Raw genomic sequence first — 57671 nt, 5'->3', positions numbered from 1 at the left:
GGTCGGGTACCTCGCCGCCCTCACCGACGAGCAGGTCGCGGCCCATAGGGTCGAGGCCGGATGGGCCCGACTGATCACGAGCCACGGTGCGGACTGGGCGGCCTACGACGGTTCGCAGGCGCACTGGGAGTACTTTCGCGACCAGTTCTACGTCCATGCCAATGATATTGACGCCCAGGTGTACGCCATCGCTCACGAGCAGCTGTCCCCGTACGACGCGGCGACTCGGGTGGAGCGCTACCACGCACTCGTCGGACTCGGACTGCCAGTGGACGGCTCCGCCGCCGAACCCCGTTCCTCGAAGGCCGAGTTCCCTTTGAATCCGGCGGACAAGGCCACATCGTTCGACGAGCTGTCGGTCGAGGAGCTCGAGGAGGCGATCCTGCGCTATGCGGGCGCAGCGGTCTAGCTTCTGCAACGGCTGTGCGCCATCGGCATCGCCGAGGCCGTTCGCTCACGCCGCGCCAGCAGGTGACCGTCGGCGACGTGCAGGCCGAGGAGCTGACGGAGCGGCCGCTGGCTGTTCAGTGGCTGCCTGCGCCGCATCGCCGAGGACGCCCACGCGCGGCGCTGGATGCTGGTCCTGAGGCTCGCCAGCCTCCGCGCCGGCCACATCGAGCTGTCCGCTCCGCCGCCGGGCTGGGACAACTACCAGCGCCTGTATGACGAGCCGGAAAGCGAGCACTGATTCACGCGTCTGCAATGTTCCGCTGGTGCACGCGTGCGCTTCACCTGCGGCTCGCCGCTTTCCAGCACAACCTCGGTGTGCTGCTGAACCCGTGGCAAGGAGCGGGGCCGGGCGCTGCGGGCAGGGAAGGGCCAACTCGTCACTCCCGCGTTCGGTCGTCGTCAGGCCGCCCCGAGCCACATCCGGTCGTAGTAGGAGCCGGATTCCCCGCGCATCTGGTAGTTGTGGATCTCCGGCCTGCGAGCGGCGAGGAACCGCATGCTGCCGACGTACACCCCGGCGGCGTCTCGGACGAGCTCCTCCTCGACCTGGGCGAGGTAAGCGTTGGAGGCCTCCAGGGTGCGTGCCGTTCGGGCCTTGGCGGTGAGCTCGTCGACGACCTTGTTCTTGTAGCCGCCGTAGTTGTACGAGGCGCCGGTGGTGTAGTTGGAGGAGACGTTTTCCAGGGCGCTGTTCAGCGTGATGTACATGTGCCGTCCGTAGATGTCGCCTTCCCCTTCAGCCGTGATTTGGTCGAAGGCCGTCTGGCCCATGCCGCGCAGCTCGATGTCCACGCCCACTTCGGCGAATTGCTGTTGCAGCACCTGGGCGAGCAGCGGCCAGGGGTCCTGGCTGCCGTGCGGGAAGTCCAGTCTCAGGCGTCCGACCCCGGCCTCGCGCAGCAGGGCACGGGCTCGGTCCGGGTCATAGGTGTAGGGCTTCGCCGTACGCCGGTACCGGTCCAGTTTCTCAGGGAAGGGGCAACCCCAGGGATCGGCCAGCCCGAAGGTGACGCGCATGAGCTGTTCGCGGTCGACCGCCCAGTTCAGGGCCTGCCGTACGCGCCGGTCGCGCAGTTCCGGGCGTTTGAGGTTGAGGGCCAGCCATTGGCTGCCGCGGACCGGCACGGGGTGGACAAACCGCTCGCGGGTGCTGCGGTCGGCGGTGAACTTCGGCGCCTGGCTGGCCACCAGCCCCTCGCCGAGAATGTCGATGCTGCCGGCGTTGAGCTGTAGTGACTGCATCGAATAGTCGATGCCCCAGCGAAACTCGACGGTGTCGACGAGCGGGGTGCCGCGCCAGAAGTACTTCTCGTAGCGGCGGAACGTGGCCCGCTGGCGTTTGCTGTCATAACGAATGATCCGGTAGGGGCCGGTGCCGATGGGCGTGCGGCCGAAGGAGTTGCCGAGGCGGCGGATCTCCTCGGCCGGCAGGGCGGCGGTGTAGGGCTGGCAGAGCAGGGCCAGCATGAGGACATCCGGTTCAGTCAGCCGGATGCGCAGGGTGTGGGAGTCGAGGGCCCTCAACCCGCTGACCGTTTCGGCCTTCTTCTCGTAGACGGCCTGCGCGCCCTCGATCGTGAACAGGAAGCTCGCGGCCCAGGAGGCGAGGTCGGGGTCGAGGATGCGGGTCCAGCTGTTGATGTAGTCCTGCGCGGTGACCGGCCGGCCATTGTGGAAGCGCACGTCGCGGCGCAGCGGGATCGTGTATACGCGGCCGTCCCGGGACACCGTCGGCATGCCCGCGGCGGCGTGGGGGGCTGGCCCGTCGTACTGGTCGCGATAGTGGTAGAGCGGGGAGTGCAGAACGGTCGAGATGGCCTCCCAGCTGTGCAGGTCCCAGCCGATCGCGGGGTCGTATGACTGGGCTTCCGTCGCCCAGGCCGTGATCACCTTGCCCTTGCGGCGGGCGCCGGGGGGATCGGCACCTGGGCCGGGGGCCCAGGCCGGGACGTCGGCGAGGGGGCCGGACCGTACAGGCCGTGCCTCTCCGGTGCAGCCGCTGAGGAAGGCGCCTGCCGCTCCGGCCGCGCCGGTGGCCAGGACGAGTCGTCGGGTCGGGATGTGCAGCGGTCCGGCCATGGCCGTCCTCTCGTGCAACTGCCGAAGGGGAGGTGAGAGCGAGGCACCTCGGGGGTCGGAGCGGATAGGCGGGATGCCCCGGTGGAGCGTCACGCCGCTGTGAGCGGATCACCAGCATCGGCCGAAACCGCCCTCGATTGGCCGAAAGCCTGCACGCGGCGGAGCTCCCTGTCAACGTCAGGCACGACTTTTATTGACCGAGGCGTCAGTTGGTTCGGCTATCGGGTAGGGCAGTGGCGAAGTGCGCCTGCTCACCCGACATGAGCGGTCCGGTCCCCGGTCGTGTCGCCGCTGGGCCGCATCGCCGTCCTTCGCAGGACGGCCGGCACGGCGGACTGTCCCCCGGGCGGGTGCGACTCCGGCGACCAAAGTCTTCGAATAGGTCCGACGGCCCTCAGCTTCAGGCAGCGGGGTACTGTCCGGATCCACGGCGAGTCATGGCGGTGGCTGGGCGTCGCGGCGACAGCCGACCGAGACTCCAAAGGCTTGCTTCCTTACCGGGCACCTATATCGATGACACGGTCCCTTCGGTCCCTACGCCTGCGCTCCAACCCCTGTCACCTGCGCGAAGAGGGACGGAGGGCAAGGGCCGAAGCGAAGGCCGAGTCCCCCATGCTCCCGCCGTCAGAGCGGGAGGGATACGCTGGGGATCCGGCACCTGCGTTCTGGTTGGGCCACCTCAAGATGGAGCCGCGCCTTCCAGGACGGAACCAACCGGGTCGAGGAGCGGCAGATCTGCGTCACCGTCTCGAACCGCTCACAGGGCGTCCTGCGGCGATGCGCTTCGGCTCGCCCTCGAGGTGCTGTCCGGAGCGGACAGTGGCCCTGGGAGACGCGCGGAGACGGTGTCCGATACACCCCGAGAAGAGCACCGGAGCTCCAGTCAGACAAACACCCTGGCCGCGCCCCATGGCCTGCCCCTTGCGTATGGCGCGGTCACGACACATGCGGTGCCGTGACGTGACCGGCACGAGCTGACAGCTCAGGCGGTCAAAGCCTGTACGAGATCACGCAGTTGACGCCGGTTCCGCAGCTGCCCTTTGGCGTACATCTTCCCCAGGTAATACTCCACGGTCTTGGTACTGAGATACAGCTCCTTCGCGATCTCGCGGTTCGTCCAACCGCGCGCTACCAGTCGGGCCGTGTCCTTTTCACGGTCGGTCAGCTCGCTCCAGAATCGCTCCGCTTCCGCCGTCCGGTCCGGCGCGGCGTCCTCGCTGCTCAGGGCGAGGCACTGTTCGAGCCATGGCTGAGCTTGGAGCCCGCGGAATGTTCGCTCCGCCGCCGTCAGGTGGGTCCGGGCCTCACCGGTGTCGCCCAGCTCAATCAGCGCACGGCCGAAGTCGTAGCGCAGCAGGGAGCGATGGACCAGCGGCTCGCCACCGACGGGCGGTTCGGCGAGACCGTCGCGGTAGGCCCGGACCGCCTGGTGAGTCTCACCCCGGGCGTGGAGGATGGTGCCCAGCAGCCACTGTCGCGCAACGACCGGCATGGCTCCCGTCGGTTCGATCTCCTCCAGTGCCGTCAGTGCTTCCTCGGCCCATGGCAATCGGCCGGCGCGAGCGCAGGCGACTCCCAGGAGAGGAAGGAACCACGTCCCGTAGAGGGAGATCCGCCCGACGTTCGCTGAGTCGTCTTGCGCCCTTCGCATCCGTGTCACTGCCTCCGGCCAGTCCTGCCGCAGGAACGCGGCGAGGCCGGCGGACTGCAGCACATGGAAGGCAGGTGCGGAGAAGTCCGTGTTCCTGGCGATGGCCTCGGCCGCGGTTAGGTCGGCAGCCACCGCCTCCCAGCGCCCCCGGCACGCGTAGAGAGTGGCGCTCATGGTGTGGAGCATCCCGAAGTCCACGTCTCGCCCGGAGACCTGGGCCTCGTCGAACGCCAGCGACACGGTGCGCCGGGCCTCCTCCCACTCCCCCAGCAGGAAGTGACACGTGGCGGCATGCACCCTGGCGGCGAAGTTGGTGCGCCGGGTGAGTCCTGGGGCGGTCGTGCGGGCCATCACGCGCAGGTCCGACAAAGCTTGGACCAGTTGCCCGGACAGGCCTCTGAGAATGCCCCGGCACGTGAGCGCGTCCAGGTCTGCTGGCGCAACGTCCGCCGGGTTCGGCCTGAGATGGGTCAGCAGCCGAAGCCCTTCAGCCGGGCCGTGCGATAGGGCTGCCCCGTAGGCGAGGTTGGCCCAGGCCTCGCCGATGACCATCGGATCGGAGGTCCGGGCCAGGGCGTACCGGGCGGAGCGGGCGGACTGCTCGCCCAGGCCGAGGGAACGTTGCAGAGTTGCCAGGTCGCCCGCAGCGCGGGCCGCCGCCTCCTCGTCGACTCCGGCGAAACCGTCCCGGGCCAAGCGAAGATACTCCGCCGCACTGACATCGCGTCCCCGGGCGTATTCGAGGAAGCCGAGGGCTTCCTGCTTGTGGGGTGACGCCGAGCGGGCCTCGACGCGTGAGGCGTAGGCCAGGGCGGCGGCGTACTGCCCGCTGACGACGAGAAGCCGCACCGCCTGCAGCAGAGCCGCGCCGCGGGTGTCAGGGTCAGGGGAGATGACCGACACCGCCAGGAGGTACTGCGCCGCGAGCGACAGGTCCCCTGCGGCGGACTCCCGCTTCGCGTCTCGGCCCAGCCGGTCCGCAAGTTCCGCGTCGTAGGAGGTCAGGGCTGCGACGCGATGGCGCCATCGCCGTGGCGGAGCAACGTTCTCGGCGGCCGCGCGGTGCAGCTTTCTGCGCTCGGGCAGGGAAAGGGAGGAGTACAACGCGTCGCGCTGGCCGGAATGGATGAGGTGCAGGCTCGGTTCCCCAGCCTCGTCACGCCAGGTGACCGCGCCCGCCGTCACCAGATCGTCAATGTGCTGGAGCACGTTGTCGTCCTGGGTCAACCGCTGCAGCAGCGGAACGGTCGCAGGGGCGTCCAGCACTGCCAGCACGTCGAGCAGCAGCCGTCCGGCCGGGGGGAAGGAGCGGGACCATTCCCGCACCGCCTCGGCCAGCGACGGCGGCATCTCGGTCAGCGTCGGCCGGTCGGGCAGCGAGCCGCCCTCCGACGCGGAGAGGAGCGCTTTGAGGTACAGCGGATTGCCGTCGCTCCACCGGCTGATCCGCAGCAGCTGGGATTCGGGCACGGCCGGGTGTCCCCGCGCGGCCAGGTACTCCTGCACGGCTTGCGGGGAAAGACCGCCGAGCTCGAGCTGGGTGACACCCTTGATGCTTCCGGTGAAACCCAAGTCGCTCTTGGTGCGGCGAACCTGCTCGGTGACGACCAGAGAGAGGAGGTGATCGTGCATCATCCGCAGCACCGCGAACCCGATGGCCTGGAGCGAACTCGCATCGACCCAGTGGGCATCCTCGATCACCAGGGCCGTGGGACTGTCCCCCCGGAAGTCGTCGAGTACGTTGATGAGTGCGCCACCTGCGGCCATGACGCTGCTGGTTTCCGGCACGAGGTTGGCCCGGCGCTGATCCAGAGGTAGTCCGCCGCGGGCATTCTGGATCATCCGGTTGAGCGCGGCGTACTTGATGAGCCGTTCGGTCGGCACGCCCGTGACGCTCAGCACGCGGAAGTCCGGGATCTTGCGGCAGAAGGCCGCTGTGAAGGTGGTTTTGCCGATACCGGCCGGTCCGGAGAGGAAGACGACTTGTGCTTCCTGATGGCGAGCCCGGTCCGCGATGTGGAGCAATCGCGCCAGTTCGTCGTCGCGTCCCACGATCCCCGACTGCGCCGTCATGAGCGAGCATGCTACGCACGCGGTGCCGTGCGCGCATGTCGATGGCCGCTAAATGGAGCAACTTCGTGTCGGCCTATGGCTGGCGCCGAGTGCTCACCCGAGGTGAGTGAACCGCGAAACCGGCGGTGGTTGCGGGCCGGGTGCCGGACGGTACGGCGACCGCCCGATCCCTTGGTGTGTCGGGCCTACCGCTCGCTGGACAAGCTCACGCAACAGCGTCGCCCGCCGTTGCGTGACGTTCGTCACGGCGTGCGGCGTCGTCAAGCGGTGTGCGCCGTCCGTTCCCCTGGGCGGGCCCGCCACACGCGCGCGACCCATTTGGGGAACGACCAGGGAGGAGACCGCCCATGACCGCACACCGGCGTCCGTCGGGGTCCAGGCCCAGGCCGGCCGGCCGACCGCATCGCAGCGCCGGGAGCGGTGGTCACCGCAGGAGGCGACGGTGGGTCGACTACCCCCGCCACGGCAGGTCCGGCCCGCGCCGCTGGTTCCCGTCCTGGCGGTTGGTGTCCGGCATGCTGCTGGCCGGTGTAGCCGCGCTTGCGGGGCTCGGTGCCGCCTTGTACCTCTACGTCGACATCCCCGACCAGAACACCGAGGTGCGGCATGAGGCCAACGTCTACTACTGGGCCGACGGCAGCCACATGGTCAGTGTCGGCTCGGTGAACCGGCGCAACGTGCCCCTGTCTCAGGTGCCCCGATCCGTGCGGCATGCAGTCCTCGCCGCGGAGAACGCCGACTTCTACAGCGACTCGGGCGTCTCGGTCGGCGGCATGGCACGCGCAATCGTCAACATGGCCCGCGGGCAGGAGACGCAGGGTGGATCCACCATCACCCAACAGTATGTGAAGAACACGTACCTGACCCAGGATCAGACCGTGTCAAGGAAGGTGCAGGAACTGGCCATCTCCCTCAAGCTGGACAACGGCACCTCCAAGGACGACATCCTCCAGGGATATCTGAACACCAGCTGGTTCGGCCGCGGTTCCTACGGCATCCAGGCGGCGGCCAACGCGTACTACGACGTGGACGTCGAGCAGCTTGACCCCTCTCAGGGCGCCTTCCTCGCGGCGCTGCTCAAGGGCGGCAACGAGTTCGACCCGTTCCAGGGTGAGGCACAGCGGCGGCGGGCCGAGGAGCGCTGGGCGTGGATCCTGGACCGCGAGGTCGCACTGGGCATGATGAATCGCGCGGAACGCTCGCGCTACACGAAATTTCCCATGCCGCGCCGGCAAACTCTGGCCACCAATCTCGGCGGCCAGACCGGCTATCTGGTTGACCTAGCCAAGCGGTACGTCAAGAAGCGGACCGGGCTCACCGATGCCGAACTCGACCAGGGCGGCTACCAGATCCACACCACATTCGAGAGGAACGCTATGCGGCGGCTGGGGCGGTCCGTCGAGGACGCCCTGCGCGAGATCCGCCCCGCCCGGCGCGCGAAGGACCGGCATGTGCAGGTGGGGGCGGCGTCCGTGCGGCCGGGTGACGGCGCGATAGTCGCGGTCCACGGAGGTGCCGACGCACTGAGGCAGTTCACCAACAACGCCGACACGGCCGGTGTCCCGGCGGGTTCGGTGTTCAAGCCGTTCGTGCTGGCCGCCGGGATGCAGTACGGCGTCCGCACGAAGAGCGGCAGGGTCTTGCGCTTCTCGCCCGAGAGCCACTACGACGCCGCCGGGGCATTCCGTCTGGGCGGGCTGCCGGCCGTCCCGGGCCGGCCGGGTACGGCCCCGGCCCCGACCTCTGATTTTCCGACGCTGCGGCAGGCGCTGGTCTCCTCCGCCAATGTGACTTTCCGGCGCCTGGGCGCCGACACGGGCCTGAAGCAGGTGCGACGGCTGGCCGTCGACGCGGGGATGCTGCGCGGCACCATGGCACCGCTCGACGCGGAATTCCCGCTCGGTACGTCATCGCCCAGCACCATCCGGGTCGCCACCGCCTATGCCACGCTCGCCCATGGTGGGACGCGGCACGAGCCGTACTCGGTGACGAAGGTGCTGCGCAGGGGGGAACGGCTGGCGGGGTTCTCCCGGCCGCGCGGCAGCAGGGCCATGGACGAGACCGTCGCCCGGCAGGTGACCTCGGTGCTGCGTGACGCGGCCGCGGACACGACGGGCCCGGGTGGCCGCCTCGCCGGCATGGCCACGGGCGACCGGGAGACTCAGCGGGTCGCCTGGTTCGCTGGCTACGGAGACGACCTGGCCACCGCAGTCACGCTGTTCCGCGCCGAACCCGGCAAGGCCCTGCTGCCGCTGGCCGGCACCGGGGGGACCGGGCGGGCCAGCGCGCAGCGGCTGCCTGGAAGGATCTGGGCCTCTTACATGAAGGCCATGTCCCGGTGAGCGCGCGTCCGGTTGCCCGGCGGGGTCAGCGGTTGTGCGCGGCGGAGACGAGGTCCTTGATCTGCGCGGGGCCGAGGGCTTCCTGGAAGACCCGTACGTCGTCCAGGTAGCCCTGGAACAGGTCGACGCCGGTACCGCCGCGTTGGCCGCGTCCCACGGTGAAGGGCCCGTCGGCCCGCCAGGTGGTGGTGTGGCTGCCGGTGCTCTGAAGCGTGCCGTTGACATACAGCCGCAGCTGCCGCTTGTCGGCGTCGTACACGCCGGTGAGGTGCTGCCAGCCGTTCACCGCGACCGGGCCGGCGGAGCGGACTGCGTCCCACGCCGCGTTCGGGGAATCCGCGCCGCCCATGGTCATGCGCCAGCGGTTCTCGGCGCCGGAGTACTGCAGGAGGAACCCACTGACATTCGTTCCGTCCTGTGCCGCGACGGTGTAGGTCCCGCCGCCGGGTTCCGGCCGTGCCCAGGCCGAAACCGTGAAACTACGGGAGGTGTCCAGCACGGCCCGGGTGGTCCGGACATGGCTCTTGCCATCGAACCAGACTGAGCCTTCGCGGTCCGGCCGCCAGTCGACGTAGCCGTGGTACTCGCCCGGCCGGCCGAACGACGATGTGTCCCTTGGCCGGGCTCCCCAGGTGCGGAAGTCCCAGCGCAACCGGGCCTGCGCGAGGTCAAGGCGGGCGGGCGTGCGGGGTTTCCCCGACGAGGACGGCCGGCCCGCACGGGATGACGGGGAGGGTTCGGGTCCGGATGGCGGGGTGGAGGAAGGAATGTCGATGAGATCGCCGGGCTGCGGGGCAGCGGGCCGCGGGAACTGGTGCCACTTGTCCGAGTGCTCCCCCGTCCGGGCCGTGCGGGTCGTGGCAACCGGGTCCGGGGAGCGGGTGGCCATCAGTCCCACGCCGGTCACGGCCAGGACTGTGGCGACGGCCAGGGCGGCCCACCACAGGCGCCGCTCGCCGCGCCAGGGAACGGGCCGGTGCGCCCCGGCGGCGGCGCGGGCCGCGGGTAGCAGCCGCTGTCCCGCGCGCTCCTGGCGGTACTGCTGTCCGCCCCAGGGGAGCAGCTCCTGAGCCAGCAGCGGTGCCCACTGCCCCGTGTGCAGCCGCATCAGATCGCGAGACGCCCTTGCGCAGTCCGTGCAGCCCCGTACATGTGCCGTCAGTTCGCCGGCGTCCCGCACCGGGCGGTCGAGTCCCGTTCGGGCCGTCGTCAGCACTAGACGGCTGTAGGGGCGGCACCCGGGTGACACGGACTCCTCATGCATCCACCCGTACACGGCACGGAACTCAGCCTCCGCGATCTCGCTCCACCGCCGCACGACGGTGGTGGAGCTGCCGGTGCAGCGCGCGGCCAGGGCGAGGTCCTCCCCCTCGACGAGGACGTGCCACAGCACAGCCTGCAGTCGGCCGGGCAGTCCGCGGAACGCCGCGACGAGCAGCGGTACGCCCCCGGTGCCGTCGTCCGTCGGCACCGGGACGGGTATCTCCCCGTGGTTGCCTTCCAGCCAGGTGAGCAGGTCGGGGACGAGGTGGCGGCGGGCATCCGCACCGCTCCACGTGGCGGCCGTGTGCAGGACCATGTTGAGCAGGTGAGGCCGCCATGCGCTGTCGTCGTCCTGCAAGAACGACTGTGCCGCCGCGCGCTGGGCGGAAGCGCGGAGCAGTTCGGCGGCGGCCGTGGTCGTGGTGCACCGGGCCGCGTAGGCAGTCACCGCGACGTCGTGGCGGTTGGCCAGTTCCCTGGCGGCCGTCTCCTGGTCGAGCGGGTCCGCGGTGGCGGACGGCGCGAACGCCGCGCGCACCAGATCACGGTCGCTCGGTCCCGTCCCGCCCGGGTAGGAGGCGGGGGGCGGGGTGGCAGGGCCGGCGGTGTGGGGGAGCCGGCACCCGAACTGGGGCACGTCGTTTCTCCTGGGGGGATGTGGTCGCTCGTCGAGGCGGGTCCCCGGCTCGCGCGCGTTCCCGTCGCCCAGTCGCCGTACGACGTCCTGACGGTTGCCCCGACCCGCGCGGTCGGCGGCGTGAGCACCGCGGGCCGGGGACTTCGCCGCGCGGGGATCACGGCGAAGTCCCGGACCACCGTGCCACACCAGGACATCGCAGCCCAGCTCCAGCCTCGTGTGCCGGAGGCGCCTTCCGCACGGTGGAAAGACCGGTCGGACGGTTTCCGCACGGTCAGGGGCCCTGCAGCGTGGGAGGGCGTCCGGGCCCGGTCTGGGGAACTGCTCGCCACTCACGAGCACTTGGAGCGCGAAGGAGGGACAAGCGGCAGCTGTGCCCGCCCCGTCCGGCGTGCTTCGTCTCAGGCCCGCCAGGTGCCTCGGGGCGCAAGGGAGGCCACCGGCCGCTCGGGTCCCTGGTCGCCCTGGGTGAGCGCGCCCGGAGGGAGCAACGTGTGAACGTGGGGCCGCAGATCGGTGCCCCGAAGACTCGTGCTCGGGATCTCGGCGATCGCCTTACAGCGCTGACATCGCTCGTCGTCATCACCCGCTGACAGCGGAGGCGTCCGGGTGTGCCCTGCCCGGACGTCGCGGCCCGGCGCCCTGGGCGCGCCAGCCCTGTCAGCGGGGCCGGTGTGCCTCGATCAGCTGCTCCATGATCGCCTCGCGTCGGGTGTCCACGACACGACGGGCGGGGTCCTCGTCGTACCAGGTGACGATCTCCCGGGCGCCCTGCGCGAAGGGCACGGACGCCGTGAACTCCGGCACGAGTCGACGAATCTTGGTGTTGTCGAACACCATCGAGTGGGCCTTGTCGCCCAGGAGGTCCTCACCCCAGGCCGGGTCGGCGGCGGCGATCGCGTCGGAGGGCACGTGCACCAGCCGCGGCTCGTCCACGCCGGCGGCCGCGGCCACGATCCGGTGGATCCGGTCCCAGCTCAGCACCTCGTCGCTGGTGATGTGAAAGGTCTCCCCCAGCGCCCCGGGGTTGCTGAGGAGCCCCGTCAAGCCCAGCGCGAAGTCGGTGTGGTGGGTCAGGGTCCAGAGGGAGGTGCCGTCGCCGTGGACCATCACCTCCTTGCCCTGCCGCATCCGCTCCACCACGGTCCAGCCACCGTCGAAGGGCACGGCGGTACGGTCGTAGGTGTGGGAGGGCCGTACGACGGTGACCGGAAGGCCTCGGTCTCGGTGGACCCGAGCGAGCAATTCCTCGCAGCCGATCTTGTTCCGGGCGTAGGCGGAGTGCGGGTTGTGCAGCCGCGCCGTCTCGGGGACCGGGACCCGCGTGGCGGGCCGCTCGTAGGCGGCGGCCGTGGCGATGAACATGTACTGGCCGGTGCGCCCGGCGAACAGGTCGACGGACCGGGCGACATGCTCGGTGGTGAAGCCCAGGAAGTCCACGACGACATCGAACTCCCGGCCGCTTAGGGCCGCGTGCACCCGGGCACTGTCTCGGACGTCGGCCGTGATGACAGTGGCGCCCTCGGGCGCCGGCCGCGCGGTGGAGACACTCCGGTTGAGCAGGTGTACCTCGGCGCCGAGTTCGGCGGCGCGTGCGGCGCATGCCGAGCTGATCACTCCCGTACCGCCGATGAAGAGGACGCTCCGGCCCTTGATGTGGTTCGTGGTCATTGGGGTTGCCGCTCCTCAGAGTGGGGGACGGTGGCTCTCGGGGTGTGGTAGACGCCGGGTTACTCGCCGGGGAACGTCACGCCCAAGTCGGCGCGGATCCGGTCGAGGGCCCGCATGACGCGCAGTGTCTCGTCGAGGGGCATGAGGTCCGACTCAGTCCTGCCGGCGGCCACGCACCTGGCCGCTTCGGCGGCCTCGTAGCACAAACCCCCGTCGCGCCGGTCGGGGACGTGACGGCCGAGCAGTTCGCCTGACCGCCCGATCAGGCGCACCGCCGCCGGGGCATAGAAGGCGCCCTCGATCTCCAGCCGTGCGCGCGTTCCCGAGATCGAGGCGGTGGTCGGGGTGGTGGCGTACAGCGAGGTATTGAGCACGCCGTGCGCACCGGCTTCGTTGGTGACGACGACCGACACCTGCCCGTCGACGCCGGTGGCGGTGGTGTCCCCGACGGTGGTGAGTGAGGCGAACGGGCCGAGCACCATGGACGCGAACGAGACCGGGTAGACGCCGAGGTCCAGCAGGGCTCCGCCGGCCAGTCCGGGGGCGAACAAGCGGTGGGCGGTGGCTGGGTCCATGAATTGACCGTGGTCCGCGGTCACCGTGCGCACCTCGCCCAGCAGCCCGAGGTCGAGCACCTGGCGGACGACGTCGATGTGCGGCAGGAAGCGCGTCCACATGGCCTCCATGCAGAGCACGCCGTTGGCGCGGGCGGTGTCGATGAGCTGCTCGGCCTCGCGCGCGTTGCGGGTGAAGGCCTTCTCGACGAGGACGTGCTTGCCGGCTTCGACGGCCTGCATGGCGTGCGCGTGGTGCTCGGAGTGCGGTGAGGCGATGTACACGATGTCGACACGTACGTCGTCGAGGACCTCGGGGTAACTGCCGTAAGCCGCCGGTATGCCGAACCGGTCGGCAAAGGCGCGGGCCCGCGCGGCGTCGCGCGAGCCGACCGCCACGATGCGCTGCTTGGTGTGGGCGCGCAGCGCCCCGACGAACGACGCGGCGATTCCGCCCGGGGCGATCACACCCCAGTGCAGGACGGGCGCGTCGCGCGGGGAGGGCGTCCGGGGTGCGGGCAGCACCGTGCGGGTGGTGCGGTCCGCAGGTCCGTCGGCCTTGCGGGTCTGCGGCATGTGGCTCCTCTGCGGAGATGTACGGGCGGGATGCGCACGGCGTGGGAATGCGGCTCTGGACTCCCGGCGGGGCGGCGTCACTGGCGCCGGGCCGGTGTGCGGGGCGGGACCAGCCCAGCTCCACCGCGCTTTCCGCGTCAGCGACGGGCACCGGGGTTTGGCCATGCAAGCGGATCACGGAAGGGGACGCAAGCCCATCCCTCGGGGTGCGGCCCTGTACGCAGTCACGACCCCGGACGCACGGTGTATTGCTCAGGCGGGTTGGGCATTGCCTCGCAGGCCGGGGCGCGGGGGTGCGCGTCTCCGCCCTCGCGGCTTGCGGCACCGGACCACACGCTGCCCACGGGCCGTGTGGCGTTCTCGTGCCGTCCCGGCCGTCGCCACGAGGCGAGCGAGATCGACCGCTCGCCGGGCGGCTGGGGACACGGCGACGCGGCGCACGCCGGCCAACGACCTGCACGACATCCCCACCGGCACGCGAAGCTCGTCGGTCGCGCCTGATGACCCGCTGTCGTTGGCTCCGGGGTGTGCTCACCCCGGGAGCGGGCGGTCCGCAGTCTGGTCCTCGTCACGGCTGGCCCACCACTGGCGCAGTTCGTAGCGGGAGCGGATGCCGAGCTTGCCGTAGATGTTGCCGAGGTGGAAGCCGACCGAGGCGGGGGTGACGAACAGGCGGAGGGCCACCTCGCGGTTGGTCAGGCCGCCGCTGACGAGGCGGGCCACCTCCGTCTCCCTGGCGGTGAGTGTGAACGGCTTGGTTCGGCCCGGTACGCGCAAGGTGCGCAGCCCGGCGGCGCACCGCAGGCGCAGCGGCTCGGCGTCGATCTGCCCGGCGACCGTCCAGGCCGCGCGGTAGCGGTCGACCGCGTCGCGGCGACGGCCCGTCGCCGCGAGGAAATCGGCGTGGTCCGCCTGGTATCGGGCGTAGTACCAGGGGGCCACCGACTCGAAGGACGCCGCGGCCTCGTCGGCCTGTGCGTAGAGCCGGGCGGTGGCCTCGCGGGAGCCGGTGAGCGCGGTGGCGCGGGCGTCCACCCAGAACGTGCAGGCCCGCACCCACGGCGGCAGGCCGGCCGCCTCGGCCCGCAGGGAGTCGAGGAGTGCGGCGGCGAGGGCACCGTCCCCCGCTGTGACTGCGGCGCGGGCCAGCTCTACCTTGCGCCAGGGCAGCAGCGGGCCGGAGAGCACGTCCAGTCCGAGACGGTGTTCGCCCGCCTTGAGCAGGGCAGCGGTCCGGGTGCCGTCGGCGGTCTCGTCGGTGACGACCGCGTGGAACAGCCGCGCGGCGGCGTCGAGGGCGGACGGCTCGACCGGCTCGTGACCGCCAGGCCCGGGCGGTGTCGGCGCGTGGCCGCGGCCCACCGCGACCAAGTCGAGCAATTGCCGTCCCCGCGACCGCCACAGCGGTACGGCCGACCGGGCGACGATCCGGCCGGTCGCCTCGGCCGCGCCCCATGCGCCGCGCAGCCACAGGGCATGGCCGCGAACGGTCAGAGCCATCTCCCTGACCGGGTTGCCCGCGGCGTGTACGGCGGTGTCGAGAGCGGCACGCACCGCCACCTCGCTGCCCTCGGGGTCGCCAGCCTCCAGTCGCAGCCACGCCTCGGTGACGGCTGCCCGCCCCCGGGTCTGGGCGGTGCGGCGAGGAGCGGACGGCGCACCGGCGGTCAGCTCCGCCAGCCCCTGGGCGGGCCCCTCCGCGGAGGCGGTCAGCACAGCGTCCAGGCAGCGCCGTTCGCCCTCCCAGTACGGGTCGCCGGAGTGCGGGGGGTTCCAGTGGGCGAGCGATGCGCGCAGTTCCGCCACCGGAGTTCCAACCAGCCATCGGGCCTCGACGGCCCACACGGCCGCCGCCTCCAGGCCCGCCGGGGCGGGGCCGTCGGCCGGGCCGAACTGCCGGCACGCTTCGCCCAGCCGCGCAGCGCCCTCAACGAACCGGCCCTCCAGGACGGCTAGGCGGCCGGCCAGGGCACGGTGTCGGGCGGCAGCGTCGGGTTCCAGCCGGGTGAGCGCCTGGCGGGCCCGTGCGAGGTCGTGGGCGCGCAGCGCATACTCGGCCGCGTCGGCCGTCCGGCGGGCGGCCGGACCCGAGCCGTCCGACACGTCCGCGGCATGCCGTGCGAGTTCGGCGGCCTGCATGGGCCTACCCGCGGCCACCAGCCGCCGTGCCTGCGCGTCCAGTTGCCGGGCCAGGTCCTCGTCGGGTCCGCAGGCGGCCGCCGCGCGGTGCAGCAGGGCGGCGGCGCCCTGGGCGTGTCGGGCAGCCCATCGGTGGGCGAAGCAGGTCTCCGACGCGCTCATCGTGGCAACAACCAGGGGCCGCATCGGTTCGGCCACCGACACCCGGCCCTCACCGGGGTGCCACACCACCAGTCCCGCCTCCGCGGCGGCCTCGACGACCGAGGCCAGCCCCGGTGCTCGCGCGACGAGTTCGCCGAGCCACTGGAGCGGCACCTCCTCGTCGAGTACGGCCAGACACTGCACCAGCCGGCGGTAGGACCGGGGCAGCCGCACCGCCCGCCCGCCGCTGGGTCCCGTGCCGAATCCAGGCCCGGCGCCGGCGTCCGACCCGGCGCCAGCACCGGCGCTGGACTCGACACCGGATCCGAACATGGCGCTCAAGGCAGACCCGGCACTGGGTGCGGCACCGGATTCGGCGGCTCGACCAGTGCCGGTTTCGTGTCGTGGGGTGGTGAGGAGGCCGTATGGGGTCGTGCGCAGCCACAGGTCGAGACCTTCCGGTACCCGGCTCCCCGGCGTCGAGATGTCCGCGTGCGTCCAGGACGCGAGGTGCCCACCCTCCAGGAGCAGCAGGGCGGCCTTGACGGCCGGCACGGACCCCTCATCGGAGGACGCCGTGCGCGGCCCCACGGGTCCCGGCGGTTCCTCACACCGGGGCCCCGGGGCCGTCGGCGGGGTGTCCGCATGCATGCGGTCCCTCCTCTGCTCGGACATCGCTACACCGCCCAGTACGCAGGCGGTGAAGTGTCTGATCAGCGAGGAGGACACTGGGCGGCAACTGCTCATCGTGACCGAGCGATTGCCGGTCAGATGCTTGTCCGGCTCAAGGGAGGTTGCGGGAGATGACGAGCCTCATGATGTCGGAGGTGCCCTCCTCGATCTCCTCCAGCTTCGCGTCCCGCATCCACTGCTCCATGGGATATTCGCGCGAGTAGCCCCAGCCGCCCATCGTCTGCAGCCCTGCCCAGGTGCAGAACATGGCCGCCTCCGACGCCGTCAGCTTGGCCATGGCGGCCAGTCCGGTGACGTCCCCGCCCGCGTCGACGACCCGCGCGGCGTGCAGGACCTGCAACCGTGCGGCGTGGATGCGGTTGGCCATGTCGGCCAGGCGGAAGGCGACCGCCTGGTGCTCGATGATCGGCTTGCCGAACTGTTCCCGGGTTCGGGCGTAGTCACGAGCGTACTCGTAGGCCGCGCGGGCCGCTCCGACCGCGGCGGCGCCCAGGACGATGCGGGAGATGTCGAAAGTGCGCATCAGCCCGGTGAACCCTTCCCCTTCTGCACCCAGCCGGTCCTCCTCGGGGACGAAGACGTCGCTGAGGAACACCTCCCGGCAGACGATGGCGCGCTGGCCCATCTTTCGCATGGGTTCGCCGACGCTCAGTCCGTCGGTGCCGGCGCGCAGCAGGAAGGCGCTGACGCCCCGCGACCGCAGGGTGGGATCGGTCTTGGCGAAGACGACGTAGAAGCTGGCTGCTCCGGCGTTGGAGATCCACGCCTTCTGCCCGTTCAGGAGATAGCCGCCCGCCACCTTCCTGGCGGTGGTGGTGATGGAGGCGGCGTCGGATCCGGAGCCTGGTTCGGTGGTGGCCAGCGACGTCATGGGCGCGTCCGGGCCGACCAGGGGACCCAGCCAGCGCTCCTTCTGCTCCTTGGTGCCGAGGGCCAGCAACGGGTCGGCGAAGAACCCGTTCGAGCAGAGCAGGTTGCCGATGCCGGGGTCGCCGAAGCAGAGCTCCTCCTGCACCAGGCACTGGGTGAAGACGTCGGTGAAGCCTCCGCCGCCCAGTTCGTCGGGGAGCATGAAGTCAGTGATGCCGACCTTCGCGGCGGCGCGCCACAGGCCGACGGGCGTCTCGACGTCCGCCTCGTCCACCTCGCGGCCGCGCGGCCGGATCTCGTTGCGGGCGAAGTCACGGCACAGGTTTACGACAGCACGCTGTTCGTCGGTCAGCGGCCAGGGTTCTCTCAGGTCGTTCATGCTGCTCCAATCTCAGGCGGCGGCCGGTTCCATCAGGTGGATCAGGGTGGGCCGGTCGGCCTCCAGGGCCGCGCCCAGTGCGCGGACCAGCTGTTCCTCGTCGTCGACGCGTACGCCGTGGCAGCCCATGGCGCGGGCTGCCAGGGCGAAGTCCACTGGCGGCAGGTCCACGGCGTGGACGGGTTCGTCGCGGGCGGCCATCTCGTCGCGTATCTCGCCGTAGCCGCCGTTGTCCACGACGACAACGGGCAGCGGGAGTTCCAGCTGCGCGGCGGTGGCCAGTTCCTGCACGGTGAACATCACTCCGCCGTCGCCGTGCAGGGCGATCACGGGTACCTCGGGGCGGGCCAGCTTCGCCCCGATGGCGGCGGGCAGCCCGTAGCCGAGGGTGCCCAGACCCGTCGGATAGAGGAATGAACGGGGTGTGTAGGCGGGCAGGTTGGACAGGGCGCCGTAGTAGCAGGCCATGGTGGAGTCGCCGGCCAGAACACCCTCGCGTCCCAGGGTCGTGGCCAGGGCGCGGGTCAGGCCCAGGTGGGTGGTGCCCTCGGTGCGGGCCTGGTTTCGATGGTGCTCGCGGGCCCGTGCGGCGCGCTCGACGCCCCGGGCCGCCGCACCGGGGCGGATCAAATGCTCCAGAAGCGAGCCGAGGGCGAGGGCGGCATCGGCGACGAGGGCGACGTCGGGCAGGGCGTTGGCGGTGACGGCTTCGGCGTCGGCGTCGATGCGGATCAGCGGTCCGGGGATGTCGAGCGGCCCGAACCACAGGTCGCTGGGGGCGAGTTCCGTGCCCACCGCGATCACGGCGTCGCTGTCGCGCACCAGCTCGTGCACGGCCTGGTGGTGCAGTCCGGCACCGACGGCCAAGGGGTGGTCGTCGGGCAGGACGCCTTTGCCATTGGCGGTGGTGACGACGGGCGCGCCCAGCCGTTCGGCCAGGGTGCGCAGTTCCGGCGCAGCGCCGTTGCTGCCGCCGCCCGCGACGACGACCGGCCGCACGGCGTCGGCGAGGATCCGCGCAGTGGCCCTGACGTCCGGCAGGGACGGGGCAAGGGGCGGTACCGTGACCGGCTCGACGAGCGTGACCTCGGCCTGTTCGTCGAGCAGGTCCAGGGGAATCTCCAGATGCACGGGACGGGGCCGCCCGGTGGTCATCGCGGCGAACGCCCGGGTGACCGCGACGGGGATCTCATCCACGGCGGTGACCCGGTGGCTGTAGGCGACGACGGCGTCCAGCGCGCCTCGCTGGTTCTTCACCTCGTGCAGGTACCCATTGCCCCGTCCGGGGTGCCGCAGCGGCAGGCCCGGGGAGAGGAACAGCACGGGCACGGAGTCGGAGTAGGCCTGTGCCGCGGCGGTGGCGGCGTTGAGCAGGGCCGGACCTGTGGTGGTCAGGCAGACACCGGGCCGCCCCGAGGCGCGGGCCCAGCCGTCGGCGGCGAAGCCGGCGCCCTGCTCGTGCCGGGGTGTGACAGGGCGGATGCCGTAGCGGGCGAGGGCCGCGTAGATGGGCAGGTTGTGGGTGCCGGGGATACCGAAGACGGTGTGCGTGCCGTGGGCACGCAGCGCCGCGACGAGCGCCTCGCCCCCGGTGAGCTTCTCGGTCATGCTCCGGCTCCGGGATCCGTGTAGACGGGCTTGCCGAGCCACTGCCCGCCGTCGACGGTGAGCACCTCGCCGGTGATGTAGGCGGCGCCGTCGCCCAGCAGGAACGCTGCGGTCCCGGCCACTTCCTCGGGAGTGGTGAAGCGCGCGGCGGGCACGCTGTCGAGGACGCGGGCGCGGGCGTCCTCGGTGGGCCACAGGGCCGCCGAGGCGCCCTCGGTCTCGGTCGGGCCGGGAGCCAGGCAGTTGAGCCGCACGCCTCGTGGGGCCCACTCCACCGCAAGGGTGCGGGTCATGGCGAGCACGCCGGCTTTCGCGGCGGCGCTGTGCACGGTGCCGGGGTGGCCGTGCCATGCGTAGCTGGCGATGACGTTGAGGACGGCGCCGTTGCCCTGGTCGAGCATGTGCCGGGCGGCGGCCCGGGTGCAGTGAAAGGTGCCGTTGAGCACGATGTCGATGACGGCCTTCCAGCCGCCCGGGGAGAGCTTCTCCCCGGGCACGACGAAGTTGCCGGCGGCGTTGTTGACCAGGGCGTCGAGCCGCCCGTGCCGCTGTGCCACGGTGTCCACCACGGTGTCGACCGCGGCGGCGTCACGGACGTCGCAGGCGACGGAGTCGGCGCTGCCGCCGGCGGCCTTGATCAGTTTCACGGTCTCGTTCAGCGCGTCTTCGCGGCGGCCCAGCACGGTGACGTGCCCGCCGCCCGCGGCCCAGCGTTGGGCGACGGCCCGACCGATGCCCGAGCCGCCGCCGGTGACCAGGGCCACCCGTCCAGCGAACTCCTGCGGATGAGTCAGGTGGCTCATGTTTCTCCCTTTATGTCGTGGCCCGGGCCGTCGGCCGGGGCGAGCAGCAGAGCGTCGACGGCGACGGCTCCCTCGGGACCGACCCGCAGCGGGTTGATCTCCATTTCGATCCGGTCGTCCCGGTACCGGGTGATGAGGCGGGAGACCGCCACTACGGCATGCACGAGGGAGTCCAGGTCGGCTGGGGGCGCTCCGCGCCAGCCGGTGAGCAGGGGGGCGCAGCGCAGCCGGAGGATCATCGCCCGGGCCTGTTCCGGGGAGACGGGTGCGCACTCGGTGACGGTGTCGCGGTGCAGCTCGGCCCGGGTGCCGCCGGCGCCGACGGTGACGACCGGGCCGATCCCGGGTGCGCGGCGGGCGCCGACGATCAGCTCGGTGACATCGCGGCGGACGTCCTGCTCCTCCAGCAGGTAGACGCCCTCGCCCAGGCGGGTGCGCATCTCGTCGAAGGCCGCGGTCGCCGCGGCGGCGTCGGCGAGGCCGACGCGCACCCCGCCGGCCTCGGTCTTGTGCTCGAGCCAGGGCGCTTTCAGGACGAACGGCGGCCTCAAATCGGCAAAGGCGGCGAGCAGATGTGCCCGGTCGCGTACCCGGCGCGCCTCGGGGAAGGCGATCCCGGCGGCGAGCAGGTCGGCCCGGGTCTCCCAGAAACCGGTGGGGGCGGAGGTATCGGGGGCGGCAGGAGTGCGCTCCCGCACTGGCCGGGCGTCCAGTTCGATGGCGCCGGCCAGGGCGCCCGAGGCGGCGCCGACGGTGGGGAACACGGGCACACCGAGGTCGCGCAGCAGATCAGCGGCCTCGCCGTCGGCGCCCATGGAGTGCATCACGAGGGCCCGCCCGTAAGTGACCGGCAGCGCGGCCAGGGCAGCGGCCTCGTCCTGCTCGGCCGCGGCCAGGAGGGCGCTGTCCAGTCCATAGCGGCCGAAGTATCCCGACATCAGGACGCTGTCGACCTCTCCGGAGCGCAACAGGGCACGGGCGACCGCGGTGTAGCTGGACAGGTTCTGCTCTCCCGCGCCGGCTAGGTCGACCGGGTTGTCGGTGGCGGCAGTATCCGGCAGCAGGGCGCCGATTTCACCGGCGAGCCGGGTGCTCAGCCGGGGGACGGTGAGTCCGTCGCGGTGGGCGCAGTCGGCGGCTAGCGCTGCCTGTCCGCCGCTGTCGCTGAGCACGGCGATGCGCCGGCCACGGGGAGGCGTGCCCGCGGCGACGCAGGCGGCCACGTCGACCAGCGCGGCGGGAGTGGGCACGCGCAGGGCCCCCGCGGCGCGGCAGGCCGCGTCGACGAGCTCTGCCGGGGAAGTGAGGGCGCTGGTGTGGGAACGGGCGGCGCGGGCGCCCGCCTCACTGTCCCCGGCGCTCAGTACGAGCACCGGTTTGCCCGCCCGGCGCAGCCGTCGTATGGCGGCGAAGACGCGCTCTCCGTCGTCAAAACCCTCGGCGTACAGGGCGACCACGGCCGTGGATGCGTGATCGGCGAGATCGTCGAGCAGCTCCGCCATGGTGACGTCCGACTGGCCGCCGACCGAGACGAAGCGGGAGACGCCCAGACCGGCCGTCCGGGCCAGCTGGGCCAGTTCGCTGCCGACCTGGCCGCTCTGGGAGACGATGGCCAGTCTGCCGGGCTGGAAGTCTCCCCAGGCGATGTGCAGTCGGGCCTCGGCGTCGTACAGGCCAAGGCTGCTCGGGCCGATGATCCTGGCTCCGGCGTCGGTGATGCGAGCGGCCAGCGCGGCCGTGTCGGGGACACCGGCGGTGATGCCGAGGATGCCACGCACGCCGAGACCGAGGGCTTCGTCGATCACGGGGGCGACGTGCGGGGCGGGCACGCACACGGCGACGAGGTCAGGCACCTCGGGCAGCGCTGCGAGCGTGGGCGCGGTCGGGGTGCCGAGGATGTCTCCGCCGCCGCAGGTGACGAGGTAGACGGACCGGTGGTCGCGGCCCGCGAGGGCGCCGCGGGCGAGCCAGTGGCCCCACTTGGCCGGGTTTGACGAGGCGCCGACGACGGCCACCGACGCCGGATCGCGGAACACGGCGAGTGAGGGGTTGCCGGCTGCTGGCGGGTCGGTCATGAATCTCGACTCCTCTTTCGAAGAAGACCGGCGGACCGGAGGTCGCTACTGACTGGTGGCACAGTCAGTAAGACGGATCGTGAGGTGTCGGCCTGCGCCATGTCAATGGCCTCTCATCCCCAGCATGCCCCGGGAGTGATGACTGACTGGTGAGTCAGCAAGAGACTCGGAATCTATTGACATCCCCACTTCGGTCCGCCATGGTCGACGTACCGTCGCCACCCGCGGGGGGCCATGCCCGGCCGACGCGCCACGGCCCCTTCCGGGCAGCACCGCCTCTGCGCAGCCAAAAGGACCTCCATGAGCGCTCACGCAGGTACCCGGACCTTCGACGTCGTCGTCATCGGCCTGGGGGGACTGGGATCAGCGGCAGCCTGGCATCTCGCCCGCTCCGGACGCCGCGTCCTCGGGCTTGAACAGTTCGCGTTCGGGCACGACCGCGGGGCCTCCCACGACACCTCCCGGATCCTCCGGCACAGCTACCACCGGCCCGACTACGTCCGGCTCACCCACCACGCCTACGCAGACTGGGCCACGCTGGAAGAGGAGTCCGGGGAAACGCTGGTGACCACCACCGGCGGGATCGACCTGTGCCCCGAAGGCTCGGCACTGCCCCTGGACGACTACACCAAGAGCCTGGACAGCGAGCGGCTGCCCTACGAAGTGCTCGACGTCGACGAGGTCCGCGCCCGCTGGCCCCAGGTAAGGCTCCCGGACGGGACCTCCACCCTCTACCAGGAGCGCACCTCCATCGTCCCGGCGGCGCAGTCGGTCGCCGCGATGCAGCGCCTGGCGGTGCGGTCGGGCGCCGTACTGATGGACCGCACCCCGGTCACGGAGGTTCACCATGGGGCGAACGGCGTCGAGGTGGTGACGCCCGCTGGGCGGTTCTCAGCCGAGAAGGTGGTGCTGTGCGGCGACGCGTGGACCAACAGGCTGCTGGAGCCATTGGGCGCCGCGATCCCGCTCACGGTCCTCGACCAGCAGATCACCTACTTCGAGCCGGCCGACCCGGCCCAGTACGCCCCCGAACTGTTCCCCGTGTGGATCTGGCTCGACGACCCGAGCTTCTTCGGCTTCCCCTGCTACGGCGAAGCCACTGTCAAGGCCGGTGAGGACTGCGGCGGGCCCGAGGTCACCCCGGAAACCCGCACCGGCACCACCGATCCGGTCATGCTGGAACGGCTGTCGTCCTTCATGGCGGCGACCTTCCCGGGCAGCGGTGCCCCCGTGCGCTCCAAGCGCTGTCTGTACACGCTCACCCCCGACCGTGACTTCGTGCTGGGCGCCGTGCCGGGGGCGGAACGCATCCTGGTCGGTCTCGGTGCAGGGCACGCCTATAAGTTCGCCCCGACTCTGGGCCGAATGCTGGCCGAGCTCGCCAGCGATCCGGCGCTCGGCGCCACCACGCCGTACACGCCCTTCCGCATGAACCGGCCGGCCCTCACGGACCCGGACCACCCGGTCAACTGGATGACCTGACCGGCCGCCGGCCCGCACCATACCCCTGCCTCGACATCGCCCCACACCGGGCAAAGGGACGGAAGAAGCATGACTGCCACCACCACCAACTCCAGTGCCACGACCACCCGCAGACCGTATCTGGAGGTCGTCTGGACCGATCCGGTCACCGGCCGGCAGGGCTTCGTGGTCATCGACCGGCTCATCCGCGGCGTGGCGAGCGGCGGACTGCGCATGCGGGACGGCTGCACGCTGGACGAAGTGCGCGGGCTCGCCGCGGGGATGACCCGCAAGGAGGCGCTGCACTACGACCCGGACAGGCGGTACATCCCGCTCGGCGGCGCCAAGGGCGGCATCGATTTCAATCCGCGCGCCCCCGGGAGCCAGGAGGTACTCGGCCGGTTCCTCCAGGGGATCAAGCCGCTGCTGCGTGACTACTGGACAACGGGCGAGGACCTGGGGGTCCGGCAGGAGAGCGTCGACGAGGCGGCGGCCGGGCTCGGCCTGGACAGCACCATCGAAGCGATCTACCCATTGCTGGACGATCCGGTGACGGCCCGGCTGCGGCTCGCGGATGCGTTCGCCGTCACCGTCGACGGAGTGCCCCTGCCCGAACTCGTCGGCGGACTGGGCGTTGCCGAATCCGCCCTGACGGCCATGGACCGCATCGGTCTGCAGCACAGCACTGCCCGCGCGGTCGTGCAGGGCTTCGGGTCCATGGGCGGCGCCACCGCCCGCTATCTCGTCCGGGCGGGCGTGAAGGTGGTGGCCATCGCCGACGCGCACGGTGTCGTCGCCAACCCCGAGGGTCTCGACGTGGAGCGGTTGCTGCTCACCCGTGACGCCTTCGGTGCCGTCGACCGCAGGCAGTTGCGCCCGCAGGATACCGAGGCAGACGGCGACACCTGGCTCGACATCGAGTGTGACGTCCTGGTGCCAGCGGCAATCTCCTACTGCGTCACACCGGCCGATCAACACCGGATCACGGCCCGGGTGATCGCCGAGGCGGCGAACATGCCGGTGTTGCCCGAGGCCGAGGCGGCGCTACACGCCCGAGGGGTGACGGTCCTGCCGGACTTCGTGGTCAACTCCGCCACCAACGCCTGGTGGTGGTGGACCTTGTTCGGCGACATCGGAGCCGACTCCGACGAGGCCCATGCCATGGTCCGCGCAGCCATGCGCCAGCTCACCCGAAACATGCTCAACAGCGCCGAAGCCAGGGGTGTCACCCCTCGGCACGCCGCTCAGGCCGTCGTGGAACATAACCTCACCGCCATCGAGGCAACGTTCACCTGAACGTCGCACTGCCCGAGCGGTCCGGCCCGGGCTCGGAGCGCCTCAGGCGGAAGGAGTGCAGGGTGACGCAGGGGCGCTCATCCTCGCACCGGGCCACGACCCGCAGATTTTGGCGTCCTGGCAGCGGCTTGACGGTGACCTCGACCGGCTCCCCGTCGGCGCCCGTCGACATCAGGTCGACGGTAGCCCATAGCCTGCCGTTGCCCGTTCCCGCATAGAAGTCCAGCCGTCGCGCCTGCTCGGTGAGCGAGGAGACACGCACACCTAGCCGGTCGTAGCGCGCCGTGTCGAACCGTGGGTAATCGTAACCGAGTTGTGTGCCGTCGCTGAGCCGCAGGGCGTGCGGCTCACCCGTCGGGGCCGGTGTCACCGGCCCCTGCGAGTAGGAGAACGTGTCGGCGAGAACCTCTCCTTCGGCCGGAGGCTCGGAGACGTCCGGTGCGGACGGTAAGGGTCCCGGGAATCCGGGTCCCAGCTCGGGGCCGGTGTCGGGGCCGACGGCCCACTGCACGGTCAGCGCCGTGCCGGCCAGTACTCCTGACGCGACCGCGAGAGCCACAGCCCGGCGCCGGTTCACCGGCGTCATGAACCTGCGGTATGCCGACGGCTTGCGGTGGCGGGCCCCGCCCGCGGCCGGGATGCCGGCAGTGGGTGCGGCGTCACGACGGGGACGCTTGGAAAAGGCGAACGAAGGGTCGCGCACTTGCTTCTTGTTGGCCTGGTACTCGTGTACCGGCCACCACCCCAGCAGCCGGAGCGGCAGATGTCGCGAGGCGCGGGCGTCCAGGTCGAGGAGGTCCTCGTACAGCGCGAAGCAGCGCGGACAGTTGCCCAGATGGTCGGCGACCGCAGGATCCAGGGACGTCCCGGGGAAGTCGGTGACGGACTGGAGGTACTCCAGGCAGTCGGCGTTCTCCATCCGCTCGCAGTACAGACCTATGCGGACCTGCCGCAGGGTCTCATTCGCGTGTTGCAGGCCGCGGGCCAGCTCGGCCCCGGACAGCCCGCTGATCGCCGCGATATCCGACTCGTCGTCCCCCTCGGCCAGGGCATGCCACAGCAGGCACTGATCCGTGGGAGGCAACTGCTCGTAAGCGAGGGCGAGCTGGCCGTCGTCGAGCATCGGCCACATGGAACCCTCGCGGATCCACCGGGTGAACTCCGGCAGGAAGGAGTGGGGGGACCTCAGGGCCCGGGTCACCGCGGCCAGACGGACCAGCTCCAGCAGCTGGAGCCGAGCACACCCCGAATGGCGGCCCTGCTCCAGCGGGACGGGGGAAAGTATCCGGTCGCGGAGGTAGTCAAACGCCGATGAGACCAGGTCCTTCGCCACCTGGATGGATTGGGTGCAGGTCAGAGCATAGGCGAGGGCGGCCTCTCCGTGGCGTCGGTGGATCACTTCGAACAACGGGCCCTGTCCGCCACGGACGGCCCGGAGCAGTTCGGCGTCCCCCCGGCTGTCCGCCCGGGTACGGGACGCCATGGCGGTCAGCGCCATGACGCAGACGTCCTTCCCTCGCCCGCCGAGCCCGCGACGTCCGCGGATTCCGGGCTTGTCAGATACAGCGTGAATCCCGAATTCGAGAGTCCGAAGATCTAAGAAAAACGATTTCGGCTGCTCTTCATCGACGCGGGAATGACTACCAGCGTGGTGTTCACTCCGCTCTTCCTGAGCGAGGCGACTATCTCCGTGCTCGCCTGCGAGTCCGTGACCAGCGTGTGAATGGAGCCGACATCCGCGATTTTCGCCTGATGCACTCGCCCGAGTTTCGAACTGTCCGCGACGACAATTTTATACTGTGCCTGCTCCAGCATGATCCGGTCGATCTCCGCACCCCGCGCACTGTGCCGGGTGAAGCCCACCTCCGGGCTGATTCCGTCCACACCGACGATGGCGAAGTCAAATTGATAGGAACGCAACGTCTTCTCGGCGGCCCGCCCGACGAGGTCGTTGGAAAGCGGCCGCGCGGTGCCCCCGGTGACCACGACGCTGACCACCTGGCGGGCCATGAGGGATGTCGCCGTGTCGAGCCCGTTCGTCACAACCGTCAGGTCCGGGCGGCCGGCAAGACTGTTGGCGACGAACCCGACGGTGCTGCCGCCGCTGAGCGCCATGGTGAGCGGCCGGTTCGGTATGAGGGTCGAGGCAAGCGCACCGATACGCCGCTTGGCCTCGGTGTTCTGTGAGCGGCGCAGACTGACGGGCAGCTCCGCGCCGCGCCGGGCGGCGACGATCTTTCCGTAGGAGCGGCGGATAAGCCCTTTCTCCTCCATCACCGCGAGATCTCGGCGCACGGTGGCCCCCGAGACTCCGAGGATCGTCGGCAGGAAGCGCACCTGGATTTCTCCGCGCTGGGAGAGGAGCGCCAGGACGGTCGAAATCCGCGTATCGCGTGTCCGATCGGTCACCGTTGGCTCCGTCGCGCCGTCGAGGCAGATGTCCGGAAGGTTCCGTCGGCACACCGCGCGACCCGCTTTCTCGCGTCAAGTTTCATCGATAGGCCGAGAACCGAATACTGACTGTCCAATGTCATGAAGTGTTCCGTGAGACCTCACCCGGCGGCTTACATGACAGGGCTGACCGCATGCACCTGCGAGGACATCACGGTGCGGCGATAGGGTGCCACACTCAGCTCCCGTTCCTCCGTTCGCCCAGCACTCTGCAACTCTCGCATTGCGCGGGCGAACGCGAAAGGCGAGGATTGGAACACTATAACGAGGGATAATCAGACAGTTACTCTTACTCCCCGAAGTGATCAAAGCAAGTGAGCGTTTGAAGGGCCGGACGCGCCGCCGATTCGGGAAAGCCCGGCCTGTTCCCAGGCTCGCTCACCGCTCTATCCTGGGGGAACAGGGAGAATCCCTAGGATCGCGCAGGCGATCCGAGCATTCTGGGGTCGTTGCGCAAGACGTGACCACCCTTCATGACGGCGCGCCGTACCGGGCCCAACTCCGCACCCGGCCGGAACGGCCTCGGCGAAATCCCGCCAGGACCAGTCGCTCCACTCCGGATGATGGGGGACGGGCAGATGCCGTGATGCGGCATCAGCTCCATGCTCTCGTCGCCCGGTTCCGTCCGTGCTCGATGAAGCAACGTCCCGGACAATCGCCCGCATGATGCGGTCGGTGCCGTGTGAGTTGGCGGCGGCGTGCACTCCGTACAACCGCGCCTTCTCCGGCAGCGGTCCGGTGGCCGGCCGTACGGTGGTGATCCGCTCCCCGTCGCAGTGCGCCGGCCATCCGTCCTCCTCTGTTCACATCATGGCGAGTGAGGTCATTCCCCGAGTGCGGCCATCGCGGCATTGTGACCGGGGATGCCGCTGACGCCACCGCCGCGCACCGCGCCGGCGCCGCACAGCAGCACATTGGGGTAGGGCGTCTCCACGCCCCAGCGGCCTGTCGTATCGGTCGCGTGTGGGAAGGCCAGCGAGCGGTGGAAGATGTTGCCTCCTGGCAGCCGCAGCTCGTCCTCCAGGTCGAGGGGCGTCTTGGCCTCGATGCAGGGGCGGCCGTCCTCGTCCAGCGCGAGACAGTCGGCGATCGGCTCGTCCAGCACCGAGTCGAGCTCGGCGAGTGCGGCCTTGGTGAGACTCTCCCGGGCCGCTTCGTTGTCTTCGACGAACAGCCGTGCGGGGACGTGCAGTCCGAACATGGTCAGCGTCTGGTAGCCCTGGGCGGCCAGCTCGGGGCCGAGGATGGAGGGGTCGGTCAGCGAGTGGCAGTAAATCTCCGACGGCGGTGCCGAGGGGAGCCGTCCGTCAGTGGCCTCACGGTAGGCACGGGCCAACTGGTCGTAGCTCTCGGAGATGTGGAAGGTGCCCGAGAAGGCCTCTTTGGGGTCCACGGAGGTGTCCCTCAGCCGTGGCAGCCGCCGCAGCAGCATGTTGACCTTGAGCTGTGCGCCCTCCGCCGGGTCGTCGACCGTGTCGCCGAGCATGGCGGCAAGCGCCTCGGGCGAGGCGTTGACGAGGACCTTGCGGGCTCCCACGGTCGACTCGCCGGAGCCGTTGTCGTAGGTGACCACGGAGAGCTTCTCGTCGGGCTCGATGCAGGTGACCTCGTGACCGGTGACGATCTCCGCTCCGGCCTCTCGGGCCACTCGGGCCAGCTCCCCCGTGAGGGCGCCCATGCCGCCGACCGGCACGTCCCAGTCACCGGTCTCCCCGCCAATGACGTGATAGAGGAAGCAGATGTTCTGGGCGAGACCGGGGTCATGGGCGTCGGTGAACGTGCCGATCAGACCGTCGGTGAGGACCACACCGCGCACGATGTCGTCCTTGAAACGGTCCTCGATCGCGACACCGAGGGGCTCCTCGAACAACATCCGCCACGCGTCGTCGTCGCCAATACGGGCGCGCAGATCCTCCCGGCTCGGCAGCGGCTCGGTGAGGGTGGAGAACACTCGCTTGGCGACTCGGCCGGTCATGCCGTAGAAGTCACGCCAGGCTGTGTACTCGGAGTCGGAGCCGGTGAAGTCCCGGAACGCCGCCCGGGTCCGCTCCTCCCCCCCGCCGACCAAGAGGCCGGTGGCACGGCCGCCGCGCTCGGCTGGCGTGTAGGACGAGATGGACCGCTTGCGCACCTGGAAGCGCAGTCCGAGCTCCCGCACGATCTTCTCCGGGAGCAAGGAGACCAGGTAGGAGTAGCGCGACAGCCGCGCGTCCACTCCGGCGAAGGCATGGGTGGACACGGCGGCGCCGCCCGTGGTGTCGAGCCGTTCGAGCAGGAGCACGGAGCGCCCCGCTCGGGCCAGGTAGGAAGCGGCGACAAGGCCGTTGTGGCCGCCACCGACGATGACGACGTCGTAGACGTCCTGCGAGAACGAGGCAGTACGAGGCATGCCTCTTGCTAACACGCCTAAGACCACCACCACAAGGGATGGGCGCATCGATTGATGTTTTACTGATCGACCACTCAGTACCTATCGAGTCGAGTAGAGCCCTCCTGCACATGAACATAAGAGCAGCTCACAGGGGCTGCATCGGGTCCAGCCCGTTATCCGTGCGAGCCTCGTTCCGATGTCATGATCTTTTCTCTTGCTGATTGATTTGACAGTCAGGGAGTAGCGGGTCACGACAGGATCGCGGTCTGCCGGAACCTCTCGAGGAACTTGCCGTCGCCGCCGACGAGCTGAGGGGTGCCCTGGTCGTCGCACCCCAGGTCGATCCGGCCATGCCAGTCGTAGGAGTGGCCGAAAAGGTTGTCCTCGTGCCAGTCGAACTGCACCGAGACGAAGTCCCGGGGCAGCCCGCCGTCCGGCGAGGGCATCTGCCGCGGGGTGACGACCATCGTCCCCTTGCCCCGCAGGCCGGCCGCTGTGCGCCCCTTGACGCCCCCCACCTGCTCCAGCGGGCGGATCTTGAAGTTCTTCATGTAGACGCGGCGTTTCGCCTGGCGCACCTTGCCCGCCTCCACGCGGAGCCGGTCCGCCGCCTTGCGGTGTGCCTTGAACGTCTCGATCTTCCGCAGGTGCTGCTCCATCTCACGCTTGAAGCTCTTGTGCGCGGCCGCGTTGTTCGCGTAGCGCTGCCCCTCCAGCAGCGCCTGAATCTGGGCGACGCGCTCCTCGGCTCGCACAATCTCGTCCAGGTCGACGGCGTCCGCCGCCTCCCCGGACTTGTTCGCCTTCTCCATGAGTTGCACCTGTGCCTGGCGGGTGTTGAGGCGGACGGCGGTGTAGGACATGCGCAGGGGCAGCACCATGAAGATGCTGTGGCTGTGGTTGACCGCCTCCGGCACCTCCTCGCGGTGGCGGTGCAGAAGCCCACTCAGATGCTTGACCTGGCGCACGATCGGCTGGAAGCGGCTGTGCGTGTAGAACAGGCCCGAGACGGCGCGTTCGCCGAGGTCCTCGTCGACGAGCGCGTCCTTGAGTACCTCGGGCACCGAGTCGAGCGGAGTAGCCGAGGTCGCCTCGAACGAGAGGCTGCTGTTCAGGTCCTTGACGATCGAGTAGGCGAGACTGGCCGCGGACGTGGCCACCAGGCCCAGCGGCCCTGTCGCGGCGAGAGCGGGGATAACGGTCATCGCTCCTCCTGGTCGTGGTTGGGGTGTCGGGATGCCGTCAGGCCGCCGGCTCGCCGCTGAGGGGCGGCAGCTCGTCGATGTCGACCTCCAGGGAGAGCCCGTGCTCCTGGATCAGCTGGATGTGCTGCTCGGTGAGCTCGCCCGCGGCGTCGCTGTCGCTTGTGGCCGCCAGCACGGCCTCGACCAGCTCCCCGAGCGCGGCGGCGTCGGCCGGGGCGTGCTCGGCGGGGACGGGCTCCTCCGTCCCGGACGGGTCCTCCTGGTGCTCCTGGGCAGAGCGGCCGCGGGGATCCTGCTCGGGGTAGTAGGCGTGCTGGTCGTCTTCGGGGTGGTGCGGGTACTGCTCGTTCTCGGAGTACTGCGCGTACTGGTCGTGGGCGGCGGTCTGCTCCGCGTACTGCGCCGCCGGGTCGTACGCGGCGTACTGGCCGTACGGGTCAGCCTGCGCATACGGGGCGTACTGGTCGGCCTGGACGGGTGCGGTGCTCTGCGCGTACTGCTCGACCGGGGGCCACTGCCCGTAGATGCCGAACTCGCCTGCGAGCCAGTAGACGAAGCGGGTCACGACGTCCTGCCGGTACAGCGTCTCGTCCTCGCGGTCGGCGGGCATCTGCGCCAAGACGTTGTCGAACTCGTAGAAGTAGTACGCGTAAGGTGCCAGGTCGGACTCATGAACGTACTGGGCGAAGGTCAGCCATTCAGTACCCGTGGGGAATTGCTCCCACCGGTACAGAACGTCGTCGTAGAGCGGTGATGCCTCGGACACGTGGCTCCTCCACGGGTGGCGTGCGCAGGGGCGGGCGTTGGCGGGGGCCGCCGGTGGGCCGGCCGTTGCCGTCACTGTGCTCGAACGCCGGCAGGGTGACCAGGCCCGGCGGGCACCCGGGCGGACCCCGTCGGCTGCCCGTACGGGTGAGCGGGCGGGCAGTTGCCCTCACCGGTCCCAGCGGGACGGGGGAACCAGCACCACCCGGAAGCCATACGTGGCGAACGCGGCGATGACCTCCTCGCCCGCCTCCCCGGGCAGCCCGGTCACCCGGGCCGTGGGGGTCCGGCGCAGCGGGCCGGCGTTGGCACCCCGCTGCACCGATCCGGCGAAGACCCCGGCCCCCGGCACACCGGTCAGCGCGCTCAGGGGTGGATAGCAGGGGTTGGCGTTGCCGACGACGAGCCGGCCGGGGGCCGCGGCCCACAGCACGGCCAGTCGCTGCCCGGACTGCAGTGCGGCGAGCAGTGCGCGGTTCGCTTCCCCGGCCGCGGCCCAGTCGACGTCGTCGACCGTACGCCACGCCTGCCGGAGGGCGAGTTCGGCCCGCCGGGCCCGGCGGCGGGCCGACGCCCCCGGCGACCGGTCCCGGCCGTCGGAGGCGTGCCCCTCACCCTGTGGCCAGGACCCGGGGGCGCGTAGGGCGGATGCCGCCACGACATGAGCCACGTCATGCACCGCCTCGTGCACCGCCGGGGACTCATACGCCTCGTCGGCAGCGGGCTCCGCACCCGCCGGCGCGACCACGCCAGCGGCGATGAGATCCGCAACCAGCGCGGCCACCGTTTCGTGCAGCGCGGCATGGGCCTCCTGCCGCGCGTGCGGTGCCGGAAGACCGTCCGGACCGGATCCCGCGTACCGCAGGACAAGGGCGGTCAGCGCCGGCCCGTAGCGCTGGAACACCTGCCGGACCGCGTCAGACGCGGGTAACCCTGTCTCCTCGGCCAGGGCGGCGCGCAGGCCTCCGGCCAGTGTGAAGCGGTCCGTCTCCCAAGCCCGTTCGACAGCGGCCGCGACGGCCCGCAGCACGGCGTCGTGCACGGCGTCCTGTGTGTTCGGCATGCCGGTCGCCTCCCCTCCTGGGCTCTTACGCTCGACGGTGCGTCCGCCTCACGCCCTCCCGCCAGAGCGGGCGTGAGGGCGGTCGCGCAGGGAGGGCGGGATGGTAGTGCGGCCTTCCGGCTGCCCGTTCGGGTCCCTCTCCCCCGCGCCGGTGCCGGGTGCGGGCCGGTCTGCCGACGACCCACGCCGCCTACGGGCCGGTAACACCGGTTCGGTCCATGAAACAGCCGACCACGGCTATGGTCCCGCCCCTGTCCACGAGGGAGGCTGATCGGGCAACCAGGAACAACGGTCCCGGACAGTGCCACTGCCCGAGGGCTCGACTCACGAGGAGCCCACCATGACGACCAACCGCATCTTCGTCCACGTGAGGACGTCGGATCCGATATCGGAGGCGGGGATCGTCGCGGCGTTGAAGTCGCGGGCGGAGATCTGGATCGCGGACGGCGCCCAGGCGAACGCCGACACGGTCGCGCTCATCGTCGCCGACGAGATGAACGAAGAGGCGTTGCATCTGCTGCGAGCGGTCCGGGGCAAGGGCATGCAGGAGGTCATCGCGGTGGTGTCGGAACTGGACGACGCCGGTCTGATGCTTGCCGTGGAGTCCGGCGTGGCTGGGCTGGTGCGGCGGCGCGAGGCGACGGCTGACCGTCTGGTGCAGGTCATCACGTCCGTGCACCGCGGCGCCGGAGTGGTGCCGCCGGACTTACTGGGACGGCTGCTCAAGCAGGTGTCGCAGGTGCAGCAGCAGATCCTGGCCCCGCGTGGGTTGCGCTTCAACGGGCTCACGGACCGCGAGGGCGACGTCCTGCGCCTCGTCGCCGCCGGGCTGGACACCCGAGAGATAGCGCGGCAACTGTCGTACTCGGAGCGGACCGTGAAGAACGTCCTGCACGACGTCACCCACCGGTTCCAACTGCGCAACCGATCACACGCCGTGGCCTATGCGATTCGCGAGGGCCTCATCTGACGCACCGCCGCCTGCGGGCAGCGCGCCGTCACCGAGAACGCTCCTCGATGCGCGGTCGCTGCCCCGGCACCGACCGGCGGCGCCCGGAGCCGGTGCCGGAGGTTCCCGAAGCGGCCGGGGCGCCGGGGGTGTCCGGCGTATCGGTGCGGCGGACGCCGAGGTCGATCCGGCTGGGGGCGCGGTCCACCGTGTGGTCGGCGGGCGGCCGGAGCGGCGCCAGGACCGCCAGGTGCAGGGGCGGAGCGTCGTACGGCAGAACAACGGGCGGTGCGGGCACCGGCTCGGCCGGGGCCACGACGAGAGCCAGCGACCCGGCACCGAAGGCGGAGAAAGAGGCGTGCACGAGGTCGTCGGGCAGGCACGCTTCGGCGGCTCCGGCCACGACGACGTCCCCGAGTACCCGTTGCCGTACCTGCCAGTCCCCGCCGTGCGCGGTCAGCCGGTACGAGTACCTCAGCACGCGCAGCGGCTGCACGCGGGCGCTCGCCGGACGATCCGCGCCGTCCCGCAGGAATACCCCGCCGCCGCGGCCCCTGCTCTCCTCGCGCACGTCGTACAGCCAGACCCGCACGAGGACCGGTCCGTCCGCCTCCGCCCGTTCCGCCCCGGGGACCTCGAACGACGGCGTCGCGTACGGGACGCAACGCCTCAGCCAGGCCCCGAGCGAGAGGGTCACCGCCTCCATCATCGCGCCATCGTCGCCGCTGCCCCGGCGCCCGGCCACGACCGGAGGGATGCCCCATGGGGCAGACGGAGGTGTCCTCCCGCGTGGCTGATCGCTCTCTCACCCGGTACCGGGCGGGTGAAACCGTGAGTCGTCCCACAGGAAAGTGAGGAGCGTGTGCCGAACTATCTGACCCCGGGCGTCTTCGTGGAGGAGACGTCCTCGGGCATCAAGCCGATCGAGGGTGTCGGAACCGCGACCGCCGCGTTCATCGGCTTCACCGAGAAGGGTCCCGTCGACGAGGCCGTCCTGGTCACGAGCTGGACCCAGTACACCAACGTCTTCGGGGAGTTCACGGCCGGCGCGTACCTGCCGCACAGCGTGTACGGCTACTTCCTCAACGGCGGCGGCAACGCATACGTCATCAGCCTTGGCACTGGCACGGACACTTCCGGCTCCACCGCCGACACCGGCCCAGGAGCGTCTCTGGCCGCGCACACCCCACCGTCCCGTGGCGAACTGGCGGGCGCCGGCGGCCGGCCCGCGCTGACCGTCGCCCTGGCTGCGACCGGCGCCCCACCCGGCGGGCCGGTCGTCGTCGAGGTCGAGGACGCTACCGGTGCCGACGGCGACGACGAGGCCTTCAAGTTGGTGGTGCGCCGCGACGGCAAGGTCGTCGAGGAGTACGACAATGTCTCCGCCAAGCGCGGCTCGTCCTTTGTGGGCACCGCCCTGAAGAAGTCCGCCCTGATCACGCTGGAGGACGTCAAGGGCACCGCGCCCGCCCGACCCGCCAGGGGCGCGAAGGCGTCACTCGTCCCAAGCCCGCCCACCGCGGTGGCACGACGCGGCGGCACCGAGCCGGCCCGTGCAGGGGAGCTGGATGCAGGCCGCTACATCGGTGACACTGCCGCCCGCTCCGGCCTCGCCGGTCTGGAGGCCATTGACGACATCACCATGGTCGCGGTCCCGGACCTGATGTCGGCCTACCACAGGGGTGATCTCGACGCCGAGGCCGTCAAGGCCGTGCAGCTCGCCCTGATCGGCCACTGCGAGACCATGGGTGACCGCGTCGCGATCATCGACCCGCTGCCCGGGATGGGGGCCCAGCAAGCACGCGACTGGCGTATGGAGTACTCCGGATTCGATTCCAAGTACGCCGCCTTGTACTGGCCCTGGGTGAAGGTCATGGACCCGGTGGAGAAACGGGCCACGACGATCCCGCCCAGCGGGCACGTGGCGGGTGTGTGGGCCCGCAATGACGCCACCCGCGGCGTGCACAAGGCACCGGCGAACGAGGCGCTGCGCGGCGTGCTGTCCCCGGCCGTCGCCGTCACCAAGGGCGAGCAGAGCATCCTCAACCCGATCGGCGTGAACTGCCTGCGCACGTTCCCCGGTCAGGGAGTGCGCGTCTGGGGTGCCCGCACGCTCTCCAGCGACCCCGAGTGGCGCTATCTGAACGTCCGCCGCCTGTTCAATTACATCGAGAAGTCGATCCTTGACGGCACGAACTGGGTCGTCTTCGAACCCAACGACCGCTACCTGTGGGAGGGCGTCAACCGCACGGTCACCGCGTTCCTCACCCGCGTGTGGCGCAGCGGGGCACTGTTCGGCCGCAGTCCGGCCGAAGCGTTCTTCGTCCGCTGCGACGAGGAGAACAACCCTCCCGAGAATCGGGACGCCGGCCTGCTGACCATCGACATCGGCATCGCCCCGGTCAAGCCGGCCGAGTTCGTGGTGTTCCGGCTCTCTCAGTACACACCCGGCGCTGAGAGCAACGAGTAGAAGGGCAGTAGACCATGACCATGCCTACCGGCGTATCGGGCATACCCCAGGCGATCTCCGCGGCGCGCTTCGTGGTGAGCTTCGACGGCACCGCTCCGTCCTACTTCTCCGAACTGAGCGGCATCACGAGCGAGGTGGAGCCCACGGAGTACATCGCCGCCGACGCCCGGACCGGGGCGGTCGTGCACACCAAGCAGTTCGGCAAGACCAAGCCACCCACAGTCACCCTCAAGCGCGGCGTCGACGGCACCGGCCATCTGATGGCGTGGCACGGCATGGTCCGGGCGGGCAACCCCGGGGCGCGGATGACGGGAACGCTGGAGCTCCAGAACGCGAGCGGTCAGCCCCAGGCCACCTACCGGCTGATCAACGCATGGCCCAGCAAGATCGAGATCGGCAATCTCAAGGCCGGCGCGTCCGAGATCGTCCTGGAGACCGTGACGTTCACCTGCGAAGAAGTCATTCCGACGTGAGCCGCACTGCCGAAGTGACGGGGCAGACGATGCGGACGGAGTACCCGTTCGTCCTACCTCGCGGATACGTCGATCCACAAGGCCGGGTGCACCGGGAGGGCGTAATGCGGCTCGCCACGGCCCGGGACGAAATCGCGCCTCAGTCGGACTCCAAGGTGCAGCAGAATCCCGCCTATCTGACGGTGCTTCTGCTGAGCCGGACCCTCACGCGGCTCGGCTCGATGACGGACGTGACCGCCGACACGATCGAGAACCTCTTCGCTTCCGACCTGGCGTTCCTCCAAGACCTCTACCGGAGGATCAACCAGGACGGTCGTACCGAGGCCGAGGTGCACTGTCCGTCCTGCGAGCACCGCTTCCTCGTCGACGTGGCGGGTGAGGCACCGGGGGAATCCTGACGTACACGACCGACCGGCTCTGGGAGGAAGTCGTCTACGTCGCCTATTACCTTCACTGGTCCGCCGATTCGGTCCTCGACCTGGAGCACCCGGCACGACAGCGGGTGATCGAGGAGATCGGTCGGATCAACCAGCGGATCTCCGCCCCACCCGACGACCCGGACGCCTGAGATGCGTCCGGTGTCAGGCCCTTAGAAAGGAGACGGCCCGTGCCGTGGTCGTGGAGGCAGGTGTTCACCCGGTGGCGCGGCCGGCGCTCGTCCCGCCGGCCGGCGGCCTCGGGCGGCGTTCCCGCGTGGATGCAGGGGCCCGCCATGCGTCCGACGCTGGCATGCGCGCCGTGGACGGTGTCAGCGCTGGGCCGCGAAGCGGTAGCCCGGGCGGGCACGCGCCCGCTCATCCATGCGAGGCCGGCCGTCCGCTCCGGACGCGGCCGGGCCCTCTTCGCGGACGGCGGGCCCGAGGAGACGGCAGACGTCACGGCCGTCCCGGCAGGGCGGGTGGACGCCCTGGCGGTACCGGTGGTGAGTCCGCCGGAGCCGGGAAGCCGCAGGTGGCGGCTGCCCGGACACCGTCCGGCACCGGCCTCGGTGTCCGACTCGCATCCGGTGGGGGTCTCGGTCCCGGGCCCGGCGTCGGGTTCAGGTCCGACCTCGGTTCCGGGATCCCGTGCGGTGCCGGGAACGGCCCTGGGGTCGACGGGTACGCGGCCGTCTCCCTTGCCGGGTTCGCAGTCGGCCTCGTTGCCGGGTTCGCGTTTCGTGGTGGATTCTGGCTCGCGCTCTGGAGAGGCTTCGGGTCAACAGGTAAGCGGTGGCTCGGTGTTGCCGCTCCGGGTTGTCCGCCGGCTTGCCGCGGTGCCGGATGTCGGGCTTCAGGAGCAGCCGGCCCTGACGCGTGCTACGGACGACCGGGTCGGCCCGCCCCGGCCCGTCACACCCCCGCCGGTGCGCTCCCGCTCGGAGTTCGACCGCAAACTGGATGCGTTCCGCCCCGCCTGGCTGCTGGAACGCCTTGCCGCGGAGGAGGACCTCCCTTCCTTCATCCAGGCGCGCCGCGCGACGGACCCGGCGTCGTCGCTTGAGGCGAGCGGAGGGACCGTCCCTACGCCACAAGCCCTCCGGCCGAACCCTCGGACCCGCGCTCCGTGGGCGCCGGCTCCGGCCGTCCCGCTGTCGTCCCCGGTCTCGACACCTCCCACGGTTCCGGCTGCCCCCCATCCATCGGCGGCCCTCCATGCCCCAGCGGCCCGAGCCCCGGGTCACGGGGATCGAGCCGGTGCGTCTTCAGGTGCGTCCGGGGCGCGACGTCCGCGGCGACACCCTCAGGACTACGGACGCGCCCGGGCGCCAGGGGTCCCGGGGGCTTCCCCGGCCCCACCCCTGCCCAACGCACCCGAGCCAGCGGCACCGATGCCCCCGGCTCCGCCCGCCTCCGGCTTCCCGGAAGGCACTGGCGCGGCGAGACCGGACAACGCAGAAGCCGCACCCCGGACTGCAGCCGTCGAGGCAACCGGCACGGATTCCTCCGACGCCCTCTCGGCGGCGGGCGATTCCGCGGCGGCCACTGGGCGAGCGGCGGCGTCAGGCACCTCCGACAGCGGCGATGATCCCGACGGCCGCCGCCCCGGCGGCAACACGGAGCCAGGCAGCTCCCGGGCATCCACGGGCCCATACGGGTGGGAGGCCGCCTGGAGTCTGCGGCTGGCCTCTCGTGACCGTGGCCGAGGGTCCCACCGCACTTTCCCGCAGGAGCACGCAGCAACCACATCGACGACGGCCGACGACGGCCCGTCCCCGGAGCGGCACCGTGCAGGCGCCGTGCCGTCACCGGGCGGCGACGCCTCATTCCCTCACTCCCCGCACCTGGTGACGGAGCCGGAGCAGCGCGCCGCCGACGCGGCAGGAACGGGGACGAGCGCGGCGAGTCCCGCCACGGATGAGCCCGAGCAGTCGTCGGGCCGGCCCCAGCCGCCGCCGGAAACCCCACCGACAACACCTTCCCGTTCCCCGCTCCCGACCGCTCCCGGGACAGGGAAACCCCCTCACGCGCCGGCGCCGATCCCGTCCATGGCTGCGCCGCCCTCCGTCGAAGACGCGGGCCTCCACACACGCACCCAAGACTCGGGCCCTCACGCTCCCAGAGCACACCCTCAGACGCCCAACGACCACTCGGGCCCCGACGCACCACCGTCCGCCCCACCGGTCCCCATGACCGACGCACCACCGTCCGCCCCACCGGTCCCCATGACCGACGCACCACCGTCCACACCGCCGGTCCCCATGACCGACGCGGCATACGCCCCACCGGCCTCCGAGCCGGCGATGGCGGACGGAGCTCCCGGTGGTCACCATGTCGCCGGGCCCCTCGGGGAAGCGATTCCAGCGGTGCGCCTGCCAGGCCCGGCGGAGGCTCGCCGCGGTGACGCGCCGCCGTCGCCCGCCTCCTCATCCGCACCAACGCCCGCCCCACCGCTCAGTCCGTCGCACGCACCGGGACCGGTCGGCGCGACCCGGGCCGCCCTGTCGTACGCGCCGCCGCACCGGCCCGTGCCGACGTCCCCACCGACCGTCTCCGCGATCCGTCACCCAGGGCAGGACGATCAAGAGACAGAGCGGCAGGCCGCCACGATCACCCCGTCCGTGACCGGAGCACGGCACGAGATGGCGGTGCCGTACCCAGCCTTGATCGCGGTCGGAGGCATGCTGCCCCCGGAGGAGCTCGTCCTCAGCCGACCGTCAGGCAATGCCCGTGCGCGCGCGGCACAACTGTGGTTCGGTGCGGGGCGCACCCGCAATACGCTGTTGCACCGGGTCTCCCCACCGGCGCCGGTCGCCTCATGGGGCGCACAGGGCGACGGTGGTGACGGCTCGCTCGGTTCCGTCCCCGCCAGGACGCTGCCCATGGGTCCGTTCACCGGCGCATCGGCGACCGTGTTCCCCTCGGAGTTCGCGGCAGAGCGGGCGGCCCCGTCACCGCCACGAACCGGTTCTGGATCGGGCGGGGGGCGTGGATCGCGGGACGGCCGAGACGTCCCGCTCGATCAGACCCCCGAGTGGGCCGCCCTGATAGACCTGCTGGCCTCGCACCGGCGACAGCGTCCCATCGGCCACATGGACGACCCGGCGTTCCTGGACGCCCTGGCCGGGCGGCTGCACGACCGGGTGCTCGCGCGACTCCGTCGTGAGCTGGTCGTGGACCGCGAACGCAACGGCCTGCTGGTCCCCCGCACCTGAGACGACCGAACCGGCGGAATGAGAGAAGGGAGCAGACGATGCCCAAGCGTCCTGCCGCGGGCGGCTTGGCCGTGGACGACGACACGTTCTTCGGGTCGGTCAACATGGCCCACCGCTTCGCTGTCGCCATCGACCATTCCCGCTACCAACTGGGCACCTGGGCCACGGCCTCCGGTCTGCACGTCACCTGGCAGGTGGCCGAGTACCGCTCGGGTGACCGCTGGAACCAACCGTTCGTCTTCCCGGGCGTGCCGCAGTACGAGCACATCCGGCTCACCCGGGCCGCGTGTCGGGATTCGCAGACCGTGCAGGAGTGGCTCACCGAGACGTCCCGCCGGAGTGTGCCGTTGACCGGTGCCATCGCCCTGATGAACTGGGAGAACCGGCCCACCGTCACCTGGCAGCTCAAGGAGTTCTTCCCGGCCGCCTGGAGCATCGACGGGTTCGATTCGGCAGGAGGAGGCGTCGCGATGGAGACCCTCGAACTGGCGCACAGCGGCTTCCTGGACGACGACTTCGCACCGGCCAGTCCCGGCCCGGCCCCCCTCTCCCCCTCCCCCGCGTACTGACCCAGTCGAGGTTCCCCGTGACCACTGCACCAGCACCCCCCGGCACCACCGTCCCGGCCCCGGGCTCCGCTTCGAGCTCTGAGCCGGGGGCCGTCCCCGGCCGCCCAGCCCCGTCCGCAGGCGACCGTCTACGCCCGGGTCTCGCGATGCGCTTCCACGTGACGCTGGACGAGCGGGACATCGACCTCGGCCTGTGGGCCTCGTGCCGCGGGCTTCAGGTCTCGTTCGGCTCGAAGGAGATCCTGGAGGGCGGCCAGTACTGCGAGCGCACGCTGTTGCCCGAACGCGTCACGTACAGCACGGTCACGTTGGAACGGATGATGACGCAGACCGACTCACCCCGGCTTCAAGCATGGCTGGCTGCCGTGGCAGCGCGCTGGACCGGCTACGAGTACGACGGCGGCCGAGCCGGGGCGTACCAGGGGCAGGACGTGACGATCCGGCTGTTCGACCACCAGGGCGCGCTCGTCACCGGCTGGGTGCTCCAGCGAGCCGTGCCCACGGAGTGGACGGGCCCCGATCTCGACGCGCGCAGCAACTCCGTAGCAATCGAGCGGCTGTCGTTCGAGCACAGCGGATTCCTCGCGCACTCCGGTGATCTCTCGGGGGTGGCGCGGTGACCGTGCCGGCCGGCAGTTCCCTGCAGCGCAACGTCACCAAGGGGATGTTGCGGGACACGAAGGGGAACGACTTCACGTTCGAGTACAACCCGACCGAGATCAGTCTGTCCCACAACGCCGAAGGGCTGACCGACCCGATCGGGCGGGACAGCAAGCACGACCACAGCCTGGTGGCGGCGATGGTCACCCGCGGGTCCACCCGGCTCATCATGTCGACGCTCGTCCTCACCGGCACGGACATCGGGAGCAGGGTCGACCTGCTGCTGGAGTGGGTGGTGGAGAAGACGCAGCAGGCGCCGGACGGAAAGGCGATGTCCGGCGAGCGCGAGCGTCTGACCTTCCAGTGGGGCTCCGCGGGCAGTGGGCTCGACTACTCGGTCGAACTGATGCGTTTCGACTGCACATACACCCGGTTCACACGCGACGGGCTACCCATCCGCGCGGAGATCCGCAACCTCACCCTGCACGTCCTGGGCCGGGCCGAGGCGGCACCGGCGAGCGCCGGCGCGGTGCCGACGGCGGTGACTCCCGGTGTGCCCGCCGGTTTCTCCCCCACCAGCACCCCGGCCACCGGCCAGGACCCCACGCGGAGCATGGCCGGCAAGCTGGCGGGCCGATGAGCACGCCGACCGCACCCCCCGCGCCCTCCCCGTCGATCCGGGTAGGCGGTCAGACAGCCCGCCCGCTGGCCGAGGACCTGCAGAGCCGGGTGCTGCGCACCGTGGTGGACAGCCGGCGCAACGCACCGACCATGATCGAGGTCACCTTCCGCGACGACGGGGCCGACATCCTGGACCAGGCGGGCATCGCCTTCGGCAGCCGGATCGAGGTGTGGGGCCTGCCCAACGGCGCTGCCGAGCCTGTGCCTGTCGGGACGGGCGAGGTCACCGCCATCGAGGCGGACTGCGTGGACCTGACCGTACTCACCACTGTCCGCGCCTACGACCGCAGCCACCGACTGCAACGCGGCTCACGCGTACGGACGTTCGTGAACATGACCGACGCCGACATCGCCGACAACATCGCGCGGGAGGCCGGCCTGCCCGTGGGCCGGATCGAGCCCACCCGCACCTCCCACACGCACCTGGGGCAGATGAACCAGACCGACTGGGACTTCCTCGCCTGGCGCTGCCGGGAGATCGGCTACGAATTCGGGGTCGACGAGCACGGGTTCTTCTTCCGGCCGGGCCCAGGCCGCGCCGGCGGCACGCCAGTCACCCTGAAACTGCAGCACAACCTCAGGGCGTTCCGGCCCCGGGTGACAGGGGCCGCGCTGGTGCCCGAAGCGGAGATGCGGGTATGGGATCCGCTGCGCGCCCGGACGGTCTCCACCCAGGCGGACACCACCCACGCGGCCGTGGCCCTGACCCACGCGGACGTGGCCGACACGCTCGCCGCGGTCGGCGGCCGGAGCGCACCTGCGGCGGCCCCCGCCGCGTCGACGCTGGGTCCGGCCCCAAGTGCCGGCGGGCACATCGTCACTGGCACCTCCCCGGCGTCGGGCGGCGCAATCACCGCCGCATCCACTGAGGCGCTGCAGGGCCCGGCGCAGCGACTGGCGGGCAGCCTGGCCGAGGCGCAGGCGACGGTCTGGGGCGACCCGCGGCTGCGGGCGGGCGCGACGGTGCGGGTGACCGGCCCGCCCCGGCCCTTCGCCGGCACGTGGGCGGTGAGCGCGGCCCGCCATGTGTTCGACCAGTTGGAGGGCGGCTACCGCACCCACCTGGAGCTGGGCACCCCGGCGGACCGCACCCTGCTCGCGCTGACCATGCCGTCCGGCGCCGCCCACGAAGCGCCCCGGGTGCCCGGCCTGGTATGCGGTGTGGTGACGGACGTAAATGACCCCGTGGGAAAGGGCCGGGTACGGGTGGTCCTGCCGTGGCTGGCCCCCGATCACGAGACGGACTGGGCGCCGGTCGTGCAGGCCGGGGGCGGCCGGCGGGCCGGGGCGCTGCTGCTGCCCGAGGTCGGGGACCAGGTCCTGCTGGGCTTCGAACTCGGCGATCCGCGGCGCCCGTACGTGGTCGGCGGGGTTCTCGGCGAGGCCAGTGCGTACACGCCCGGCGGGCCGGCGGTGGAGGCGACGGGCCGGACCGCAGACGTCGTACGCCGCGGCATCGTCTCGCCGACCGGGAACATGCTCGCCTTCCACGACAAGGTGCCGGCGGGCCGAGGCGGACCGGCCGACATCTCCACGGTCGTGCTCGGGACCGGCGATGGCTCGCTCGGCCTGGCCGTCGACAAGGCCGCGGGGACGGTGACGCTGACCTGTCGGCCCGCTGCTCCGGGCGGCGGTGCCGCCACCGGCCGAATACACATCGACTGCGGCGACGGGGGCGCCGTCGACATCTCGGCCGGTGCCGGCGGTCAGGTCACCATCGACGGCGGCGCCTCACTCAACATGCGCGCACGAACCTCCATCAGCATCGAGAGCTCCGGCACCGTCGCCATCAAGGGCTCGAAAATCGAACTCAACTGACGTCCGGGAGGACGGCTGCGGTGAACAATGACCACATCGGTACGGGCTGGGCATTCCCACTTGGCGCGGGCGTCGGCGGCGGCATCCGCACGGTCAGCGGAACGGCGCTGCTGGAGCAGTCCATGAAGCTCATCCTGACGACCTATCCCGGCGAACGCCCGATGCTCCCCGCGTTCGGATCGCGACTGCGCGACTACGTGTTCGCCGGAACCGATCCGGACACCCTCGACGCCCTGGCCCGCGAGGTCGCCTCGGCTCTCGCCGCCTGCGAACCGCGCATCACCGTCCAGGCCGTGCGGGCACGACCTGACACGGACCGCCCCACCCTGGTGAACATCGAGATCACGTACACGCCCCGGGATTCCGACGACCCGCGCAACATGGTTTTCCCGTTCTACGCGATGCCGGACGACGACGATCTGTCCGCCGGGCCGGACACGGAAGGACGGTAGATCGTGCTGCCCACCCCCGACCTGGACGACCGGCGCTTCACCGACCTCATGGACGAGGCCAGACGGCTGATCGCGCGGCGTTGCCCGGAGTGGACCGATCACAACCCGTCCGAGCCGGGCAGCACCCTGGTGGAGGCCTTTGCGATGATGGCGGACCAGATCATCCACCGGCTCAACCAGGTGCCCGACCGGCTGTACGTGAAGTTTCTCGATCTGATCGGGCTGCGGCTGCTGCCGCCCGCCGCGGCCCGCACGCCGGTCACGTTCTGGTCGACGTCACCGGTCACCGAAGCAGCACTGATGGTGCGCGGCGGCACCCGCGTCGCCACGCTGCGCAGCGAGACCGAGAAGGCGGTCACCTTCTCCACGGACCACGACGCGACGATGGTGCCCGCCCGACTTGCCCACATGCTCACCCAGGCGGACGGTGACGACGGCCCGCGGGACCGGGAGTTCGGCGCGCAGGGCGTGCGCGCCCCCTTCGCCGCGTTCGGCACGCCACCGCGCGCCGGGGACGCCCTTCTGCTCGGTCTGGAGCGAGCCGTACCGGGCTGCGCGGTCCGCGTGGGGTTCGAGGGCCATATCGACGGCGTGGGCGTCGACCCCGAGGCGCCGCCGCTGGCTTGGGAGGCCTATGACGGCTCGCAGTGGTCAGCGTGCGAGGTGTCGGAGGACGGGACGGGCGGCCTGAACCGGGCCGGCGACATCGTCGTGCACGTGCCCGAGGCGCACGACATCGCCGTGCTCGGCGGCCGAACGGCGGCCTGGTTGCGGGCGCGGGTCGTGGACCCGCCACCCGGACTGCCCGGTTATACCTCCAGTCCCGTGGTGCACGCCCTGAGCACGGTGACGGTCGGCGTAACGGTTCCGGCCAGCCACGTCGAGGTCGTCGACCGGGAGTACCTCGATGATGCGGAAGGGGTCCCCGGCCAGCGGTTCCCCCTCCCGCGAGGCCCGGTCCTAGCCCCGTACGGCGACCCCGTCCTGGAGATCGCCCCGCCCGGGGACGATCCCGAGTGGGAAACCTGGAACCGCGTCGACGACTTCTCCGGCAGCGGGCCCGAGGACCGGCACTTCGTGCTGGACGCGATGGCCTGCGAGGTGCTGCTGGGCCCGGCCGTTCGGCAGTCGGATGGAAGCCTGCGCCGATACGGGGCGGTGCCAGTGGACGGCGCCGCCGTCCGATTGCGCCGCTTCGCGGTGGGCGGTGGGGCCGGCGGTAATGTCCCGGCGGGCGCGGTGCGTTCGCTGCTGTCGTCGCTGCCCTTCGTCGCCGGGGTGGAGAACCGCGCCGCGGCGCGGGGCGGGGCCGACGGGGAAACGTTGACCGAGGCGGTGTCACGGGCCCCGCTGGTGCTGCGCAGTAGCAGCCGGGCAGTGACGGCCGATGACTTCGAGTCGATGGCGCAGCAGGCCGCGCCGGAACTGGCGCGGGTGCGGCTGCAGCCCGACGAACGGCCCGGGGCGGTCCGGCTGCTGGTGGTGCCGGCCGCGCCGGCCGGTGAGCGCGTGCGCCTGGAGCATCTGGTGCCGGCGCAGCGGACCCTGGACCGGGTGGCCGAGCAACTGGAGCGGGCGCGGCTGGTGGGGACCCGGGTGATGATCGAGCCTCCGTTGTACCGGGGCGTCACCGTTGTGGCGCGAATGACGGCTCATCACCGGGCCACCGGGGACCGGGTGCGCAAGGACGCTGAGGAGGCCCTGTACCGGTTCCTCGATCCGCTGCCGGGCGGCGGGCCGCGGGGCACCGGATGGCCGTTCGGGCGGCCGGTGCAGGTAGGTGAGATCTTCGCGCTGCTGCAGCGGGTGCCCGGGGTCGATCTGGTCGACGACGTACGGCTGTTCGCTGCGAACCCGGTGACGGGCGAGCGGGGGCAGGAGAGCCGGCGGATCGATCTGCCGCCCAATAGTCTGGTGGTCTCGTACGACCATCACATCCGGGTGGAGGAGCGGCGGTGAGGGCGGCGGTCGAGGGGCTGGGCAGCCCGTACTCCCTGGCAGACCTGCTGCCCGGAGTGTTCCGCGAGGACCCCTTCACGGTGCGGTTGACGGCGGGCTGGGACGAGGTGATCGCACCAGTCGTCAATACGCTCGACTGTCTCGACGCGTATCTGGACCCGCGGCTCACCCCACCGGACTTCCTGGCGTGGCTGGCGGAGCGGCTTGGCGCGCGGCTGGACGAGAAGTGGCCCATGCCGCGGCAACGGGCGGCGACGCAGGAGGCGCTGACGGCGCACCGTACCCGCGGCACCGTCGCCGGTGTGTGTGAGCAACTGGCGATGGCGACCGGCGGCGGGGTGGAACTGTTGGATTCAGGCGGGGTGTTCACCTCACGAACACCCGGCGGGGTGTTCCCCGAGGACCTGCCGGAAGCGGTGGTGATCCGGGTGACGGGGGACGGGGAACCGGGCGCCGTCGACCTGGAGGCGCTGACGCGGCAGTGCATGCCGGCCCATGTGCCGTATCGCACGGAGGTGGTACGCCGATGATCGTCTGTCGCCGCTGCGGGGGACGCAACTACGACGCCGACGACTTCTGCGGGTCCTGCGGCGCGTTTCTGGAATGGTCGGGCACGCGTACGGCTCCGGAGATCTCCCTGGAGGTCAGGGAGGAGGCGGAACAGGCCGCCTCCGCTCCCCCGGCCCCCCTCCTCCGCAGGGTGGTCCAGGGTACGGCGCGCTTGATCAACCCACCGGCGACCGGTGCCCCGGTGGATGTCCCCCCGCACGGCGCCTTCCCTCGCCCCCCCGGCCTCGGTGGCTCCCCCGGCCCGAGCGGACCCCCACGCCCCCCCGGCCTCGGTGGCTCCCCCGGCCCCAGCGCACCCCCACGCCCCCCCGGCCTCGGAACCCCACCCGGCCCCAGCGCACCCCCACGCCCCCCCGGCCTCGGTGGCTCCCCCAGGTCCGGCGTTCCGCCGCAGCAGGACGACACCGCACCTCTGCCGACCGTGCCGCCGGCCGCGTCGGCGCGTAACAGGGACGCCGCCCTCATCGTGCCGCTGCCCCCCGGCGCATCGGCCGACGACGAGGATCTGCTAGACAGCGAACCAGACGTCGTCCTTCCACAGACTCCGCAGCCCCGCCCCACCCGGCGGCACCGGCCCACGCTCCGCAGCAACACGATTCGCCCGGGCGATCTGATCTGCGGCGACTGCGGGCAGGGCAACACTCCCAGTCGTCGGTTTTGCGCCCGCTGCGGGCACGAGCTGCGGGAAGCTCAGGTCGCCCGCACCCCCTGGTGGCACTGGCTGCGCCGGCGTCGCGGCCCCAGAGTCGTCCCACTGGACAGCTTGACCGGTCAGCCGAGCGAACCGGTCCCCGCCCCCAGCGGTGCGTTCGCCTCGCTGTGGGCCAAGGTGAGGGTTGTCGCAGGCGTCGTCCTCTGCGTGTCCTGCATGCTGTACGCCACGTACGCCCCCTTCCGCAACACGGTGAACGACCATGCGGCGTCCCTGCGGGCCACCGCGACGGGTTTCCTGGAGTCCCGGTACGACCCCGTGCGGCCGTCCGGCATCCGCACCGAGGACTCCGTCAAAGGCAGCGCCTCCGATGACCTCGTGGATCTCAACACCGCGACGTACTGGGCTGCTCCGTTCGCGTCCCGCTCCTCCCCTAGGAGCACCGAGAAGGCCACCCTGGTGGTGGAGTTCGACCGCGTCGTGGCGCTCGACCAGCTCATCGTCACGGCCGGCGCGGGCGACGCGTTCACCGAGCACGGCCGTCCCCGCCAGATGCTGCTCACCTTCACCAACGAGAAGCAGATGCGCCTGCAGCTCAAGGACACGGCCAAGCCGCAGAAGTTCCCGCTGAGGAATGCCACGGGCATCAAGACCGTGCGCATCGAGATCACCGACGTTTACCCCTCCGACCAGGGCAAGGACGTGACCGTCGCGGAGCTGGAGTTCTTCTCGCTGCTGTCGTGAACAGGCGCGATCCACTGTCAACGCCCGTCCCGTGTGGAGGAGTTTTGATGCAGTCAAGGGCCGCGTGGGAACTCCTCGCGAAACCATGGCGCGAGGAGCTGTCCCAGGTTCCCGACTTCGATGAGTACTGGCGGCGGTTCCGGCTCGCCCGTGGGTTCTCCCTGTCCGCCTCCCCCGATCCGCTCGAGGACGGCTTCCTTGACTGCCTTTCCTGGTACTTCGGCGAGTGCGTCTCCTTTGACGGCAGGCTGCTCAAGACCGGGCTGACCGGCACGGAGGACTACCGCGGCGCCGTCGAGGATCTCTTCCACGACTGGTTCCCACTCTTCTGCGAGGAGTTCGCGCGCGCCATCGCCCGCGCCGACCAACAGCGCAGCGCCGGATGGGCCGCGGGGCCGTACTAGGCGGAAACTCCAGGGTGCCCGTTCCGGCCCGCTGGCAGGATCCGGCACGGGTACAGCACGCCGGCCGTTCGCGTCCCGTGGATCCGGCGGGCTGCCCGGGGCGCTCCGGTCAGTCGCGGTCGCGGCTGACCGGAGCTGACCGTCGGCCTCGTCCCGTGCTCCGTGTGCAGGTATCGGGCAACGGCAATGGACGGATCGTGGTCGCCCGTCGATCTCGCGACGGGCCACCACACTCGAGCCGGTGCACGTCACCGCCCGTCGGGGATTCGGTCGCCAGGTAGCAGCGCACAGTCCGCTGCGTGCAGAGCGCGGCTTCTGCCGGGTCACCGGCTCGGGCGTGGTGTCACGCAGGTGGGCCGTGACCATGAGTGCTATGGCAAGCACCAGTCCTGGTGCGACGGCGACCAGCAGGACCCGCGGTGGACGCCGCCGCCACGCGGCTTCCCGGTTCCTCCGGTGCGCCGTCTTCGCAGGCCGCCAGCGCTCGATCCTTGCCCGGATGCTTTTCTGCAGGGCGTCCATGGAGTCAGGAGCCGTACAGCGTTCTCGCGTGGCACTCCCGACCCTCGAGGCTGAGCCGCTCCAGTTCCGGATCGTCCGCGAAAACTTCACCGCCGGCTAGGCGAAACCTCCCGCGAATCACCGCGACCTTCTTGGCTTTTTCAGAACGGAATGTGCGACATCGTCCGGGACCTGGGGCTGCTCCCCCAGTTGCGGGTCTACTGCTTGACCTTGCGACCGGCGACGGATTTGTCCTCGCCACAGCAGGCGACCGTGCCCCAGGCCGGCAACAACAAGATCATTACGGCGGCGAATTCCGTGCTCGGTGCGGAGTTACGTCCCCATGTGCGCCTCGTGGGGATGCTCCGCTACGGGAATCCCGAAGATCTGTGGCGCGACCGGTCGCCGGACGCCTTCGGGGCTCTGGTCTGCCGCCCGGCAACCGGTCGCGGGCTCCATATGGCAGAAGGGATGTTGCGCCCGAGGCAGGTGATTTTCCTACCTTTCTGCAAGGTGCGCGGTGACGGCGCAGCCGGGGGCGGCAAACCGATTACTCAAAAGACTGATCAATCCTCCACGCAGGGCACTTCCAGCTTGATCCGGTCACGCCCCCGCGAAAGTCTCCTACTCTGCACGCGAGTCGGAAGTGAGATGCATGGTCGGCGAAATAGACGGATTCACGTACGGAGCGGTCACGCCCACCGCCGCCTTCGTGATGGCGACGCTGGGCTCGACTTTGGGGCTCAGATGTTTGACACGGGCTCTGGACCCACGGTCCGGTTTCAGGCCGGGCTGGCTCGTGCTCGGCGCGGCGGCTATCGGTTGCGGCATGTGGATCGCGTACTACGTCGCAATGATGGGCTTCGGGATCGACGACACGCGTCTCACGTACGCAGAGGACCGGGCGGCCCTCGGACTCGGCGTCACGATCGCCGTAGTGGGCGCGGGCCTGTTCGTCGTCGGCTACTTCGGACGGAGCCCGGCGGGGCTGGGCGCGGCGGGGCTGATCACCGGTGCGGGCGCGGCCATAGTGCACTTCGCGGGTATGAGCGCCGTGCACACGGCCGGCCGTCTGCCAACCGACCGGGCCGTGGTCGTCCTCTCCGTGGTCGTCGCGATCGCGGCCGCCACTGCCGCGTTCTGGGTGGCGGTGCGCTTACGGCCTGCCCGGGGGCCGATCGTCGCCGGTCCCGTCCTGGCGGTCTCGGTCACTGGGACCCACTACACGGCCCTGTACGCCCTGAGTCACCGCCCCGCGGGCGGAGCCGGGCAGATGCACGGCCACCCCTCGGTACCGACGCTGCTTCCCTTGCTCACGGGCCCCGTCTTCGTCCTGCTCTTCACCGCTTTCGTCCTCTCGCTGGACCCCTTCGTCCACGGCGCCGAGCCGTGGCGGGCAGAACCGCCGCCAGCACCGGAGCAGGCCGACCGAGCATCGGAGGTCTTGCGTGGCTAGGGGACGAGAGGAGCTGCCGCCTACGGCGGGTGATACCCCTCGGACCCGGTGAGGGACTGAAGGGACCGGGTTCAACTATTCCTGCGTCAAACCTACTCGCGGGTAGCCCAATTCCGGATCCCGGTCCCTACAGTCCCTGCGCACCACGGCACCCCGCCGCGTTCCCGCCTCTCGTGGCACGGTCCAGGCACCCTCCAGTGCTGCGCCCCTGTGCGATTTCACCGTGGAGCAGGTGGCTTTCCAGACCGGCGCACCCGTGGGGACGGTCAAGATCATGCTCACCCGGGCCCTGGGGGATCAGGTGAACGGTACGGCCGCTCCCCCGGTGGGCCCGGCCGCCGCCCGCGCCCGGCGCCGCGGATGCCGACACCCCATGGCTTCCCGGGTTCGGTGTTCCCCGATCCGGCACCTCCCCGGCCGACAGCACCGGCTTGCTCGCCAGTGACTGGCCGACATGCGCCACGCACCCGTGTGCGCACTGCGCACCTTGGTTGAGCACTGCACCGGATGCGGCTGCAACGGTAGACGCCCCGCCCCGTCCTCTTCCGCTCGATCAACAGCGGCTCACCTGCGACTTTGCCGCAAGGGCCCACCCAGGGCATGCACCCGCGCGGCCGTTAGCGCCCGCGCCCGGGCCCGGGCCCGGCACGTGCTCGTATGGGAGCGGTGTCCGGCGCAGGGCACCGCCACGGGTTCCACGGCAGCGCCCGGCCGGAACGCCCCGCCCCTGCCGTCGAAGGCGAACCGGCCCGAACCTCCAGGGAGCAGCCCGTGCGTGGACCTGGCTTCCTGCCACTCGCCGAGGAAACCCCGTCGATACCGATACAGGCACCGCCCGCGGCATCGGCTTCGACAGTCCGCCCGCTCCCAGGTGCGCGACACGCGGCCCCTTCCCTGACCGGCTACGGGCCCGTCGGCAGCCCGCAACACACGTCCTCGACTCTCGCCTGCCGGCCGTCATCCTCTTCGCCGTGTACGCCACTCACTCCGTCCTGGCCCCCGCCTACCGGCTGCCCCCCACACCCGTCACCCTGCTGATCGCCCAGGCCGCGCTGTTCGCGTTCGCGGCCCTGCCCGTCGTGCGCGCAGCACCCAGCTGCTCGGCCGGATGGACAACGACCCCACCCGGGCCGGGGCCCCCTCGGCTACGCTCGCGAGCTCCTCCCTGCGAACCGGTATCGAGTGGCCGGAGAAGCGGGCGGCTACGTGCTTATGGAACGGGTTCGATGATCGCCGGCGACTCTCTCACCAGGTGTTCAGCGTCCGGCACCCCCCGGTGCCGATCCTCCCTCACCTCCGCATTTCGACTGACGCATCGGTCAATACAGATGGCCTGCATCGTTGACATGGCCGATCTGGCGGAGCTACGTTCCCTGCAACTCGACGACCGTCGAGGGGCGGTGACGGCACCCGCCCAGGCCGCGCGCATCCGGCCCGAGCAGGACGCGCGACCGCCGCCGCTCGCCCGCCTCTCCCACCCACCTCCCTCGTGGCGTCCCGGGCATCCGGGCACCCGCCCTCCACTCCGGACAGCCGCGACCGACCGACACCCCGCACGCCGCCGCCCCCTCTGCCGTCGCACGGCGGTTTCACGAGAGGACCACCATGGCTGGACCGCTGCACACCCCCACCCGACGACAGGTCCTGGCCACCGGCACGGCTGCGGGTGCCGGTGTGCTGCTGAGCGGCTGCACCAGGGATCCGCGCCCCACGCGGCTCGGTCCTGCAGCCCATGTCACCCGGTGGGGTCCCGGCCCCGGCGATCCGGCCGGCGCGCGCTACGGGGGCAAGGTGATCACGGCCTGGGCGACGGAGGCCCAGTCCTACGACCCCGCGATCGGCTGGGACCTGCACAGCTGGGAGGCCATCTCAACGGTCCTGCACGCCCCGCTCTACAGCTACGCCGGACAAAACGGCGGTCCCGCCCCGCTCGCCGCCGCAACCCTGCCGCAGGTGTCGAAGGACGGCCTGACGTACACGATCGCGCTGCGCCGCAACGTTCGATTCCACAACGGCCGCCCGGTCACCGCCCAGGACTACGTGGACAGCTGGACCCGCGTCCTCGACCCAGATGTCGCATCCTGGGCAGCCAGCTATCTCTTCGGGATCGAGGGCGCGCAGAAGTTCTACGAGAAGAAGGCCAAGAAGGTCAGCGGACTGAAGGCCCTCGACTCCCACACCCTGCGCATCCGGCTGGCCGAACCGGACGTTCTCATGCTGGCCCTGCTCTGCCAGCCCTACACTGCCGCCCTACCCACCGAGGAAATCCGCCGCCTCGGCAGCTCCTTCGGCCGCACACCCGTCGGGACCGGCCCGTTCCGCATCACGCGTTACGACAGCAAGGGCCAACAGGCCACGTTCCAGCGCTTCGAAGGCTACTTTTTGCCGGGCACCCCGTTCATCGACACCGTCGAGTACCGCTGGGGCATCGACTACGCGATGCAGTCGCTCCAGTTGAGCGGCGGCAGCGTCGACGTCCTGGGCGAGGGGCTTGTCGCCAGCCAGGCCGCCCGCTTCACTGCGGACACCGGGACCCGCGGGAGGTTCGTCCACCCCGTGCCGGTCCGCGGCACCCAGTGGCTGGCCCTCAACCTCAAACGCCCGGAACTGCGCGACCGACGCGTACGGCAGGCCCTGAACTGGGCGGTCGACCGCGAACAACTCATGCGCGTCACCTTCGGACTGTCCGACCCGTGGGGCTCCCCCTTCCCCAAGAGCCTCGACCGGTACCAGCGCACGGCGAAGCCCTACACCTACGATCCGGACCGAGCCCGCGCCCTCCTGCGCGAGGCCGGGGTCGGACGCCTGAAGCTGGACTTCCCCCTGGGCACTCAGGAACCGTGGCCGCTGCTCGCCCAGGTGCTGCAACAGCAACTGGCCGAAGTGGGCGTAGACATCGACCTGCGGCCCATGGGCCAGCCCGCCTTCGACCAGATCACGGCGAAGGGCGAAGGCGACATGTACGGCAGCCGCCTCTACCTCACCCTGAACAGCGCAGCAGAGATGGTGTCGTCCAACTACACCTCTGACGCCGCCTACAACTACACCGGCTACAAGAATTCCCGGGTGGATGAACTCACCGCCAAGGCCCGCAGGAGCCGCACCGTCGAAGCGGCCAACTCGCTGCTGGCGCAGGTCGAGGAGGAACTCGTCCGGGACGCGCCCGCGGTGTTCCTCGCCAACATGAACTTCCTTGGCGCCAGGCGGCCGGAGATCCACAACTACCAGATGCGGGGCGAGACCGGCACCTACTACGACCGGCTGTGGGTCGGTCGCTGACCACGGTGTCCTGTGCGCCGGAGGAGAAGAGAGGAAGCGGATGGCCGTTGCATTGCGTTGCGCGCGGTTGGTGGACGTCGAGGCGGGCGCAGTGCTGTCCGATCGCATCGTCGTCGTCGAGGGTGAGCGGATCACGGCCATGTGGCCGGCCGGCGAACCGGTACCCGAGGGGTTGCGGCTGATCAACCTTGGTGAGGCGACACTCGCCCCCGGACTGGTCGACCTGCACACCCACCTGGTGGGTCCTACGGCCTGTGGCGATTTCATGCAGGAACTGCGCCAGTCCGGAGCTCAGTTGGCGCTCGACGCGGTGTCGCACGCCCGCGACACCTTGAACGCCGGTTTCACCACCGTCCGGGACGTCGGTGCCTTCCACGCCTTCGTGGACGTGGCGCTGCGCGACGCCATCGACCGGGGTGTCGTGCCCGGGCCGCGTATGGCGGTCGCGGGAGCGTATATCGGTGTCTCCACCGGGGGCGGCATGATCACCGGCCTCGCCCCGGGCATCGAACTGCCCCGGGAGTTCCGGTTCGGCGCGGTGCGCGATGTACCTGATGTCCGCGAGCGGGTGCGGGAACTGCTCACCGGCGGCGCCGACGTCATCAAGCTGATCGCCACGGGGGCCGTGCTCACTCCCGGCACCGTTCCCGGCGCCCCCGAGCTGCGCGAGGAACAGATGCGGGCCGCAGTGGAGGAGGCGCAGTGGTACGGGGCATACGTCGCCGCCCACGCCCACGGCACCGAGGGCATCAAATGGGCGATCCGGGCCGGTGTCCGCTCCATCGAGCACGGCACGGAACTGGACGACGAAAGCATCGAGCTGATGCTGCACCATGGCACATACCTGTCCGCCGACATCTGGTGGAGTGACTGGCTGGCGGAGAACTCGCAGGCGTTCGACGACGAACAGCTCGCCAAGAACGAGGCGGCGACCGAGCGGCAGCGGCAGAGTTTCGCGAAGGCGGTTCGGGCAGGGGTGCAGATCGGGTTCGGCACTGACGCCGGTTGCTTCCCGCACGGTTTGCAAACACGTCAACTCGCCACTATGTGCGAATGGGGCATGACACCTCTCCAGGCACTGCGCGCAGCCACCCTCACCAGCGCCGAGTGCATGGGCTGGGATGACCGCATCGGCTCCATCACCCCCGGCAAATACGCCGACCTCATCGCCGTCACCGGCGACCCCGAGAACCCCACCACCTACAACGACGTCCGATTCGTCATGAAGGGCGGCCAGATCGTCCGCAACGACCTGAGCTGAGAGGGCACCCCGGTCCATCCCGCTCCGCGTCGCTGCAGCGTCGGGACCTGCTGCCGGCACGCTGGCGGAGGACTGGCTCCCTTGAGCGGCACCGCCCGGCCAGGTGACCCTACGACCGGTGCCCGTCCCCTGGGCTACGGCAGCGCGGCGCCCCGTGCCGTGATCCACAGGCGGTACCACTCCTCGTGGCTGAGCTCCGGTGCGCGCCCAGCCGCGTCGGCGCAGGCGCGGATGCGGTCCGGCCGGGTGCTGCCCAGCACGGGGGCGATGCGCGCCGGATGCCGCTGCAGCCACCAAAGCAGGATCGTCTCCTCGGTGGTGCCTTTCGAGTCGGCGAGCGCCGAGACGTACGCAGCCGTCGCCCGCTCCTCAGGCGTCTCCTGGAGGCCTGTGAAACGGCCCCGTGCCAGTGCGCCCCACGCTTGGAGCTGGATCCCGTTCGCCCGGCAGTACTCGATGGTTCCTTCCGGGAAGCCTACGGACGACGCCTCAGCGGTGTTGACCAGCGCGCCCGCCTCTACCCAATCCCGGCGGGCAAGGCTCATCTCCAACTGGTTCGCGATCAGCGGGACATCCAGACGGGACTGCAGCAGGGAGATGTGGGCGGCACTCATGTTGGACACCCCCCAGCTGCGCACGAGTCCCTGCCGGTGCAGCGAATCGATCGCGCGGGCGATGTCGTCGGGGTCGGCCAGCGGGTCCGGCCGGTGCAGCAACAAGACGTCGACGACGTCCGTGCGCAGGCGGCCGAGGCTGGCCTCAACCTGGCGCACGATATGCTCACCGCGCAGGTCGTACATGCCGGGTAGATCGCCGTCGGCCAGGCGGATGCCGCACTTGGTCTGAAGCACGATGCGTTCACGCAGTCCAGGTGCGCGGGCGAGGACCTCGCCGAACACCGCCTCGGACTTGCCGTGCCGGTAGATGTCGGCATGGTCGAACACGGTGATGCCGATGCCGAGCGCCGCCTCGATCGCGGCCTCGGCCTGGTCGATGTCCGCCACCCCGTACGGAGTAGTGTCCCAAGCACCTCCGAGACCCATGCACCCGTACAGCAGGCGTTCCTCACCCGCGCCCCGGGCCCTGTCTTTCTCCGTCGTCATCTCGGCAGCCTTGCACAGGCGGCACAGTCCCACGCAACCCCCCGCTCAGGATTCTGATCATTTCCCGGGCGGTCCCCGTTCATGGCCGGTGTGCGCCGTCCTGGGAGCAACCCCGAGACGTCCCAACACCCTGACCTGCGGTTCGCGACCGGGTGAGGTGGAGCGACTGAAGCATGGTGAGTACAGCCACAGCAGGTCGCCGAGGTGACGGAGCCGTGACCAGTGCTTACTGCTCTCTCTCGTCCTGGTCGTCGCCGTCGCGTCGGTTGGCTGTGAACAGGTCGACCTCCGTGCCCTTGTCGAGTTGGGTGCCGGGGGGCGGGGTGGAGCCGAGGACACGGGAGCGGAGATCGTGCGAGCCGGTGATCTCGCCGACCTCCAGCCCGGTGGCCCGAAGCTTGCTCTGGGCACTCCTGAGGTCCTGGCCGCTGACATCGGGGACCGTGACCTGCTCGTCGGGCGGCGACCCGCCGACGACAAGGCGCACCGTGGAGTTCTCCTCTACTCGCTGACCCGCTCCCGGCGTGGTCGAGACGACCTTGTCGTTTCTGTTCGGGTCTCCGGTCTCCTGCTCGGTGCATACGCCGAGCAGGGAGTTCGCCGCCATTTGTGCCTTCGCCGCCTCGCAGGTCATCCCCACGACGTCCGGGACTGTGGCCTTCTGCTGCGGCTTGGGCTTCCGCTCAGTCCTGGCGACGACGAGGGTGATCGCCGTCCCCTTTTCCACCTCCGTGCCGGTGACAGGGTCCTGTTCCAGCACCGTGCCCGCCGTCTCGGGAGACACCCGGCTCTGCGTCCTCACCTCAAAGGCGTACGCATCAGCCTCCAGCTTGTTCCTGGCCTCCTCCGCATCCAGTCCGATCACGCCGGGTACCGCGACCTTCGGCGCACCGGTCGACATCTCCAGCGCGATGGTCTCGCCCTTCGTGACATCCGTGCCGGCCTCGGGATTCTGGGTGCAAACGTTGCCTTTGGCCTGGTCCTCACAGGGCTTCTCGTCGAAGGAGAGCTTCACCTCCCCCTCCGCGGCTAGTTGTTGAGCCTCCTCTCGACTTTTTCCCACGAAGTCGGGAGCCGCGACGGTTTGGCTGCCCACGTCGGCGCCCTTGGCACCACCCTCGATCTCCGCACCGTCGGTCATAGCCCAGCGGCCGATGAGGATCGCGCCGATCAGGACGAGGACGCCGGCCGTGACCAGCAGAATCGTGGAGGTGCTGGACTTGCGCTGCGGGGTGGGGCGCTCGGCGTAGCCGAAACTGCCGTCGTCCGGGTTCGACGGCGGCAGCATCGACGGCGGTGCCGCGGTAGGGGTCGAGGCGTCCCAATCGGTCGCAGGGTGGACACCGGCAGTTCCCTGGCCCGCGTACGCCACGACACTCAGGGCGGCGGCGGCGACGGGCTGGCCGTCCAGGCAGGCCTCGATGTCGGCGCGCATCTCGTCGGCCGACTGGTAGCGGTAGTCGGGGTCCTTCGTCAGGGC

At 70.7% G+C, this 57671-nt stretch carries 41 protein-coding genes (1 of these 41 running past the window's edge); 22 read left to right on the top strand and 19 right to left on the bottom strand.

Translation table 11 applies throughout. From position 1 onward, the window contains the following. Positions 1 to 409, top strand: partial view of a hypothetical protein gene (locus tag ACZ4M5_RS32005; protein ID WP_467742108.1) — the 3' portion only. Its footprint begins 230 nt before the window's first position; only the last 409 of its 639 coding nucleotides appear in the window; the start codon falls outside the window, past its left edge; the stop codon is at positions 407 to 409. 440 nt (positions 410 to 849) lie between these two features. Here the strand turns inward: ACZ4M5_RS32005 and ACZ4M5_RS32000 are convergent, their stop codons facing one another. After that, positions 850 to 2529, bottom strand: a complete 1680-nt coding sequence (locus ACZ4M5_RS32000; protein ID WP_467742106.1) for an ABC transporter substrate-binding protein — start codon at positions 2527 to 2529, stop codon at positions 850 to 852. A gap of 982 nt (positions 2530 to 3511) precedes the next feature. Then, complete coding sequence (locus tag ACZ4M5_RS31995; protein ID WP_467742104.1) at positions 3512 to 6253, bottom strand: AAA family ATPase; 2742 nt, start codon at positions 6251 to 6253, stop codon at positions 3512 to 3514. Positions 6254 to 6768: 515 nt separating this feature from the next. On the opposite strand from ACZ4M5_RS31995, the gene ACZ4M5_RS31990 reads away from it, so the two are divergent. After that, on the top strand, positions 6769 to 8595 hold the full coding sequence (locus tag ACZ4M5_RS31990) for a transglycosylase domain-containing protein (RefSeq protein WP_467742102.1): 1827 nt from the start codon (positions 6769 to 6771) through the stop codon (positions 8593 to 8595). Between the two features lie 25 nt (positions 8596 to 8620). Here ACZ4M5_RS31990 and ACZ4M5_RS31985 read toward each other — a convergent pair whose 3' ends face one another. From ACZ4M5_RS31985 to ACZ4M5_RS31950, 8 genes are all read right to left on the bottom strand, one after another. Continuing rightward, the gene (locus ACZ4M5_RS31985) at positions 8621 to 10495 is read right to left on the bottom strand and encodes a LamG domain-containing protein (protein ID WP_467742100.1); all 1875 of its coding nucleotides are present in this window, start codon (positions 10493 to 10495) and stop codon (positions 8621 to 8623) included. Between the two features lie 660 nt (positions 10496 to 11155). Beyond that, on the bottom strand, positions 11156 to 12166 hold the full coding sequence (locus ACZ4M5_RS31980; RefSeq protein ID WP_467742098.1) for an NAD-dependent epimerase/dehydratase family protein: 1011 nt from the start codon (positions 12164 to 12166) through the stop codon (positions 11156 to 11158). A gap of 59 nt (positions 12167 to 12225) precedes the next feature. After that, the gene (locus ACZ4M5_RS31975) at positions 12226 to 13296 is read right to left on the bottom strand and encodes a Gfo/Idh/MocA family protein (RefSeq protein ID WP_467742096.1); all 1071 of its coding nucleotides are present in this window, start codon (positions 13294 to 13296) and stop codon (positions 12226 to 12228) included. Positions 13297 to 13827: 531 nt separating this feature from the next. After that, on the bottom strand, positions 13828 to 15909 hold the full coding sequence (locus tag ACZ4M5_RS31970) for a helix-turn-helix transcriptional regulator (protein ID WP_467742094.1): 2082 nt from the start codon (positions 15907 to 15909) through the stop codon (positions 13828 to 13830). A gap of 451 nt (positions 15910 to 16360) precedes the next feature. Then, the gene (locus ACZ4M5_RS31965; RefSeq protein ID WP_467742092.1) at positions 16361 to 17518 is read right to left on the bottom strand and encodes an acyl-CoA dehydrogenase family protein; all 1158 of its coding nucleotides are present in this window, start codon (positions 17516 to 17518) and stop codon (positions 16361 to 16363) included. 12 nt (positions 17519 to 17530) lie between these two features. Continuing rightward, the gene (locus ACZ4M5_RS31960) at positions 17531 to 19126 is read right to left on the bottom strand and encodes a 5-guanidino-2-oxopentanoate decarboxylase (RefSeq protein ID WP_467742090.1); all 1596 of its coding nucleotides are present in this window, start codon (positions 19124 to 19126) and stop codon (positions 17531 to 17533) included. Then, positions 19123 to 19929, bottom strand: a complete 807-nt coding sequence (locus tag ACZ4M5_RS31955) for an SDR family oxidoreductase (RefSeq protein ID WP_467742088.1) — start codon at positions 19927 to 19929, stop codon at positions 19123 to 19125. Before ACZ4M5_RS31955 ends, ACZ4M5_RS31960 begins: the two co-directional genes overlap by 4 nt. Further along, complete coding sequence (locus ACZ4M5_RS31950; protein WP_467742086.1) at positions 19926 to 22004, bottom strand: acetate--CoA ligase family protein; 2079 nt, start codon at positions 22002 to 22004, stop codon at positions 19926 to 19928. Before ACZ4M5_RS31950 ends, ACZ4M5_RS31955 begins: the two co-directional genes overlap by 4 nt. Before the next feature lie 300 nt (positions 22005 to 22304). Between ACZ4M5_RS31950 and solA the strand changes: the two genes are divergently transcribed. Together solA and ACZ4M5_RS31940 are read left to right on the top strand one after the other, a co-directional pair. After that, positions 22305 to 23486, top strand: coding sequence for an N-methyl-L-tryptophan oxidase (gene solA / locus ACZ4M5_RS31945; protein WP_467742084.1), 1182 nt, complete (start codon positions 22305 to 22307; stop codon positions 23484 to 23486). A 69-nt stretch (positions 23487 to 23555) separates the two neighbouring features. Next, positions 23556 to 24761 carry a Glu/Leu/Phe/Val dehydrogenase dimerization domain-containing protein gene (locus ACZ4M5_RS31940; protein ID WP_467742082.1) on the top strand — a complete coding sequence of 402 codons (1206 nt, stop codon included), beginning with the start codon at positions 23556 to 23558 and terminating at the stop codon, positions 24759 to 24761. Here the strand turns inward: ACZ4M5_RS31940 and ACZ4M5_RS31935 are convergent. The 6 genes from ACZ4M5_RS31935 to ACZ4M5_RS31910 form a co-directional block, all read right to left on the bottom strand. Next, on the bottom strand, positions 24754 to 26259 hold the full coding sequence (locus ACZ4M5_RS31935; RefSeq protein WP_467742080.1) for a hypothetical protein: 1506 nt from the start codon (positions 26257 to 26259) through the stop codon (positions 24754 to 24756). The two genes, ACZ4M5_RS31940 and ACZ4M5_RS31935, sit on opposite strands and share 8 nt — an antisense overlap. 98 nt (positions 26260 to 26357) lie before the next feature. After that, complete coding sequence (locus ACZ4M5_RS31930; protein WP_467742078.1) at positions 26358 to 27170, bottom strand: DeoR/GlpR family DNA-binding transcription regulator; 813 nt, start codon at positions 27168 to 27170, stop codon at positions 26358 to 26360. An 865-nt stretch (positions 27171 to 28035) separates the two neighbouring features. Beyond that, on the bottom strand, positions 28036 to 29601 hold the full coding sequence (locus ACZ4M5_RS31925; RefSeq protein ID WP_467742076.1) for a phytoene desaturase family protein: 1566 nt from the start codon (positions 29599 to 29601) through the stop codon (positions 28036 to 28038). Between the two features lie 230 nt (positions 29602 to 29831). Continuing rightward, positions 29832 to 30788: a hypothetical protein gene (locus ACZ4M5_RS31920; protein WP_467742074.1), complete on the bottom strand. Its 957-nt coding sequence runs from the start codon at positions 30786 to 30788 to the stop codon at positions 29832 to 29834. Between the two features lie 37 nt (positions 30789 to 30825). Then, positions 30826 to 31554 (bottom strand): hypothetical protein, encoded by a 729-nt coding sequence (locus tag ACZ4M5_RS31915; RefSeq protein WP_467742072.1) that lies wholly within the window; start codon positions 31552 to 31554, stop codon positions 30826 to 30828. 168 nt (positions 31555 to 31722) lie between these two features. Further along, positions 31723 to 32616 (bottom strand): hypothetical protein, encoded by an 894-nt coding sequence (locus ACZ4M5_RS31910; protein WP_467742070.1) that lies wholly within the window; start codon positions 32614 to 32616, stop codon positions 31723 to 31725. Positions 32617 to 32956: 340 nt separating this feature from the next. On the opposite strand from ACZ4M5_RS31910, the gene ACZ4M5_RS31905 reads away from it, so the two are divergent. Continuing rightward, a complete protein-coding gene (locus tag ACZ4M5_RS31905; protein WP_467742068.1) occupies positions 32957 to 33586 on the top strand; it encodes a helix-turn-helix transcriptional regulator in 630 nt (209 codons plus the stop codon). Between the two features lie 28 nt (positions 33587 to 33614). Here ACZ4M5_RS31905 and ACZ4M5_RS31900 read toward each other — a convergent pair whose 3' ends face one another. After that, positions 33615 to 34274: a Pvc16 family protein gene (locus ACZ4M5_RS31900; protein WP_467742066.1), complete on the bottom strand. Its 660-nt coding sequence runs from the start codon at positions 34272 to 34274 to the stop codon at positions 33615 to 33617. A 153-nt stretch (positions 34275 to 34427) separates the two neighbouring features. On the opposite strand from ACZ4M5_RS31900, the gene ACZ4M5_RS31895 reads away from it, so the two are divergent. The 17 genes from ACZ4M5_RS31895 to ACZ4M5_RS31815 all read left to right on the top strand — a co-directional run bounded on the left by ACZ4M5_RS31895 (position 34428) and on the right by ACZ4M5_RS31815 (position 55088). After that, positions 34428 to 36035, top strand: coding sequence for a phage tail sheath family protein (locus tag ACZ4M5_RS31895; RefSeq protein ID WP_467742064.1), 1608 nt, complete (start codon positions 34428 to 34430; stop codon positions 36033 to 36035). A 20-nt stretch (positions 36036 to 36055) separates the two neighbouring features. Then, entirely contained in the window at positions 36056 to 36508 is a 453-nt protein-coding gene (locus tag ACZ4M5_RS31890; protein WP_467742062.1) for a phage tail protein, read from the top strand. Then, positions 36409 to 36906, top strand: a complete 498-nt coding sequence (locus ACZ4M5_RS31885) for a hypothetical protein (RefSeq protein WP_467742060.1) — start codon at positions 36409 to 36411, stop codon at positions 36904 to 36906. The genes ACZ4M5_RS31890 and ACZ4M5_RS31885 overlap by 100 nt, the downstream gene beginning before the upstream one ends. Next, a complete protein-coding gene (locus ACZ4M5_RS31880; RefSeq protein WP_467742189.1) occupies positions 36900 to 37076 on the top strand; it encodes a DUF6760 family protein in 177 nt (58 codons plus the stop codon). Before ACZ4M5_RS31885 ends, ACZ4M5_RS31880 begins: the two co-directional genes overlap by 7 nt. Positions 37077 to 40019: 2943 nt before the next feature. Further along, a complete protein-coding gene (locus tag ACZ4M5_RS31875; protein WP_467742058.1) occupies positions 40020 to 40142 on the top strand; it encodes a hypothetical protein in 123 nt (40 codons plus the stop codon). A 38-nt stretch (positions 40143 to 40180) separates the two neighbouring features. Continuing rightward, a complete protein-coding gene (locus ACZ4M5_RS31870) occupies positions 40181 to 40711 on the top strand; it encodes a phage tail protein (protein ID WP_467742056.1) in 531 nt (176 codons plus the stop codon). A 146-nt stretch (positions 40712 to 40857) separates the two neighbouring features. Further along, the gene (locus ACZ4M5_RS31865; protein ID WP_467742054.1) at positions 40858 to 41331 is read left to right on the top strand and encodes a phage tail protein; all 474 of its coding nucleotides are present in this window, start codon (positions 40858 to 40860) and stop codon (positions 41329 to 41331) included. After that, positions 41328 to 41951, top strand: a complete 624-nt coding sequence (locus ACZ4M5_RS31860; RefSeq protein ID WP_467742052.1) for a CIS tube protein — start codon at positions 41328 to 41330, stop codon at positions 41949 to 41951. Before ACZ4M5_RS31865 ends, ACZ4M5_RS31860 begins: the two co-directional genes overlap by 4 nt. After that, entirely contained in the window at positions 41948 to 43810 is a 1863-nt protein-coding gene (locus ACZ4M5_RS31855) for a VgrG-related protein (protein WP_467742050.1), read from the top strand. Before ACZ4M5_RS31860 ends, ACZ4M5_RS31855 begins: the two co-directional genes overlap by 4 nt. 20 nt (positions 43811 to 43830) lie before the next feature. Further along, complete coding sequence (locus ACZ4M5_RS31850) at positions 43831 to 44262, top strand: GPW/gp25 family protein (RefSeq protein WP_467742048.1); 432 nt, start codon at positions 43831 to 43833, stop codon at positions 44260 to 44262. Positions 44263 to 44265: 3 nt separating this feature from the next. Next, the gene (locus tag ACZ4M5_RS31845) at positions 44266 to 46221 is read left to right on the top strand and encodes a putative baseplate assembly protein (protein ID WP_467742046.1); all 1956 of its coding nucleotides are present in this window, start codon (positions 44266 to 44268) and stop codon (positions 46219 to 46221) included. Beyond that, on the top strand, positions 46218 to 46751 hold the full coding sequence (locus ACZ4M5_RS31840; protein ID WP_467742044.1) for a phage tail protein: 534 nt from the start codon (positions 46218 to 46220) through the stop codon (positions 46749 to 46751). The genes ACZ4M5_RS31845 and ACZ4M5_RS31840 overlap by 4 nt, the downstream gene beginning before the upstream one ends. Before the next feature lie 803 nt (positions 46752 to 47554). Next, the gene (locus ACZ4M5_RS31835) at positions 47555 to 48187 is read left to right on the top strand and encodes an NADase-type glycan-binding domain-containing protein (RefSeq protein WP_467742042.1); all 633 of its coding nucleotides are present in this window, start codon (positions 47555 to 47557) and stop codon (positions 48185 to 48187) included. Between the two features lie 47 nt (positions 48188 to 48234). Next, positions 48235 to 48591 (top strand): hypothetical protein, encoded by a 357-nt coding sequence (locus ACZ4M5_RS31830; protein WP_467742040.1) that lies wholly within the window; start codon positions 48235 to 48237, stop codon positions 48589 to 48591. 1156 nt (positions 48592 to 49747) lie between these two features. Continuing rightward, positions 49748 to 50548 (top strand): MHYT domain-containing protein, encoded by an 801-nt coding sequence (locus tag ACZ4M5_RS31825; RefSeq protein WP_467742038.1) that lies wholly within the window; start codon positions 49748 to 49750, stop codon positions 50546 to 50548. A gap of 1605 nt (positions 50549 to 52153) precedes the next feature. Further along, a complete protein-coding gene (locus tag ACZ4M5_RS31820) occupies positions 52154 to 53827 on the top strand; it encodes an ABC transporter substrate-binding protein (RefSeq protein ID WP_467742036.1) in 1674 nt (557 codons plus the stop codon). 40 nt (positions 53828 to 53867) lie between these two features. Next, positions 53868 to 55088, top strand: coding sequence for a metal-dependent hydrolase family protein (locus ACZ4M5_RS31815; RefSeq protein ID WP_467742034.1), 1221 nt, complete (start codon positions 53868 to 53870; stop codon positions 55086 to 55088). A 134-nt stretch (positions 55089 to 55222) separates the two neighbouring features. Here the strand turns inward: ACZ4M5_RS31815 and ACZ4M5_RS31810 are convergent, their stop codons facing one another. Together ACZ4M5_RS31810 and ACZ4M5_RS31805 are read right to left on the bottom strand one after the other, a co-directional pair. Beyond that, positions 55223 to 56191 carry an aldo/keto reductase gene (locus ACZ4M5_RS31810; protein WP_467742032.1) on the bottom strand — a complete coding sequence of 323 codons (969 nt, stop codon included), beginning with the start codon at positions 56189 to 56191 and terminating at the stop codon, positions 55223 to 55225. 226 nt (positions 56192 to 56417) lie between these two features. Then, on the bottom strand, positions 56418 to 57671 hold a 1254-nt coding region (locus tag ACZ4M5_RS31805; protein ID WP_467742030.1), incomplete at its 5' end, for a Stk1 family PASTA domain-containing Ser/Thr kinase.

The sequence above is a fragment of the Streptomyces sp. NPDC026246 genome, from assembly GCF_055567995.1.
The sequence above is the reverse complement of the archived record's forward strand: the minus strand, read 5'-3'. Positions and strand labels throughout refer to the sequence as shown.

Bases quoted from the DNA above. Each gene is read 5' to 3' on its own strand.
- ACZ4M5_RS32000 (WP_467742106.1), bottom strand. From the start codon at position 2,529: ATGGCCGGACCGCTGCACATCCCGACCCGACGACTCGTCCTGGCCACC.
- ACZ4M5_RS31995 (WP_467742104.1), bottom strand. From the start codon at position 6,253: ATGACGGCGCAGTCGGGGATCGTGGGACGCGACGACGAACTGGCGCGA.
- ACZ4M5_RS31990 (WP_467742102.1), top strand. From the start codon at position 6,769: ATGCTGCTGGCCGGTGTAGCCGCGCTTGCGGGGCTCGGTGCCGCCTTG.
- ACZ4M5_RS31980 (WP_467742098.1), bottom strand. From the start codon at position 12,166: ATGACCACGAACCACATCAAGGGCCGGAGCGTCCTCTTCATCGGCGGT.
- ACZ4M5_RS31975 (WP_467742096.1), bottom strand. From the start codon at position 13,296: ATGCCGCAGACCCGCAAGGCCGACGGACCTGCGGACCGCACCACCCGC.
- ACZ4M5_RS31970 (WP_467742094.1), bottom strand. From the start codon at position 15,909: ATGTTCGGATCCGGTGTCGAGTCCAGCGCCGGTGCTGGCGCCGGGTCG.
- ACZ4M5_RS31965 (WP_467742092.1), bottom strand. From the start codon at position 17,518: ATGAACGACCTGAGAGAACCCTGGCCGCTGACCGACGAACAGCGTGCT.
- ACZ4M5_RS31960 (WP_467742090.1), bottom strand. From the start codon at position 19,126: ATGACCGAGAAGCTCACCGGGGGCGAGGCGCTCGTCGCGGCGCTGCGT.
- ACZ4M5_RS31955 (WP_467742088.1), bottom strand. From the start codon at position 19,929: ATGAGCCACCTGACTCATCCGCAGGAGTTCGCTGGACGGGTGGCCCTG.
- ACZ4M5_RS31950 (WP_467742086.1), bottom strand. From the start codon at position 22,004: ATGACCGACCCGCCAGCAGCCGGCAACCCCTCACTCGCCGTGTTCCGC.
- solA (WP_467742084.1), top strand. From the start codon at position 22,305: ATGAGCGCTCACGCAGGTACCCGGACCTTCGACGTCGTCGTCATCGGC.
- ACZ4M5_RS31940 (WP_467742082.1), top strand. From the start codon at position 23,556: ATGACTGCCACCACCACCAACTCCAGTGCCACGACCACCCGCAGACCG.
- ACZ4M5_RS31935 (WP_467742080.1), bottom strand. From the start codon at position 26,259: ATGGCGCTGACCGCCATGGCGTCCCGTACCCGGGCGGACAGCCGGGGG.
- ACZ4M5_RS31925 (WP_467742076.1), bottom strand. From the start codon at position 29,601: ATGCCTCGTACTGCCTCGTTCTCGCAGGACGTCTACGACGTCGTCATC.
- ACZ4M5_RS31920 (WP_467742074.1), bottom strand. From the start codon at position 30,788: ATGACCGTTATCCCCGCTCTCGCCGCGACAGGGCCGCTGGGCCTGGTG.
- ACZ4M5_RS31910 (WP_467742070.1), bottom strand. From the start codon at position 32,616: ATGCCGAACACACAGGACGCCGTGCACGACGCCGTGCTGCGGGCCGTC.
- ACZ4M5_RS31905 (WP_467742068.1), top strand. From the start codon at position 32,957: ATGACGACCAACCGCATCTTCGTCCACGTGAGGACGTCGGATCCGATA.
- ACZ4M5_RS31900 (WP_467742066.1), bottom strand. From the start codon at position 34,274: ATGATGGAGGCGGTGACCCTCTCGCTCGGGGCCTGGCTGAGGCGTTGC.
- ACZ4M5_RS31890 (WP_467742062.1), top strand. From the start codon at position 36,056: ATGCCTACCGGCGTATCGGGCATACCCCAGGCGATCTCCGCGGCGCGC.
- ACZ4M5_RS31885 (WP_467742060.1), top strand. From the start codon at position 36,409: ATGGCCCAGCAAGATCGAGATCGGCAATCTCAAGGCCGGCGCGTCCGA.
- ACZ4M5_RS31875 (WP_467742058.1), top strand. From the start codon at position 40,020: ATGGACGACCCGGCGTTCCTGGACGCCCTGGCCGGGCGGCTGCACGAC.
- ACZ4M5_RS31870 (WP_467742056.1), top strand. From the start codon at position 40,181: ATGCCCAAGCGTCCTGCCGCGGGCGGCTTGGCCGTGGACGACGACACG.
- ACZ4M5_RS31865 (WP_467742054.1), top strand. From the start codon at position 40,858: ATGCGCTTCCACGTGACGCTGGACGAGCGGGACATCGACCTCGGCCTG.
- ACZ4M5_RS31855 (WP_467742050.1), top strand. From the start codon at position 41,948: ATGAGCACGCCGACCGCACCCCCCGCGCCCTCCCCGTCGATCCGGGTA.
- ACZ4M5_RS31830 (WP_467742040.1), top strand. From the start codon at position 48,235: ATGCAGTCAAGGGCCGCGTGGGAACTCCTCGCGAAACCATGGCGCGAG.
- ACZ4M5_RS31825 (WP_467742038.1), top strand. From the start codon at position 49,748: ATGGTCGGCGAAATAGACGGATTCACGTACGGAGCGGTCACGCCCACC.
- ACZ4M5_RS31820 (WP_467742036.1), top strand. From the start codon at position 52,154: ATGGCTGGACCGCTGCACACCCCCACCCGACGACAGGTCCTGGCCACC.
- ACZ4M5_RS31815 (WP_467742034.1), top strand. From the start codon at position 53,868: ATGGCCGTTGCATTGCGTTGCGCGCGGTTGGTGGACGTCGAGGCGGGC.
- ACZ4M5_RS31810 (WP_467742032.1), bottom strand. From the start codon at position 56,191: ATGACGACGGAGAAAGACAGGGCCCGGGGCGCGGGTGAGGAACGCCTG.